Genomic DNA, 57,671 nt, shown 5'->3' with positions numbered 1-57,671 from the left:
GCGGTTAGCTGATGCGTCTGGGCGTCGTTTTGACGTGGTCGGATCCAGCCCGGAGGCCTTGGTGAAGGTTCAGGATGGGACGGTGTTGACGCATCCGATTGCGGGGTCTCGTCCCCGGGGAGCCTCACCTGAGCAGGATGAGTCGTTGGCTGCGGAGCTGGTCGTGGATCCGAAGGAACGCGCCGAGCATGTGATGCTGGTAGATCTGTCTCGTAACGACCTGCAGCGAGTCTGTCAGCCGGGAACGGTTGAGGTGGTGGACCTGATGAGTGTCCATCGATACAGCCACGTCATGCATTTGGAGTCGGCGGTCACGGGAGTGTTGCGTCCGGATCGGAGCGCTTTTGACGTGCTGGCGGCGACGTTCCCGGCGGGGACACTGTCCGGGGCGCCAAAACCGCGGGCGATGGAGTTGATCGAGGAGCTCGAACCGACCCGTCGAGGCGTGTATGGCGGTGTGGTCGGCTACCTGGACTTGCATGGTGGGTTAGACGCGGCTATCGCGATCCGTACGGCGGTGATCGTGGAGGGGATGGCTTACGTCCAGGCGGGTGCCGGGGTGGTGGCGGACTCGGTGCCGAGCAGTGAGTATGCGGAGACGATAGCTAAGGCAGGGGCGGCGGTCCGAGCAGTGCGTCGGGCAGCGACCCTGCGTCAGCCATGAGGGGCGGCCGGGGCGCTGAAGGATGGCCGGCATGGGTGACCGGGCGCGCCTTTGTCGTCTCGGTGCTCCTGGGTGGGGCGGGGCTGGGGTTGCTGGCTGGTGCTCGCCCGGTGGTCAGTGCTTCACCGGGGACCGCGGTGTTCTCCGCAGCGGCTCGGGTCTCGTTGTCTGGCTCGGCGTTGGTCCCAGTCAGTACGGCGCTGCTGCTCGCAGTGGCAGCTGGGGCGGTGGCCCTGACGGTGGCCGGTCGGCGGGTGCGGGTCGCGCTCGGAGTGGGGTGCGTGGCGGCAGGGGTGATGGCTGAGATTTACTGGCGTCTGGCGTTATCTGATCCGTCAGCAGCGTTCGGGCAGGCCATGATTCCTCGGGGCGCACCAGTGACTGGGGTTGAGGTGGATCCGGTGGCGTGGCTCATCGATGTTTCATGGGGGGTGATCATCATTGCCGGGGTGGCTGTCGTTCGGTGTGGTGGCCGGTGGGCTCCTTCGGGACGTCGTTATGAGCGGAGAGATTCCGTGCACCTGGCAGGAGCGGTCGGTCGCGCTGACACTGCTGCGATATCGGGGAGCGAGGAGTCCGATTGGGATGTGCTGACTCGGGGGGATGACCCCACGGTGAGGCCTCCGCGGAACGACCGGTAGGCGCACAGCTGCGCCGCCTGACGGCCAACCTGGGGGTGAGGTGAGGTCTCGGACGGCGTAGTTGTCATGGCCTTGGCACAATGGCGGCCACGACGGGGTGACAGTGGCCTTTGCTGTCCGCAGCGGTGCTGTGGAGAGGTGACGGGCCACGATGGCAGTCGTCGTGACCTATGTTCATGAACGGTGGAGGAAGCACAGATGTCCGGCAAGGTCTCGCACGGTAACACTCCTGCTGCCTGGACGGGCACCTTGTTGATCCTGATCGGCGCGGCCTGTATTTGTGTCGGCCTCGTCGCCGAGCTGTCCTGGTTGTGGATCGGCGGTGTGGTGATCACTGTGGCCGGGGTAGTTGCCTGGATTGGGATGAACCGTGCGGGGATGACCCACGACCTGTTCTGAGGGACCTGATCGCTGCGGCTGACAGCTGCGGCGTCTCTGTACGCGACCGGGTGTCTGGTGATCTCGGGCCCACTAGTTAGGGTGAGCGGCGTGCCTACCGTTCTGGACGATCTCCTTGCCGGTGTCCGTGAGGACCTGCAACAGCGACGCTCCCAGGTGAGCCTGGAGCAGGTGAAGGAACGCGCTGCTCGCGCTGTGTCCGCTAGGGATGGTGTGGCGGCCTTGCGAGGCGCTGGCACCGGGGTCACGGTGATCGCGGAGGTCAAACGCAGCAGCCCCAGCAAGGGGGCGTTGGCGATGATTGCCGACCCTGCGGGCTTAGCCCGCGATTACGAGGCTGGCGGGGCCAGCGTCATTAGTGTCCTCACCGAGAAGCGACGCTTCGGAGGGAGCCTGGACGATCTCGTCGAGGTGCGGTCCGCAGTCGACATCCCCGTGCTCCGCAAAGATTTTGTCGTTGACCCTTACCAGATCTGGGAAGCGCGAGCCTATGGCGCAGATCTCGTTCTGTTGATCGTCGCGGCCTTGGAGCAGGAGGTTTTGGTGGGTTTGCTGGAACGGACCCGATCGTTGGGGATGTCCGCGGTGGTGGAGGTCCATGACGACATCGAAGCGCGTCGCGCCATGGATGCCGGCGCTCGGATCATTGGCATCAACAACCGTGATTTGAAGACGTTGGACGTGGACCGGGGGACATTCGCCCGGGTAGCGCCGATGCTGCCTGCCGAGACGGTGATTGTTGCAGAGTCGGGGGTGCGCGGCCCCCATGATGTCCTGGAATTTGCCCGCCACGGTGCTGACGCCGTATTGGTGGGAGAAGCCCTGGTCACTGGGGGGCGACCACGGGAAGCAGTGCACGAGTTGGTCACGGCCGGAGCGCATCCGTGCTTGCGGCACGGGAGCGAATCGTGACTGTCCCGCCGTCAGTGGGGCGGTTTGGAGAATTCGGCGGGCGATATGTGCCAGAAGCACTGATGGCCGCTTTGGACGATCTGGACCGGGCTCGTCACCAGGCCTGGGCTGATCCGGCTTTTCGTGATGAGCTGAACCGGTTACAGCGGCTGTATACGGGGCGCCCCAGCCCGTTGACCCCGGCCCTGCGTTTTGCGGCGCATTGTGGCGGAGCGCAGGTCTTCCTCAAACGCGAAGACCTCAACCACACCGGGTCCCACAAGATCAACAATGTGCTCGGGCAGGCATTGTTGGCGGTGCGGATGGGTAAATCCCGAGTCATCGCCGAAACCGGGGCAGGACAGCATGGGGTGGCCACGGCTACTGCGGCCGCACTCATGGGGCTGGACTGCGTCGTGTATATGGGGGAGCGCGATACCGAACGGCAGGCGTTGAATGTCGCCCGGATGCGTTTGCTGGGGGCACAGGTGGTGCCGGTCAGGCAAGGGAGCCGGACGCTGAAGGACGCTGTCAACGAGGCGTTACGGGACTGGGTGGCGCACGTGGATGACACTCACTACGTCCTCGGCACGGTCACCGGGCCGCATCCTTTCCCGGAGATGGTGCGTGACTTCCACAGCGTGATCGGTCAGGAGGCTCGGGAGCAGATTCTGGAACAGGCCGGTCGGCTCCCGGACGCTGTCATCGCTTGTGTCGGCGGTGGCTCGAATGCCATCGGGATCTTCCACCGGTTCCTCGACGATCATCACGTTCGCCTCATCGGGGTAGAGGCCGGTGGCGAAGGCATCGAATCTGGGCGTCACGCTGCTCGGTTCAGTGGCGGCACTCCGGGGGTATTGCACGGTGCGGCGACGTACCTGTTGCAGGACGAGGACGGGCAGACAGTGGAATCCCACTCGATTTCAGCGGGATTGGACTATCCCAGCGTTGGCCCGGAACATGCCCACCTGTATGCCACCGGACGCGCTGAATACCGTCATGCCACTGATGACGAAGCAATGGCCGCTTTTCAGCTGTTGACTCGGACCGAGGGGATTCTCCCGGCCATTGAGTCCGCCCATGCTCTCGCCGGGGCGATGCAGGTTGGTCGCGAGCTGGGACCGGACGCGGTGCTGGTGGTGAACCTGTCTGGTCGAGGTGACAAGGACGTGGATACTGCCGCTCGCTATTTCGGATTGGTTGATGAAGACACAACACCGTCGACCCCACAGGAGCGGGGATGATGACGCAGCGCACCGGTGAAGCCCGGATCGCCGAGGTTTTTGACCAGGCACGTGCACAGGGTCGAGCGGCTTTGGTGGGATATCTCCCGGTAGGTTTTCCACAGGTCGCGGCGTCTATTGAAGCCATGCAGGTGATGGTTGAAGCAGGCTGCGACATCGTCGAAGTTGGGGTGCCGTATAGCGATCCGGTGTTAGACGGTCCGGTGATCCAGGACGCGGCAGCCCGCGCGTTGCGTGCCGGTACCCGGTTGGCGGATGTGTTGACGGCGGTGCGTGCGGTCTCTGATGCCGGAGGCACTCCGGTGGTGATGAGCTATTGGAATCCGATCCTGCGGTACGGCGTCGATGCTTTTGCTGCGGAACTTGCCGCCGCTGGAGGGGCGGGGTTGATCACTCCCGATCTGGTCCCTGACGAGGCGGGAGTGTGGCTGGAGGCGGCACAGCGCTACGGGCTGTGCCCGATCTTCCTGGTCGCTCCCAGCAGCACTGACGAGCGGTTAGCGATGACTGTGGCGCAGTGTCGCGGTTTTGTCTATGTGTCGTCAGTGATGGGTGTCACTGGGGCGCGGGCGGAGGTGGGTTTTGCTGCTCAGGGTTTGGTTGATCGGACCAGAGCAGCGACTGCTTTGCCACTGTGTGTTGGCCTTGGCGTTGGAAACCGTTACCAAGCAACAGAACTGGCACGTTACGCTGACGGCGTGATCGTCGGCTCCGCGTTGGTCAGGACGATCGGCACGGACAGGCCGTGGCTCGACCGGATTGCTGCGCTCCGAGAACTGACTCAGCAACTGGCCGAGGGAGTTCGGACAACAGGGAGAGAAGGATGACTGTGACGCAGGTGGAGACACCGACCCCCACCCCTTCCCGGATGGTGGCCTGGTACCCCTGGCTGACGATCGCGTCGCGACTCGTCCTCGCCGTGGTCTGGATCTACGCTTCCGTCACCAAGATTGATCGTCCGACGACCAGCGCCCGCGCAGTCCAGGCGTACCAACTGTTTTCCTTCGACCTCGCCGCCATGATTGGGCAGTCGCTGCCCATCGTCGAGCTGGCGCTCGGGGTGCTGCTTTTGGTGGGGTTGTTCACTCGTCCTTCCGGGTTCATCTCTGCGGTGCTGCTGGTCTTCTTCATCATTGGTATCGGCAGTGCCTGGGCCCGTGGCCTGCGAATCGACTGTGGATGTTTCGGTGGAGATGGCAGCCTGGCGCCCGGTGCTGATCCGAGTTACTGGGTGGAGATCGTGCGGGACATGGCCTTCCTGGTCTGCGCAGGGTGGCTGTGTTGGCGGCCGGAGAGCCACTGGTCAGTGGATCGTCTCATCGACAACAGGTGATCGGTGCCCTCGAGTCTCGTTCGGGGCTGACGGCGTTGCTGATTCTTACCTGAGCGTCCTGTCCAGATCGGCACCGTAGGCTGGTGGCCCCGTCCGACAGTTGGAACATCAGGTGCCCTTCGGGGTACCGCTCTGCCCCAAGGAGAGAAACGCATGCCGACTCCGACAAACGATCGTCAGGCGAAGATCGCTGCGGCCTCGAGGGCGCAGACGAGTCCCGTCAAGCTGATCCTGGCGCTCGTCGTGGTCATCGTCGTGGTCATCGGAGTCGGGGTGACTCTTTTCATGAATCGCGAAGACGACGGCATGCCGGGCTCGTTGCCTGACGGCAAGTCCTCGCCTGGAGCGACGCTGCCTGAGATGCCCTTGCCGAAGGGAGTGGCCAGCCCGACTGATGCGATCGTCGCGACGAACGACGGCAAGCTCAAGGATGGTGTGCCCACACTGACGATCTTCGAGGACTTCCAGTGCCCGTTGTGCAAGGTCAATGAGGACAAGTACGGGCAGAAGATCGCCGAGATGGCTAAAGCCGGCAAACTCAACGTCGTCTACTACGTCAAGACCTTCCTTGATGACAACCTGCGTAACGATTCGTCGGTGAAAGCCGGCAACGCCGCCATGTGCGCTGCCAATGAGGGAAAGTTTGAAGCGGTGCATGACAAGTTGTTCGCAGCTCAGCCTAAAGAAGGTGACGGGTACGCCGACAGTGCGATCGAAAAAGCCGGTCAAGATGCCGGTTTGACCGGTGCAGCATTCGATTCGTGGAAGCAGTGCGTCTCGGAGAAAAAATACTCCCGTTACTTGAAGTCAGTGGAAAAGCACACCAGTGACAAGCTGAAGATCATTGGCACGCCGGCGTTCTACCTGAACGGCCAAGTCATGAAGTTGGAAGGGGTCAACGACGGCCAGGCCTTCGAGGCGAAGATCTCCGAGATGGCAAAGTGATGTTGCCGGCGTCGATTCCCAGCCCTGATGTGGCGGTCTGGTATCTCGGGCCGTTTCCTGTCCGGGCGTATGCGCTGTGTTTGCTGACGGGAATCGTGCTGGCCACCTGGATCCTCGCGAAGCGGCTGGCGCGTCGGGGGGTGGAGCCTGAGCGGGCCTTGGATGTGGCGCTGTGGGCGGTGCCCTTCGGTATCGTCGGTGGGCGTCTTTATCATGTGATCTCCAGTCCGCAGCCGTATTTCGGTGCTGGCGGCAGCCCGATCCGGGCGTTGTACATCTGGGAAGGTGGCCTGGGCATCTGGGGTGCAGTCGCACTGGGTGCGCTGGGTGCTTGGCTGGGATGTCGTCGGTACGACGTGCCCTTCCTCACCCTCGGTGACGCATTAGCGCCAGGTTTGGCGTTGGCTCAAGCGGTCGGGAGGTGGGGTAACTGGTTCAACAACGAGTTGTACGGCGGCCCCACCGACCTTCCCTGGGGATTGGAAATCCATCAGTGGAACCACGCTTTGGGTCGAGCCATGGTGGATGGATCCGGGCAGCCGGTGGTCATCGGGACGTTTCATCCGACATTCCTGTATGAGTCGCTGTGGTGCGTGGCGTTGGCTGGAGTGTTGTGGTGGATGGGGCCTCGCCTGGATGGAGAGCGTCGCCCGGGTCGGCTATTTGCGGTCTACGTGATGGGATACACGCTCGGTAGGGCGTGGATCGAATATCTCCGTATCGACGACGCTAACCATTTCCTCGGGTGGCGATTGAATAACTGGACATCGTTGGTGGTGTTCTGTTTCGGCGCATGGTGGTTCTGGTGGTTGTCCCGGCGTACCCCGGCAGAGCCACAACTGGTGGCTGGATCAGTCGCTGAGCCTTCCCATGAGGTGGAATCCCTCCCCCCGGCGGCCACTCCTGAGCCGACATCGGTGACTGAGGTCGGAGCCGATGAGGGGGCAGAGAAGAAAGATCCGCCTGCTTCTCGCTCTTAATCCGACCTGACATCCGCAAACACGGTGGGCCCCCACATCAGATGTGGGGGCCCACCGTGCGTGCTCTAGCAGGTCACTTCTTAGGCGCGGCGGCGGTCACTCCCCGTGAGGTGCACACGTCAGCGGGTTTGTTGTCGGTGAGAGTGCACAGATGCGCGGTCAGCATGTTGGCTGAGCCGAGGATGGCGCGGGCTTCTGGTGAAGAGGTGTCTTTGAGTTTGGCGGCAATCGCGTCACCGTCGGCCCCGGGCAAGAAACTGGTGCCGTCGTATGACGTTCCGCTCGTAGCGGTGCCCCAGTACAGCCACGGAATACCTCCCCTGGGGTTGAGTTTCGCTTTGAGGGCCTTGTCCGCGGGGGTGAGTTCTGCCATCGGCTGGCCGTGCCGGTCGCTGAGTTCAACGCCGTCGAAGTGCAGGTATTCGCTGGTGTAACGGGAGCTCTTGAAGGTGACCGACGGGATATCGGACAGCGCCCCTTCCTCCGGACTGGACAGGCTCGGTTGGAGTCCGTCAAAGGTGCCGAAGCGGGAGAGCGCGATCACCAGCGGCCACCGTTGCACAGCGCAGAAGGGACAAAATTCGGCGCCGACGTACAACACGCGTGGCTTGCCGTCGACCTTTTCGACCTTGCCGTCAGTGACCGGGGTGGGGAAGTGGGCGACCGTCCCCGCTCCGACGGCATCGAGATCAGCGGCGGGGACAGACACCATCGCTTTGACGTAGGCGCCGCTGCCGGTGCCTCGAGGGGTGGGGGTCGCGCTCGCAGCAGGCGATGAGGTGCCACCCGTGCCCTGGGTGAGCGCCCACATGCCGACCACGACCAGGGCGACTGCGCAGACTGCGGCGATGGCTGTGCGCACGGCTTTGCCGCGTTGGGTGTGGGAGCGCTGTTCGGCCTGCATCGGGTGGGGTGTGCTGGGGGGAGAGGGATGGTCGCTCTGACTCACGGGTGTTCTCCTTGGCTGCGTCCTCTGCGGCGGGTGGTGCTGGGACGGATGGGGCACCTCGGCCATCCTAGGGGTGGGTCGAATGGGGCTGACGTGACATTTCGGCCGGGCCGGAGTGCCGTTCATCCACTTCCTCACCTGTTCGTCTCGGAATATGAGACTTCAGGGATCGTATGTCGGTCGGTTGAACCGGTAGAGTGCCGCCACTGGACAGCGCTGTCCGGCGCACGTCCAGGCCGTGCACCGCTGCAGCCTGGTGTGCTGTCCCTCTTCACTGACCCTCAGTCGGTCCACGCAGACAAGGACGGTGAACGACGTGTCCGCACGTGACTTCTCCGCCATCCCGTCCCGGACGGGGCTCTACGACCCTGCCCTGGAGCATGACGCCTGTGGCGTGGCCATGGTGGCCACGCTACGAGGCACGGCGGGGCATGACATCGTCGAGCAGGCGCTGACTGCACTGCGCAACCTCGACCATCGCGGCGCCACCGGAGCCGATCCGATGGTCGGTGACGGTGCAGGCATCCTGCTGCAGGTCCCGGACGCATTCCTGCGCGCCGTCGTCGACCTGGACCTTCCCGCACCAGGCAGATACGCCGTAGGCACCGCCTACCTGCCCGTCGATGACGCAGAGCGGGCCGACGCCGTCCGTCGTATCGAAAGCCTCGCCGTCGAGGAAGGACTCCAGGTCCTGGGATGGCGCGATGTGCCCGTCCGAGCTGATGTCATCGGCCAAGTCGCCCGCGATGTCATGCCCCATTTCGCTCAGCTCTTCGTCACCGGCGCCGGAGATCACAGCGACGCTGAAGGCATCGCCGTGGACCGACTCGCCTTCTGTCTGCGCAAACGAGCCGAACACGAAACGGGGGTGTACTTCCCCTCACTCTCCGCGCGAACCCTCGTCTACAAAGGGATGCTCACCACCGAACAACTCGACGAGTTCTACCCTGACCTGCACGACACCCGTCTCGTCAGCGAACTCGCCCTGGTCCACAGCCGGTTCTCCACCAACACCTTCCCCAGCTGGCCGCTGGCCCACCCCTACCGGCTCATCGCGCACAACGGCGAGATCAACACAGTCCGCGGAAACCGTAACTGGATGGCCGCCCGAGAGTCGGTCCTAGCCAGCGACCTCATTCCCGGAGATCTGAGCCGGCTGTTCCCCATCTGCGACCCGCATGGATCGGACTCCGCATCATTCGACGAGGTCCTCGAACTGCTACACCTGGGTGGACGTAGCCTGCCGCACGCGGTATTGATGATGATCCCCGAAGCGTGGGAAAACCACGCGGAGATGGACCCGGCCCGCCGCGCCTTCTACGAATTCCATGGCTGCTTCATGGAGCCATGGGACGGCCCTGCGTGCGTCACCTTCACCGACGGCTCCGTGGTGGGTGCCGTCCTGGACCGCAACGGACTTCGCCCAGGACGATATTGGATCACCGACGACGGCCTCGTCGTACTGGGCAGTGAGGCGGGAGTGCTGGACATCCCCTCCCATCGAATCGTGGAGAAGGGTCGCCTCAGTCCAGGCAAGATGTTCCTCGTCGACACCGCCGCCGGACGGATCATCTCCGACGATGAAGTCAAATCTGCGCTCGCTGAGGAGCATCCGTACGGCGAATGGCTCGCTGAGGGGATGGTCAACCTGGCTGATCTCCCCGAACGCGAACACATTCTGCACACCCCCAGTTCGGTGGCTCGTCGCCAGCAGACCTTCGGGTATACCGGCGAGGATCTGCGGATCGTCCTGGGGCCGATGGCAGCGACCGGGGTCGAAGCGTTGGGATCGATGGGCACTGACACGCCGATCGCAGTGCTCTCGGCGCGTCCACGGTTGTTGTTTGATTACTTCACTCAGCTGTTTGCGCAGGTCACTAATCCGCCATTGGATGCCATTCGGGAAGAACTGGTGACGTCGGTCGCAGCGACAGTGGGTCCGGAGTTCAACGCATTGGATGCCTCGGCTCGCCATTGTCGACAGATCGTGTTGCCGTTCCCGGTGATCGATAACGACGAGTTAGCCAAGATCGTGCACATCGATGCGGACGCGGACGCACCGAGTACCCGCACGGTGGTCATTTCCGGGTTGTACGACGTCTCTGGCGGGGCTGCCGCGATGCGCCACCGTCTGGAGATGATCTTCAAGGAAGTCTCCGGCGCGATCCGCCGTGGCGCCCGCTTCGTGGTCCTCTCCGACCGAGACTCCACCGCCGATAAGGCACCGATCCCGTCGTTGCTGCTCACCGCGGCGGTGCATCACCACTTGATTCGGGAGAAGACTCGCACCAGGGTCGGTCTGCTGGTGGAGGCGGGAGACGTCCGCGAGGTCCACCATGTGGCCTTGCTCATTGGTTTTGGCGCTGCCGCAGTCAACCCCTATCTGGCCATGGAAACGGTGGAAGACATGGTCCGCTCTCGGGCCATCACCGGGGTGACCAGCGAAAAGGCTGTAGCTAACCTCATCAAGGCCTTGGGCAAGGGCGTGTTGAAGGTCATGTCCAAGATGGGAATTTCGACCGTTGCTAGTTACCGAGGTGCGCAGGTTTTTGAGTGCATCGGATTGTCCCAAGAGGTCGTCGACGCGTACTTCACTGGGACCACCAGTCGGCTGGGCGGCATCGGTCTGGACGTGATTGCCCAGGAGGTCGCCGCCCGACATGCGGTGGCTTATCCGCGCAGTGGGGTGGGTAATGCGCACCGCACTTTGTCCATCGGAGGGGAGTATCAGTGGCGTCGAGAAGGCGAGCTGCACCTCTTTGATCCAGAGACAGTCTTCCGGTTGCAGCATGCCACTCGTAGTCGCCGGTATGACCTGTTTAAGCAGTACACCTCCCGTGTTGATGACCAGTCCAAACGCTTAATGACGTTGCGTGGCCTGTTTGAGTTCGAGCTGGCGGGGCGCACCCCGGTGCCGATTGAGGAGGTTGAACCGATCTCCCAGATCGTCAAGCGGTTTTCCACCGGGGCGATGAGCTATGGCTCGATTAGCCGGGAGGCACACGAGACGTTGGCGATCGCCATGAACCGGCTGGGCGGGAAATCCAACACCGGTGAGGGCGGCGAGGACGTGGAACGACTCCTCGACCCGACGAGGCGTAGCGCCATCAAACAGGTGGCTTCCGGCCGTTTCGGAGTCACCAGCCTCTATCTCAGTGAGGCTGATGACATCCAGATCAAGATGGCGCAGGGAGCGAAGCCTGGTGAGGGCGGCCAACTGCCAGGCCACAAGGTGTATCCGTGGGTGGCGCGGACTCGGCATAGTACGCCGGGGGTGGGGCTGATCAGCCCGCCGCCGCATCACGACATCTACTCGATTGAGGACTTGGCGCAGCTGATCCACGACCTGAAAAACGCCAATCCGGACGCGCGGATCCACGTGAAGCTAGTGTCTGAGATGGGAGTGGGCACGGTCGCTACCGGGGTCAGCAAGGCTCACGCCGATGTGGTGCTCATTTCCGGGCATGACGGGGGCACTGGAGCTTCCCCACTGACCTCGTTGAAGCACGCAGGTGGGCCTTGGGAATTGGGGTTGGCCGAGACTCAACAGACGTTGGTGCTCAACGGTCTGCGCGACCGGATTGTGGTGCAGACGGATGGGCAGCTCAAGACCGGTCGGGACGTGGTCATCGCAGCCCTGCTGGGGGCGGAGGAGTTTGGTTTTGCTACGGCGCCATTGGTGGTGTCCGGATGCATCATGATGCGGGTGTGTCATCAAGACACCTGTCCGGTGGGGGTGGCCACCCAAAACCCTGAGTTGCGCAAACGCTTCTCCGGGCGTCCGGAGTTCGTGGAGACCTTCTTCGAGTACATCGCGCAAGAAGTTCGTGAACTCTTGGCGCAGCTTGGCTTCCGTTCGATTGAGGAGGCCGTGGGGCAGAGTTCTCTGTTGGATGTGCGACATGCCGTGGATCATTGGAAAGCGGTGGGTCTGGATCTGACGCCGATCCTCACTGAAGCAGTCCCGCAGGACGGTACGGCGCGGTATTGCACTCAATCTCAGGATCACGGTCTCCACCAGGCATTGGACAACGATCTGATCGATCAGGCCCGTGCAGCGTTGGTCTCCGGTGAGCCGGTCCAGGTGCGGGCCAGCGTCCGTAACGTGAATCGCACGGTCGGGACGATGCTCGGCCACGAGGTCACCAAGGCACATCGAGACGGTCTGGCGCCCGACACGGTGCGGGTCGACTTGACGGGGCAGGCAGGACAGTCGTTGGGTGCATTCCTCCCCGTAGGTGTGACTCTCACCCTGGTCGGTGAGGCCAATGATTACGTCGGCAAAGGCTTGTCTGGTGGGCGGATCGCGGTGCTTCCGCCGACGGAGGCGCCGCTAGTGGCCGAACACAATGTCATCGCAGGCAATGTCGTCGGTTACGGCGCGACCAGCGGCGAGATTTTCCTGCGTGGCAAAGCAGGGGAACGGTTCTGTGTGCGCAACTCCGGGGCGAGCGCGGTCGTCGAAGGGGTGGGTGACCATGCCTGCGAATACATGACCGGTGGTGTCGTAGTGGTGTTGGGACCGACTGGTCGAAATGTCGCGGCCGGGATGTCCGGTGGGGTCGCGTATGTCCTGGATCTTCGTGAGCAGCGAGTCAACCGTGATCTTGTGGATGTTCTTCCGTTGCGTGAGCAGGACATCAACCCGGTGATGTCGTTGTTGCGCAGACATGTGGAGATGACGGGGTCGACAGTGGCTGCAGGCCTCTTGGCGGATTGGCCGACGGCGCGACGGCGCTTCTCGTTGATCCTGCCGCGTGATTATCAGCGTGTCCTCGACGTACGAGCTGCCTCTGAGGCGGAGGGGCTCGATCTGGATGGCTCCCAGGTGTGGGAGCGGATCATGGAGGCTTCCCGTGGCTGACCCCCAGGGCTTTTTGACCCATCGTGAGCGTCGTCTGCCGACTCGTCGTCCGGTGCCGGTGCGGTTGACCGACTGGTCCGAGGTGTATGAATCTCAACCCGTCGGGGAGTTGCAAGAGCAGGCGAGCCGTTGCATGGACTGCGGTATCCCGTTCTGTCACAGCGGTTGCCCGTTGGGCAACATCATTCCTGATTGGAACACTTTCGCCTGGCGGGGGAGGTGGGGTGATGCGATCGAGCGGCTGCATGCCACCAACAACTTCCCTGAGTTCACGGGGCGGTTGTGTCCGGCACCGTGTGAGACGGCGTGCGTGTTGGGGATTAATCAGCCCCCGGTCACGATCAAGCAGGTCGAGGTGACGGCGATTGAGCGAGCTTTCGATGACGGTCGAGTGCAGCCGATGCCGCCGGAGCGGCTGTCGGGGCATACGGTGGCGGTTGTCGGTTCTGGCCCGGCGGGTCTGGCTGTGGCTCAACAGCTGACCCGAGCTGGACACACAGTGGCGGTGTTTGAACGGGCTGATAAAGCGGGCGGGTTGCTTCGGTACGGCATTCCTGAGTTCAAGATGGAAAAGTCCGTTTTGGATCGCCGGTTGGCTCAGATGAGAGCTGAAGGTACTCGTTTCCGCACCGGTGTCGCGGTGGGGGAGGACATCACTGGTGCGCAACTGCGCCGTCGTTACGACGCAGTCGTCGTGGCTATCGGATCGACGGTGCCGCGGGGACTTGCTGTTCCTGGTCATGACTTGGATGGTGTCGTGCAGGCGATGGCCTATCTGCCGCAGGCCAACCGGGTTGCCACTGGCCAGGAGGTCACTGACCAGGTCGTGGCTACCGGCAAAGATGTCGTGGTGATTGGTGGCGGTGACACCGGAGCTGACTGCGTTGGTACGGCGCTGCGGCAGGGTGCGCGGTCGGTGACCAGCTTGGAGATCATGCCGAAGCCTCCGACCGACCGTGCGCCGGGGCAGCCGTGGCCGACGTACCCGATGTTGTATCGGGTGGCCAGCGCGCATGAGGAGGGTGGCGAGCGGGTCTACGCGGTGAACACCCTGGAGATTGTCGATGATGGCCAGGGACGTGTGGGCGGCATCAAGATCGCCGAAGTCCGCCAGGAACAGGGTCGGCTGGTGCAGGTCGAGGGCACAGAGCGGGTGCTTCCGGCTCAGCTGGTGCTCCTAGCGATGGGTTTTGTGGGTCCGGAGCAGGCAGGCCTGGTCGAGCAGTTGGGACTTGACCTAGATGAACGTGGTGCTCTGGTCCGTGATTCTTCCTACATGACTTCAGTCCCGGGTGTCTTCGTAGCTGGAGACTGTGGGCGGGGTCAGTCGCTGATCGTGTGGGCGATCGCCGAAGGGCGGGCGTGTGCGCATGGGGTCGACGAATGGTTGACTGGTTCGTCGGCTTTGCCGCGGCCGATCGACCCTACAGACAGGCCGTTGACCGTCTGAGATCTCTTTCGGGCGAGGGATTCTCACCTGGCTTTCTGCCGGTGGGACAGTCCCTCGCCCGAGAGCGCTCAGGGGGCTTTGAGGGGGACGCGCCACGCCTGGACAGTTGTCCTGGTCAACGATTCGCTGAGGCAGACGTAGAATGGAATTCATGCGTCGCGCCAAGATCGTTTGCACTATTGGTCCCGCGGTCGATTCCCCCGACAAGATCCGTGCCCTCGTCGACGCGGGTATGGATGTCGCCCGGATCAACCGCTCTCACGGTTCGTACGAGGACGCCGAGCGTCATATCGCCATGGTCCGTCAGGCAGCTGACGACGCCGGACGCAATGTGGCCATCCTCGTCGACCTCCAGGGTCCCAAGATCCGCACCGGCCGGTTCGCCACCGGCCCCGTGCTCCTCAACGACGGCGACCGCTTCACCATCACCATCGACGATGTCGAAGGTGACGCAGAGCGTGTGTCCACCACCTTCAAGGGCCTCACTGGAGACGTCCGTCCCGGTGATCTGCTGCTGGTGGACGATGGCAAGATCACCTTGCGGGCCACTGAGGTCAGCGCCACTGACGTGGTGACCGAGGTCGTCGAGGGTGGCACCATCTCCAACAACAAGGGCATCAACCTGCCCGGAGTGCCGGTGAGTGTCCCGGCCCTGTCCGACAAGGACGAGGAAGATTTGCGCTGGGCCCTGCGCAACCGCGCCGACTGGATCGCGTTGTCCTTCGTCCGTGATGCTCGTGACGTGATCCGTTGCCACGAGATCATGGAAGACGAGCAGGTCCGTCGGCCTGTGCTTGCCAAGATTGAGAAGCCTCAGGCTGTTGCCAACCTCGCGGAGATCATCCGAGCCTTCGACGGCATCATGGTGGCCCGGGGTGACCTGGGCGTCGAGATGCCCCTTGAAGAGGTCCCGCTGGTGCAGAAGCAGGCGGTCGCTCTGGCTCGTCGGGAGGCGAAGCCGGTCATCGTGGCCACTCAGGTGCTGGAGTCCATGATCGACAACAGTCGACCGACCCGCGCGGAGGCGAGTGACTGCGCTAACGCTGTCCTCGACGGTGCCGACGCGCTCATGCTCTCCGGAGAGACCAGCGTCGGGTCCTGGCCGATCAACGCCGTTCGTACGATGGCTCGAATCATCGAAAACACCGAGGATCATGGGCTGTCCCGGATTCCCCCGTTGGGGACCGAGCCGTCCACGGTCGGTGGAGCTGTGACCGCTGCTGCGGCGCGGATTGGGCACCAGTTGCAGGCGAAGTATTTGGTGTGCTTCACCTCTTCCGGTGACTCGGCTCGTCGGATGTCGCGGGTCCGGTCAGCGCTGCCGATGCTGGCGTTCACCACGGATGGTGAAACTGCGCGACGGTTGTCGTTGACCTGGGGTATTCGGGCGTTCGTCATCCCGCAGTTCAGCCACATGTCCACCATGGTGGAGGCGGTTGACCACGCACTGCTGTCCGAGGGTGTGGTGACCCAAGGTGATGTCTTGGTCGTGGTGGCCGGGCGTCCGTTCGGTGTCAGCGGCACGACAAACTCGCTGCGTGTGCACGTGGTGGGCAGCGTCGATAGCTGACCCGATGGGTCATCGTGGGCCCTCCCAGGCATCAGTCTGGGAGGGCCCACGACCACTTCAGGGGGAGGTGTGGTTCGAGCATCGACAAAAAGGTCGTATGCTAGGCGAGCACACCGCGCCCTCGCCGGGATGGTGGAATGGCAGACACGGAGCACTCAAAATGCTTTGACCGAAAGGTCGTGCGGGTTCAAGTCCCGCTCCCGGCACCAACTAGCCAAGGCCAATGACGCCCGTGACACCCAGGTGGGTTGCGTCGAGCTGCGAAGCCCGCCGTTCAGCCGATTCACTAGGATGATCGCGTGACCGAAAAGCCTGACGTTCCTGTACCCACCCCTCCGCCTGCGCGTCCGCAGTCTGCGATGACCGATCGCGCTGCTGGTGGGGCACCTCGAGTCGTGGTCGCCGAGGATGAAGCCCTCATTCGACTCGACCTGGCTGAGATGCTCGACGATTCGGGCTATGAGGTTGTCGGACAGGCCAGCGACGGAGAGCAAGCCGTGGCCATGGCCCGGGAGCAACAACCTGACATGGTGATCCTCGACGTTAAGATGCCCGTTCTGGACGGCATCTCCGCCGCCGAGATCATCGGCAAGGAGCGGATCGCCCCATGCATCATGCTCACCGCGTTCAGCGATCGTGATCTCGTTGAACGAGCCCGCGACGCCGGGGTCATGGCTTACGTCGTCAAGCCGTTTACCATCGACGACCTGCGGCCTGCCTTGGACATCGCCCGGTCCCGGTGGGCTGAACTCCACGCGCTGGAAGCCGAAATCGCCGATCTGGGCGAGCGGTTAGAAACCCGCAAAGCAGTGGACCGAGCCAAAGGCATCCTGCAGGAGCAGATGGGCCTGACTGAATCCGAATCTTTCCGGTGGATCCAAAAGACCGCAATGGACCGGCGTCTGGGCATGCGCGAGGTCGCTCAGCTTGTCATTGATGGGCTGCCCAGCGGCAGCAAGAAAAAACGCTGACATCGCGACCCACGACAGCACCAGTGATGGGGCCGGTCCGACCACCGTCGGGACCGGCCCCATCACTGTGACACGACCCTTCAGCTGGCCTCGCCATTACGGGACGCACCCGGCGCCGCGGCAACCAGCATGCACGTCAGCCGCGAGGTACACACCAAACGTTCCTGCTCGTCTCGAATTTCCACCGTGTACGTCGCGACAGTGCCTCCGCCGTGGACCATCGTCGCCGTCCCCCTGACGATGCCCTCACGGACCGCCCGATGATGCGTGCAGTTCAGCTCCACTCCCACCGCAAGCCGACCACGACTCGCTGCATAATGCGCCGCGGCGATCGACCCAAGAGTCTCAGCGAGCACGGCACTGGCACCGCCGTGCAACAAACCATACGGTTGCTGATTCCCCGCGACCGGCATGGTGCCTGTGGTGCAGTGCGCGCCCTGCTCCACCACCTCAATCCCCATCCGACCGAGCAGGGTATCCGCGAGGTCAAGGACCGTGCCGTGCAACTGTGCAGATGGTGTCACCATCACCGGTTCCCTTCGTGGTGGCCACCACGGTGACCGACGACATTCTTCGCCCTCACGGGGAGGTGCCCCTAGGCTGCCACATGTGACGAGCCGACTCTTGCTTCTCGACGGACACTCCATGGCCTACCGGGCGTTCTACGCGCTGCCCGCGGCGAATTTCTCCACCACCACTGGTCAACACACCAATGCCGTCTACGGATTCACGTCGATGCTCATCAACCTGCTGCGCGCCGAAGAACCCACCCACCTGGCCGTGGCCTTCGACCTGTCCCGCCAGACCTTCCGACTGGAGGAATACCCCGAATACAAGGCCGGACGGTCAGCCACCCCCACCGAGTTCGCTGGACAGGTCCCACTGATCCGTGAAGTCCTCGACGCACTCAACATCCCCCACCTGGACGTCGCCGGTTTTGAGGCCGACGACATCATCGCGACTCTGGCCACCCGTGGTGCCGCCGCAGATATGCAGACTCTCATCGTCAGTGGCGACCGTGACGCGCTCCAACTCGTTGACGAGCGGACCACGGTGCTCTACCCGGTCAAAGGTGTCTCCGAACTCTTGCGGATGACCCCCGACCTCGTTCTGGAACGTTACGGCGTCACCCCCCAGCACTACCGCGACCTGGCAGCTCTGGTCGGCGAGTCCGCAGACAACCTTCCTGGCGTCCCTGGAGTGGGCCCCAAGACCGCCGCAAAATGGATCGCCCAGTACGGCGGCGTCGAAGACATCCTCACCCATGCCGACACCATCAAAGGCAAAGCAGGCCAGTCGTTGCGCGAGCGGGCCGACGACGTACGACGTAATCACCGACTCAACCAGCTGGTCCGGGACGTTGAGCTTCCCGTGGACCTTGACGCTCTCCTCCGACGAGACGGGGACCGCGACAAAGTCCATCAACTCTTTGACAGCTTGGAGTTTGCGGCCCTGCGAGACCGGCTAGACAGCATTCTGGGCTCGCACGACACCCCGCCTGACGACGAGGTCAACATCGACGGCACGGTGCTGACATCGGGACAACTCACGGACTGGCTATCCCGACACGTAACTGCCGATACCCGGATCGGTCTGGATGTCACCGGTCAGTGGAGCCGCGGCACTGGTGACGCGCAGTCCCTCGCCATCGCCACGGCACAGGACGCTGCGTGGATTGACCTGACCGCACTCACCGAAAGCGATGACGCGGCGCTGGCTGCGCTCCTGGCCGATCCGCGCCGACTCAAAACCCTCCACGACGCAAAAGGCCCCGTCCACGCCCTGGCTGCCCGGGGATACGCTCTCACCGGAATCGACTGCGATACGGCGCTCGCAGCCTATCTGGTGCGACCTGATCAGCGTTCCTACGACCTGGCAGACCTGGCGTTGCGTCATCTCGGTCGGGATATCACTGGTGACCCTGCAGGCGAGGCCACGGGTCAAGGGATGCTGGATCTGGATGTTGACGGCGATGCTGGCGCCCACGCGTCAATGGCACGGGCGCGAGCTGTCCTGGATGTGGCGGCGGTGCTGGAGGAGGAGCTCACCCGGATCGGTGGGCGGTCCCTGCTGACTGACGTGGAATTGCCAGTCCAAGCGTTGTTGGCCCGGATGGAACGCACTGGTATCGCTGCGGACAGGGCAGCGTTGCAGGAATGGGAAGCCCACTTCGCTGAGAAGGTCGCCCAGGCTCAATCTGATGCCTATGCCGCCAATGATGGGGAGAAGGTCAACCTGGGCTCGCCTAAACAGCTTCAGGTGGTGCTCTTCGAGAAGTTCAAGATGCCCACCACGAAGAAAACCAAGACGGGGTATACCACTGACGCTGAAGCGCTCGCTGACCTGTATGCCAAAACTAGCCATCCATTCCTGGAGGCGCTGCTACGGCATCGGGACGCCGCGAAACTGCGAGTCACAGTCGAGGGGCTGCTGAAATCGGTTGCTGACGACGGCCGGATCCATACGACGTACATGCAGACCATCGCTGCGACCGGACGGCTGTCGTCGACTGACCCGAACCTGCAAAACATCCCGATCCGCACCGAAGAGGGCCGTCGGATCCGGTCGGCGTTTGTCGCAGGCTCGGGGGACGGGACGACGTACGAGTCCCTGATGAGCGCTGACTACAGCCAGATTGAGATGCGAATCATGGCTCATCTGTCTCAGGATGCCGGGTTGATTGAGGCATACCGTGCTGGGGAGGATCTGCATCGTTACGTCGGGGCGCGGGTTTTTGGGGTGGACCCACGAGATGTGACCAGTGCGATGCGAGCCAAGGTCAAAGCCATGAGTTATGGCCTGGCCTATGGGCTATCCGCCTTCGGACTGAGCCGTCAGCTGTCGATCAGTACCGCTGAAGCTGAGGGTCTGCGGTCGGCCTATTTTGATCGGTTCGGTGGGGTGCGCGACTATCTGCAGTCGGTCGTCGAGGTCGCCCGCAAACAGGGCTATACCGAGACCATGTTGGGTCGGCGTCGTTATCTTCCTGATCTGACCAGCAGCAACCGGCAACGTCGAGAGATGGCTGAGCGGATGGCGCTGAACGCCCCGATCCAGGGGTCGGCGGCAGACGTCATGAAAGTCGCCATGCTCGCCGTGGATCGTGGCTTGCAGGAAGCTGGAGTCGCCTCCCGGATCCTGCTGCAGGTCCACGACGAGTTGGTGGTGGAGATCGCTCCTGGCGAACGTGACCTGGTCGAGTCGGTGGTGCGGGACCGGATGGGGTCAGCGGTGCCGCTGGACGTGCCCTTGGAAGTCAGCGTCGGGGTCGGACGCAGCTGGTACGACGCAGAACACTGATCACGATGCCAGCGAGCGGAGACGCCCCTGCCTGGACAAGCCCCGGTAGCTCACCTTCCGGGGCTGTCCTCCGGCGGCACGAATGCGCCATGCCCCAGTGTGCGTAGCCGAGCCCGCAGCCGGACGGCGTCTTGATCCATCCGGACAGGGTCGGGGTCGTGGTCCGCGCGATGCAGGTCGAAGTCCGCTGGCGAGCTCGCGGCCCACACGTGCAGATGCAGGTGCGGGACCTCGAAACCCTGCGCCAGCAAACCCACCCTCGGGCTGGGCCACTCCTGCTGTTGCGCACGGCCTATGGTCTGAGCGACCTGAACCAGGTGGGAGAGCAACTCAGGGTCGGCATCGGTCCATTGAGCGACCTCATCCCGCGGCACGACCAACGTGTGCCCCGGAGTCAGCGGTGCAACCGTGAGGAAAGCGACACAGTGTTCGTCGGTCCAGACGAACCGGCCGGGGATCTCCCCGGCCATGATGCGGCTGAAGATGCTGGGCATCCCCTCACCTTAGCCGCGGCCCGCATCGCTGGCTTAGTCACTCATCCCAAACTCGAAGGTCTTAGGGACTCAGAGTATTTGCGGGCTACATCCGGCTGGAACACATCAACAGTCCCGGCGTACCGCCGTGCACACCGTCTCACCAGTGCCCACCGCAGGCCACGCGGACCTGTGCAGACAGCGTAGGCTCGGACGGTCGCCCATGAAAGGGGAAGGTCACCGCCGTGTCGTTGCTCGCCCAGATCCACGGACCCGAGGACGTACGTCGTCTCGACGCCGCGCAACTCGCCGATCTCGCCGAGGAGATCCGCGTCTTCCTGGTCCAGGCCGTCTCGGCCACCGGGGGGCACCTCGGCCCCAACCTGGGAGTCGTCGAACTCACTGTCGCTCTCCACCGGGTGTTTGACAGCCCGCAAGACACGATCGTGTTCGACACCGGACATATCTCCTACGTCCACAAACTGCTCACCGGTCGACAGGACTTCTCTGGCCTACGCACCAAAGGCGGCCTGTCCGGATATCCTTCCCGCGCCGAATCCGACCACGACGTCGTAGAAAACAGCCACGCCTCAGCCTCTCTGTCCTGGGCTGCAGGTATCGCGCACGCGCGTCGACTCCGCGGCGAGAACGACCGAGTGACCGTCGCTGTCATCGGCGACGGCGCCCTCACCGGCGGCATGGCCTGGGAAGCCTTAAACAACCTCGCCAGCGACAAAGACCTCCCCCTCGTCGTTGTCGTCAACGACAACACCCGCAGCTACGCCCCGACCATCGGCGGCCTCGCCGAACACCTGGGCTGGCTACGCACCACCCGGGAATACGAAAAACTGCTCACCTGGGGCAAAGAACGGCTCACCCGCACACCCGTCGTCGGCAAACCCGCCTTAGACACCCTGCACGGCATGAAAAAAGGCCTCAAAGACATCGTCGCACCCCAAGGCCTCTTCGAAGACCTCGGACTGAAATACGTCGGCCCCGTCGACGGCCACGACGAACAGGCCGTCGAAGTGGCGCTCCGCCAAGCCAAAGGCTTCGGCGCCCCCGTGATCGTGCACGTCATGACCAAAAAAGGCCACGGCTACCAACCAGCCCGCAACCACGTAGACGACCGATTCCACGCGGTAGGCGTCATCAACCCCGAAACAGGACTACCGCTCGAAGTCAGCGGGCACTCGTGGACCGACGAGTTCTCCGACGCGATAGAAAAACTCGGCGAACAACGCGAGGACCTCGTCGCACTCACCGCCGCGATGCTCATCCCCGTCGGACTCAAAGGCTTCGCTGAACGATTCCCCGACCGAGTCTTCGATGTTGGCATCGCCGAACAACACGCCGTCACTATGGCGGCAGGCATGGCCTACGGCGGCCTACACCCAGTGGTGTGCGTCTACTCCACCTTCCTCAACCGCGCCTTCGACCAAATGCTCATGGACTGTGCGCTGCACCACGCTGGCGTCACCTTCGTCCTCGACCGAGCCGGAGTCACCGGGAACGACGGCGCATCCCACAACGGCATGTGGGATATGACCCTCAGCAACATCGTCCCCGGGCTGCGCCTGGCCGCACCACGCGACGGCCAGCAGGTCCACCGCGCGCTCGCAGAGGCCGCTGATGTCCATGACGCGCCCACTGTGGTCCGCTTCCCCAAGGGCAACCCGCCAGCGCCGATGGAAGCGTTGCGCTCGGCTGGGGTCGTCGACGTTCTGGCGGAGCCCAGTGCCCCGTCCGATGGATCAGACCCGGCGATGGTCGACGACCTGATCGTGGGGATTGGGTCGATGGTGCCGACCGCGTTGAGCGTAGCCAAGACGGTCACAGCGACAGGTCGGCGGGTCCGGGTGGTCGATCCACGCTGGTGCCTTCCGGTGCCTGCAGAGCTGGTCGATTTGGCTCGTACGGCGAAGCGGGTCGTGGTGATTGAAGACAATCTCGTTGGCGGTGGCATCGGCGCTGCTGTCGCGTTGGCGCTCTCCCAAGCTGGGGTGACTGCAGCGGTGGTGCAATGCGGTGTGCCAAAACGTTTCTTGGATCACGCCAGCCGAGGGCAGGTGTTGGCGGAGATAGGCCTCACTGTTCCCGCCATCACGGCTCAACTCACGGAGCAGCTGTAGCGTCGATGAAACGGCGGTGCCTCCCCGACATCAATCGTCGCGGCGGTCCGGGAGCATGTCTGGCCATTGGTGGAAGCGGGCCGGGTCCGCCCGATGGTGTCGGGGAGGCACCGCCGTTTCGTGAGCCGTGTCAGGTCGGTGAAGACCCCCTAGCGATGTCAGATGTCGCGGAAGATGGTGACGCTGGCGCCGAGGGCGTTGAGGCGCTCCGCGAGGTCTTCGTAGCCGCGGTTGATGACGTAGACGTTGCGGAGCACTGACGTGCCAGGGGCAGCGAGCATCGCCAGCAGAATCACCACACCGGGGCGCAACGCGGGCGGGCAGACCACTTCGGCGGCGCGCCACCGGGTGGGGCCGTCAATGAGCACTCGGTGCGGGTCGAGTAGCTGCACCTTCACGCCCACTTTGGTGAGTTCGGTGAGGTAGATGGCGCGGTTCTCGTAGACCCAGTCGTGGATCATGGTCCGGCCTTCAGCAACTGCACCGATCAGAGCGAAGAAAGGCAAGTTGTCGATGTTGAGGCCGGGGAACGGCATCGGGTGGATCTTGTCGATGGGGGCGACAAGAGGGCCGGGGATCGTCGTGAGATCCACGAGTCGAGTCATCCCGTTGGCCGACTGGTATTCGCTACCGAGCTCGTACTTCATGCCCATCTCGGAGAGCAATGACAGTTCGATTTCGAGGAATTCGATCGGGACCCGGCGGATGGTGATGCTGGACTCCGTGACCACAGCGGCCGCCAGCAGGCTCATCGCCTCAATGGGGTCTTCGCTGGGGGAGTAGTCGACGTCGACATCGATTTCGCTGCGTCCCCGCACGTGCAGGGTCGTCGTACCGATGCCTTCGACTTCCACGCCAAGCTTCTGCAGGAAGAAGCACAGGTCCTGGACCATGTAGTTGGGGCTGGCATTGCGGATGACCGTCTCGCCCTCGTATCGGGCAGCAGCCATCAAGGCATTTTCGGTGACGGTGTCGCCACGTTCGGTGAGGACGATCGCTCGGGTCGGACGCACTGAGCTATCAACGCGAGCCTCGTAGAACCCGTTGGTGGTTTCTACGGTCAGTCCGAAGCTGCGCAGCGCCGTCATATGCGGCTCGATGGTGCGTGAGCCGAGGTCGCATCCCCCGGAGAAGGGGAGCGAGAAGCTGTCAAAGTCGTGTAAAAGCGGTGCGAAAAACATGATGATCGTGCGGGTCCGGCGAGCCGCATCAAGGTCCATCGCTGACAGGTCGACCCGCTCCGGCGGGGTGATTTCCAAGTCGGAGGTCCCCGGGAGCCAGCGGATTTTCATGCCGATGCTCTGCAGGACCTCGACGATCCTGTTGACCTCTTCAATCCGGGCTAGGTTGCGCAGCGTGGTCCGGCCACGGTTTAACAGCGACGCGCACAACAGCGCGACGGCAGCGTTCTTGCTGGTCTTCACATCAATGGAGCCGGACAGTTTTGTCCCACCCCGGATCCGCAGGTGCTGCGGACCAGCCGAGCCCAAAGAGACGAATTCGGAGTCGAGAGACTCCCCGATGCGGGCCAGCATCTCCAAGCTGAGATTCTGTTTGCCCTGCTCAATCCGGGCGACGGCGCTCTGGCTCGTTCCGAGATGTTCGGCCAGCTCCGCCTGGGTCATCCCCTGGTGGCGCCGCGCGTCGCGGATGAGACCTCCGATGCGTGCCAAGTAGTCCTCACTCATGCGCTCAATGTAACTCACATATGAGATATTCGCCGGTCAGTCCAGTGGTGACGGGAGTCGTGGCGTCTCTCGCTGCTGCCCTCCGCCAGATGCATCAGGACACCTGGCCTCATTGGACAGTCGCCCAAGTCTGTCACACCATTGTGGCAGCTTGATCCCAGCTGCCTATGGCACGACCGAGCGTGTTGACCCGCCGTACCCCCTCCGGTCCATCGGCACCGGTGATCGGTGGAGCTGCACCGACTAGGCCGCTCCCAGCCGTCAGACGGCCCGGCAGGAAGCCACCTGGACATCCCACCGGGCCGTGTCTGCCTCGAAGAACTCACTACGCCAGGCTGGCCACCCCTGCCGGTAAAAATCGGCGCCCCGTAGTCTGCTCAGCGACTCCGCTGCGATCAAGGAGCGGGGTCAGGCCACCGTTCCAGAACTGGAATCCCGCACCAGTGATCATGGCCAGATCGAGATCCATCGGTTCGGCCACCACGCCTTCATCCAGCATCAGCCTGGCTTCTTCAGCCAAACCAGCCAAGACGGTGCGACGTACCTCCTGGGCGTCCAACACCGTCGGGGTTCCGGCTGGTGCATGCATCGCAGCTACCTCCGGGTCCACGATCATTCCTTGCGGGCCGAAGGTGTAATACGACGTACGACCTGACTCCACGACTCGACGAAGATTCTCTGAAACGACGAACCGGTCAGGGAAAGCCGAAGCGAGAGTTTCGTTGTTATGCAACGCAATCGCTGGCCCCACCAAGCCCATCAGCATGAATGGGGGCATCGGTGCGATGCCAGCGAACCCTTGATCCGCGACATCGATGGGCGTTCCCGCATCGACCAAGCGGCCCATGTCTGACATAAACCGACCCAGCAATCGGTTCACGATGAACGAAGGGCTGTCTTGCACCAAGATGGTGGTCTTTCCCAGCGAGCGGCCCGTCGCAAAAGCTGTCGCTAAAGTTGACGCATCTGTCTGCTTGCCTTGCACAATCTCCAACAGCGGCATCACTGCGACCGGGTTGAAGAAGTGGAAACCCACCACGCGCTCCGGATGCGCTAGGTCCGCAGCCATCTGGGTCATCGACAATGATGAGGTATTTGACGCCAATACGCACTCTGCGGAGACGACGGCTTCGACATCCGCCCACACCTGCTTCTTGACGGTCATCTCCTCAAAGACTGCTTCGATGACAAATTCCGCATCAGCAAAATCAGTTTTTGAGGTGGATCCAGTGACCAAGCTCTTCAATCGGTTGCAGCGGTCCGGTGTCAGCCGACCCTTGGCGACGAGTTTGTCGAGCTCGGCATGCACTGAGGCGACACCTTTATCGACCCTGGCCTGATCCAGATCAGTCATCACCACTGGCACTTTCAGTCGCCGTACCAGCAACAACGCCAACTGACTGGCCATGAGACCTGCGCCGACCACGCCCACTTTGGTGACCGGACGGGCTAACGATCGGTCGGGCGCTCCGGCCGGACGCTTGGCTCGTTTCTGGACCAGGTCAAAAGCGTAGAGGCCAGCGCGCAGCTCCTCGCTCATGATGAGGTCGGCGAGCGCTTCGTTTTCCGCCTCGAAGCCCTCCGCTCGGCTTGCTGTCCGCGCAGCCTCAACGAGGTCCACTGCCCGGTACGGGGCCGGTGCGCACCCGCCGGTTTTGGTGTCCACCAACGTCCTTGCTGCGGTGACTGCCGCCGACCAGGTAGCCTCGTCGCGGTCTATCGCGCGGCGTTCGACAGTGGTGTGTCCCGTGAGGACGTGTCCGGCCCAGGTTAAGGATTGGGCGAGGAAATCTGCCGGGTCGAACATGGCGTCGGCGATTCCCAGCTGCAGGGCTTGGGGGCCTTTGAGCATCCTGTTCATTGACAGGGGATTTTCCACCAGGACTTTGAGGGCGTCTGCGGGGCCGATGAGCTGGGGGAGCAGCCACGTGCCGCCCCATCCAGGGACGAGGCCGAGGAAACATTCGGGGAAAGCCAAAGCAGCTGCGCCAGAGGAAACGGTGCGGTAGGTGCAGTGCAAGGCGATTTCTAGCCCGCCTCCCAGCGCTAATCCGTTAATGAATGCGAAAGAGGGCACGCCTAGGTCGGTGAGTCGGGTGAAAACGTCATGTCCCAGTTCGGCGATGGCTCGGGCCTGGGCCCGCTGGGTAATTTTTGCCACACCGGAAAGGTCAGCTCCGGCCGCCAAAATGAAGGGTTTGCCCGTCACCCCGACTGCGACGATCTCTCCGGCGGCGGCACGCGCAGCGATGGCGTCCAGCGTTGCTCCCAACGCGGCAAGGGTGGCTGGCCCCAAAGTATTGGGGCGCGAGTGGTCTAGTCCATTGTCGAGGGTGATGAGCGCTAAAGTGCCAGCTCCGCCGGGGAGGTCGACGTCACGCGCCAGGGAGGCGGTGACCACTTCGTCAGGGAAAACGTCAGTGAAGTCGATGCTCATCGGGCGTTCTCCTCAGCAGTGGCGGTCGACGTGGTGACTCCAGGGGCATAGTCGAGGTGGTGGGGGTTCTCCCAGATCACAGCGGCACCCATGCCCATGCCGATGCACATCGCAGTCATCCCGTATCGCACCTGTGGGGACTCCTCAAACTGGCGAGCGAGGTGGATCATCAGTCGGACCCCGGAGGAGGCGAGGGGGTGACCGCAAGCGATAGCGCCGCCGTACCGGTTGACTCGCGGATCGTCGTCGGCAATCCCGAAATGGTCCAGCATCGACAGCACTTGTACGGCGAATGCTTCATTGATTTCGAACAGTCCGATGTCGTCGATCGTCAACCCAGCCTGTGCCAGGGCTTTTTCTGCCGCTGGTACTGGTCCGAAACCCATGATCTCCGGTTCAACCCCGGCGAACGCGAAGGACACCAGCCGCATGCGCACCGGCAAGCTGAGTTCGGCGGCGGCATGCTCTGAGGCGATCAGGCAGGCGGTGGCGCCGTCGTTGAGACCGGCGGCGTTCCCTGCCGTCACTCGGCCATGCGGCCGGAACGGTGTCCGCAACTCGGCTAACGCTTCCATGGTGACGCCGGGGCGGGGCGGCTCGTCCACGGTGGCTAAGCCCCAGCCGAGTTCGGCGTTGCGGATTTCGACGGGCACCAGGTCCGGTTGGATCCGGTTCTCGGCGTACGCCGCCTGCATCTTGTGCTGACTGAGCATGGCGTAGCGGTCAGCGCGTTCCTTGGTGAGCTGGGGAAAACGATCGTGCAGGTTTTCCGCTGTGCATCCCATGTTTAAGGCTTCGGGGTCGACGATCTTTTCCGAGATGAACCGAGGATTGGGGTCCAATCCGCTGCCCATCGGATGATGACCCATGTGTTCCACTCCACCGGCCAGAGCCACGTCGTACGCGCCGAACGCGATGCTGGCGGCGGTGGTAGTCACCGCGGTGAGGGCTCCGGCGCACATGCGGTCGATGGCGTATCCGGGGACAGTGTGCGGCAGCCCAGCCAATAACGCTGCGGTCCGACCGATGGTCAGTCCTTGGTCGCCGGTCTGGTTGGTCGCAGCGATAGCGACGTCGCCGATGCGGTCGGGGGGGAGTTCAGGATGGCGACGGAGGAGTTCTCGCACGCAGGCGACGACAAGGTCATCGGCGCGAGTCTGGGCGTACAGCCCTTTTTCTCCTGCCTTTCCAAACGGGGTGCGGACACCGTCGACGAAGACGACTTCATGACGTGGTGTGGACACGGACTCTCCCTGGGGCGACACGGCGGGACGGAACCGGCTGTGGGGCCGGGTTTCCCGCCATTGTGACCGAGGGTGTGACGTCCCAGGATCTGACGTCGACGTGGCGTATCTCTCAGCAGGAGGAGCGGACCGGATCGGAAGGCAAGGTGTGCTGGGTCTCGGCTGCTGCCGGGGCTGACTCAGTGGCTGGGGGCTCCACGACGAGTTGTTCAGCGGGTGTGGTCAGAGCATGCCTCACTAATGGGGTGACGACGGCGATCTGCCAGGGGCGAGCCCCTCGCGCGCTCAACGCTTCTCGGATCTCGTCGTCGATGGCTTCGGGTGGGTTCCACAGCACCCGTCGCACGGTGTCAGGGGCGAGGATGTTTTCCACCGGGATGCGCTGCTCTGCCGCAAAAACAGCGAGTTGTGCGCGGACCCAGGCCAGTCGAGCGGCGGCTACCGGGTCACGGTCTGCCCAGGTGCGCGGCGGAGGCGGCGCTGACGAGGGCACCGTGATCGCAGGAAGGGCATCCTCAGGTAGCTCCAACGCTGATCGGACAGCTTCGGCCCACGTCAAAGCATGTCTGCGGGCAGCGCGATTGGAGGTGACCTCGGCGACGGCGGCGGAGGTGCGTGGGGCAGCTTGGGCGATCTCGAGGAGCGGCGCGTCCGGGATGACTCGGCCGGGGGAGATGTCTCGCTGGCGGGCCAGGTCGTCGCGCGCATACCACAGGGCGCGGGCGATGGCGAGGGTACGGCGGCCACGGAGTCGATGCAGGCCAGACAAGCGCCGCCACGGGTCGATGCGGGGCGGCGGCCCGGTGAAAGAGGTTAACGCAGTGAACTCTTCCTGAGCCCAGGCCAATTTGCCCTGGTCTTGCAGGTCTTGCTCGATGCGGTCCCGCAGTTCGACGAGGATTTCTACATCCAACGCGGCATACCGCAGCCACGGTTCGGGTAGCGGTCTGGTCGACCAGTCCACCGCCGAATGTTCTTTAGCTAGGGTCACGTCAAGGTAATGCTCCAGCACGGCGGCTAAGCCCACGCGTGGCAGCCCTGCTAGCCGCGCGCCTAATTCCGTGTCGAACAACCGGCTCGGTGTCAGCCCGACTTCAGCTAGACAGGGCAGATCTTGGGTGGCGGCGTGCACGACCCATTCCACGTCAGCGAGGGCGTCTTGCAGTGGGCTGAGCTGCGGGCAGGCTACCGGGTCAATCAGGAACGTTCCGGCTCCAGCACGGCGTAACTGCACCAGATAGGCTCGCTGCCCGTACCGATATCCGGAAGCCCGTTCCGCGTCCACCGCGACGGGGCCAGTGCCACCAGCCAACCGGCGTGCGGCGTCTTCCAGCTCGTCCTCCTGCGCCACGACCGGGGGGATTCCCTCCGCAGGATGGGAGATCAGCCGAGGCATCCCCAGATCCTCTGGGGTCGTTTCATCGGTGATTTCTGGACCGTGTGGGGCTTGCTCGGCGGTGCGTTCACCGCGGCGGCGCGCCAAGTCCTGCTGCAGGTCGGCCCGGGAAGCCCGGGTACGCCGACGGGTGTGACGGGCGGAACGGGTCTGACGGTCGACGCGTTCCGCCTCGGCGTGGAAAGGGACGCCGGGGCCAACGGGGGACGGTGAATCACCGGGAATGCTGCTCATGCCGTCGTCCAGGATGACATGCCCCGGTCAATGTCGGATACCCGGCAACGGGACGACCCCTTCTGGCAGCGGCGGGAGACCGGCGAACGTGGCGAGGACGTCAGCCCAGACGCGCAGGTGGCTGGGGACATCGGGACCATCGATCGTCCAGGAGGCTCGTAATTCGATCTCAACGACAGAATCTTTTTGCGCCAATGACCCGAAGCTGTCGGAGACAACGCGAGTCACCGTCCCGCCTAAGGCGCGGAAGGTCAACTCGGAGTCCACGAGCCCGTCTCGCAGCCAAGACCAACCTACTTCGCCGAGCAGCGGTTCAGAGCTCATCTCCGGTTCCAACCGAGCTGAAGCGAAAGTGACAATCCGCCATGCTCCGGACCATGCGGCCGGTTCGTCCGGGTCATGCAACACCACGAAACGTCCGGTCGCTAACGGCTCCTCCGTGTCGTCGACACTCACATCGGCGGTCACGGCGGCACTGAAGGGCGCGATCCGTTGGGGCGCGGGCATCTCCTCCAGCCGTACCTCAGGGCGGGTCTGCACCTCGACGAGACGGCCGACGCATCTGGTGAACTCCTCCGGTGCACTGTGGCAAGCCTGGCGACTGGTCACTGTCGCACCCTACGGTCCGAGGCGCTCGCAATGCGGACACCACGCCGGGGGCAGGGCGTCGAGCTGCACAGTGCGAGCATCTCGACTCTGTCCGTGGACATGGGAGGATGAGCGGCGTGACCAACGCCTCCCCCCTCGACGACGTGTCCACGACCGGCCCGCGTGAGAGCCTGCTCGTCCAGGCCGCGCGTCGTAACCCCGGCGCACGCCCCCCGGTCTGGTTTATGCGCCAGGCAGGGCGGTCGTTGCCGGAGTATCGGTCGCTCCGACAAGGCATTCCGATGTTGGAGTCGTGTCGTCGTCCTGACTTGGTCACCGAGATCACCTTGCAGCCGGTACGTCGTCATGGTGTGGATGCAGCAATCTTTTTCAGCGACATCGTGGTCCCTTTGGCGGCCGTGGGCATTGACTTAGACATCGTCCCCGGTGTGGGGCCGGTGGTGGCGCAGCCGATCCGAGAGCGGGCCGACCTGGATCGGTTAATACCACTGGACGCTGATGCGGTGCCGTATGTCACTGAGGCCGTGCAGATGCTGGTGGCTGAGCTGGGGGAGACCCCGCTGATCGGCTTCGCTGGCGCACCGTTCACCTTGGCGTCCTACCTGGTGGAGGGTGGTCCTAGCAAGAACCACGAGCGCACGAAGGCGCTGATGTATGGCGATGAGGAGTTGTGGCACGACCTGTGTCGTCGGCTGGCTCAGATCTCCGGGGCGTTCTTACGCACCCAAGCAGCGGCCGGAGCAAGCGCGGTGCAACTGTTTGACTCGTGGGTGGGGGCACTGCCTCGAGCGGACTACGAGCGGTATGTGGCACCGCATTCCCGGCAGGCGTTGGGTGCGGTAGCAGATTTGGAGGTCCCCCGGATTCATTTCGGGGTGGGGACTGGCGAGTTGCTCCCGGCGATGGCAGCGGTCGGCGCGGAGGTTGTCGGTGTCGATTTCCGGGTGAGTTTGGCCGAAGCCAGCCGCCGTATCGGCCCTGACCATGCCGTGCAGGGCAACTTGGACCCGGCAGCTCTGTTTGCTCCGTGGGAGGCGATTGAGGCGCGGGTGCGCACCATCGTCGCTGAGGGGCGTCGTACCCCTGGGCATGTTTTCAATCTGGGTCATGGAGTGCTCCCAGACACCGACCCGGGGATGCTCACTCGAGTGGTAGATCTGATCCATGAGCTGTCGCACGAACCCCAGATCGAGTTGTCCGATCAGGGAATCTGACCGCTCAGGTGGGTCAACGCGCATGAGGAGACGGCTGATGTCGGGACCTTCGGCCTTGTGGTCCACAATGACGTCATGAACAGCCGCCCCTCTCCGAGCCAGATCCGAGCCATCAACGACACCGTCCGCTACGCGATGTGGTCGGTGTTCGCCGCTAGCACTGACCTGCCCCACGACGATCGGTCTGAGATCATCCGGTCCACTGAGGAGTTCTTCGCCGGGCTGGAAGCCGACGGTGTCGTCGTACGAGGCTTGTACGACGTGTCCGGGCTGCGCGCCGACGCCGACATCATGATCTGGTGGCATGCCGCCACGGTCGAACAATTGCAGGCCGCCTACCAGGCGTTCCGGCGCACCCCCGTGGGACGTCACCTGGATCCGGTCTGGTCGTCAGTCGCCTTGCACCGGCCGGCTGAATTCAACAAGGGCCACATCCCGGCCTTCCTCGCCGGGGAAGAACCCCGCGCCTACGTGTGTGTTTACCCCTTCGTCCGCAGCTACGACTGGTATTTGCTGGACGACGCCGAACGGCGCGACCTGCTGGTCGAACACGGACAGATGGCCCGGGACTACCCAGATGTGCGGGCCAACACGGTGGCGTCATTCGCGCTGAACGACTACGAGTGGCTGTTGGCCTTCGAAGCTGATGAACTGCACCGGATCGTGGACCTGATGCGGCACCTGCGTGGCGCTAAAGCGCGCCAGCATGTGCGTGAAGAGGTCCCGTTCTTTACTGGGCCTCGTCGTGAGCCCGCCGAGATGGTGGCGTCACTGCCCTGATCTGGGCAGGTCATCGGCAGATCGGGGGGCATGACCCGGCCGGTGTCGCCGTGCTCGCGCGACACCGGCCGGGCGGTTCGTGGCGGCCAGGACCGCTGATCCGGATCAGAGTTGACGTGACATCAACCGCAGGGCGTGTGCTGCGTCGGCGCGTCCGTCATGAAAACCCATGTCCCACGGTGCGCCCGCAAAGACCTGTTGATCCTCAGCGGGGCTGATGCGTTCGGCAGCGACTTGCAGGATCTGTCGACGGATTTCGCCAGCCTCCGAGGCGAAGATCGCCAGGCAGCTGTCGGCGACACGGGACGCGACCTCAGGGTCCAGACCCGGTGTCCCGGAGTCATCGGGGTGGCTCAGCGCCTCCACCAACAAGTCGCGCGTGATCATGGTCGTTCTCCCTCGTCAACAGCAGTGCCATAGGTTCACCGTCGGTGCCGGCAGGGCTGCGGCGGCGTCTGTGTTGACTATCGGCATGGGCTCGGTGCGACTGAGTTCTGGGGGAGTCTCGGGATGAGTGACGCCGGTCGGTCATGGTGTGGATCACCACGGCCGACCGGCGTACATCGTTGTCTGCGAAGAGCTCTGGTCAGGACGCGTCGGGTCGCAGTTTCAGGCTGATGGAGTTGATGCAGTACCGCTGATCTGTCGGGGTGTCGTAACCTTCCCCCGCAAACACGTGTCCCAGGTGTGAGCCGCAGCTGGCGCACCTGACCTCGGTGCGCACCATCCCGTGCGAGCGGTCCTCGACGTACTCCACGGCAGTGGAATCTTGAGGGGTCCAGAAGGATGGCCATCCGCAGTGGCTGGCGAATTTTTCTTGGCTGCGGAAGAGCTCAGCGCCACATCCGCGGCACAGGTAGACCCCTTCAGTGGTGGTTTCCACATACTCACCGATCCCAGCTGGCTCGGTCCCAGCCCGCCGGAGCACGTGAAATTCCGCCGGAGAGAGCAGCCGCGCCCATTCGTCGTCGCTACGTCGGATCGGGTACGTCGGAGGGTTCATCGGTCGCGGCTGCCTCTCGGATGGGGGATCGATCACTTCCAGGTGGTCAGGTCAAACCGGGCCACCTGAGGGTCGTGATCGCTGTCTTGGTCGGGGAACTCGGCATTGGTGTGCACGATGTCATAAGAGAACGTTGAACCAAGGCGTGAACCTTCCCCACGCAGCGAGCGACTGACCAGAATCTGGTCCAAAACCTGACTGTTGCCCTGGTAGACGTAGGTGTATCGCTCATTCACCGGGAGAGTTTTCGGCAGACTGAAGAGGCTGCAGTCGCCTTCTAAGATGCTGGTGGTGCGGCTGTATTCGAAGTCGTTGATGTCGCCGAGGACGACGACCCTGGCCTGAGGACGCCCGGACATCAACTGATCGACGAAGGACCGCACGACCTGGGCTTGAGCGTGACGGTGTTCTTCGGACTGACGGTTCGGTTGCTGATACCGGCCAAACAACGGTTGGTCGCCGCCCTTGCTGGAGAAATGGTTCGCGATGAGGACCATGGAGCGACCCTGCACGGTGAATTCGACAGCGAGGGGTTTCCGAGAGTTGCGCCACGCCGGGTTGGTCGGTTCGATCCGTCCTGGATTGAGCGTCAGATGGGGTTGGCCGTCGTCACCGTCGGTGACACCGACCGCAGTAGTCGCGTCCCCCGCGGATCGGGACGCGGGGGAGATCTGCCGGTCAGGTCGGTACAGGAAAACTTGGCGAATGTTCCCGCCGGGTTGGCCACCATCAGTCATGTTCTGCGGGTCGATCCACATCGCCTCATAGCGGGGTCCGCCTTGAGCAGTGACAGCATCGGTGAGTTGCCGTACCGTCTGCGCGGCAGAAACTGTCCCATCCTTCGCAGGACCGGAATCGTCTTGGATTTCCTCCAGGGCCACGATGTCAGGGCTGCGCAGGTTGGTGGTGAGCTGTTGAGCGAGACGTTCAAATTTCAGCGGGGGATTCTTCGGGGAGAGGTTTTCCACATTGAATGTCGCCACGGAGAGCTGAGATGCGTTGGCAGCGGCGGTCGTCTCCCGCTGCAACCCGCCAGGTTTCACCGTCGGTGTGTTCACGAGATGCACTTTGGGGTTGGCGAAGCTGTAATCCATGATGCCGACGTTTTCACCGGTCAGGCGATCGCCGACAGTAGCTGCCGGCATGCCCTTACGGGGCAGCAGGAGCTTATCGAGTTGGACCCGCATCGCGTTGGGGTGGTCATAGCCGGACAGGACGACACCGTCACGGGCGGAGCGGACCGCGTCGACCGCCGAGCCTGGCACCACTGGAATGTCGTTATATTTCGACTTCGGACCGACGACGTGGGCGTCAGGGACTGCGACCCGCATCCCTTCGAGGGATTCATAAAAGTCCAGAGCATTGCCGGTGACATTCAGCGGGGTAGTGACTTTTTCGACGTCACCAGGAGATCCGACGTAAATGCTCTGCTGGGGTGCGACCCGATCTATCCCCAACCGCACTGGAGCGGGCAGGGCCCGATGTGAGGCCACGACGGTGGTCTTCGTGGGGAGCAACTGGGTGGTGGTGAGGTTGACCTCGCCGGACCGGGACCCGGGGCGATACTCGTTGATCTTGCCGTCAACGCGGACTTCGTCGCCGACGTTCACGGTCACTGACTTGGTGTAGACATACAGGGCTTCGCTGGTGGCCGGGTCGTCGTCCGGGTGGGTCGACTGGAACCAGAAGCCGCGTTTGCTGACCGCAGTGACGACGCCAGGCACCTGGGTGACGGTGCGTCCTTGGTACGGCGACCGATGGGTGCGGCCCTGGATCTGAGCGATCGTGACTCCCACAGCAGGGGGGTCACCGGGATCGCCAGGATCTGCTGGGTCCGCGGGCGGGTCAGCGGGATCACTGGGGTCCGCCGGGTCGCCCGGGTCCGCCGGATCACCTGGATCTGCCGGCGGGTCAGCCGGGTCACCGGGATCGCCAGGGTCAGCGGGATCGCTCGGGTCGCTGGGGGGATCGGCCGGAGGGCCAGCAGGTGGATCGCCAGGATTGACGCTGCCACAAGGGGTGGCTGGGGTGCTGCTGTTCTGTGGGGTGGGCGCTCCCACCACGAAGTCAGTGGAGTTGTCATCGGTGTCTACACACACGTCACGGCGAGCCACTGAGGTGCGCGCCGTGGTGGCCGGAGCTGGGGATTTCTCGGATGTCGCCGCTTTGGGACCCCAACCGAGCAGGTCAACGACGGTGCCCTGGGAGTCGGCCACCGCGACGCGACCACCCGTCGCGGACAGAGCGATTGAGCCGGTGCTGTCTGGAGTGGGCAGCGCGGTGCCGGTGTCATGTGTGCCGCCACCTTCTTGCACCAGGTGTCGTCCACCCGGGGCGAGAGTCCCCTTCAATGGGGTAGAGGTGGCGGAACTGCCGTTCGATGACCAGTACTGCACCGACCAGCCGGTGAGGTCGACCGGAGTGGTGCCCCGGTTGAAGAGTTCGATGAAGTCATGCCGGACTGGGGCGCCAGAGTTCCCGCCACCGCCGTACACCTCCGCGATGACCACGGAAGGGGAGGCGGCGAGCGCGGTGGGGCGCGCACTCGCGGCAGGGGGTGTGGCGAGGTCACCGACGCCGACGAGAGCGGTGACGGCAAGGGCGCCGGGGAGGGCGAAGGCCGCTAGGCGGGCGGGGCTGCGTCGTCGGGTGGTGGGCATGGTTGACCTGGGGTGCGATGACATGGGGTGGCTCTTCCGCTCAAGGGAAAGAATCGAGACGGACTGAAAATAGCTGCCCTACAACATCTTTAGGTAATTTATGGGTCAACTTTCCGGAAACGGCAAGCGATCGATCCACCATCTTCACCAACCCTTGGAACGCACCAGGACGCAGCGACCCCCGTCAGCAGCAGCTACGGCCATCCCCGAACGCCACATATGAGGACAAATGCACCGTGCGCCACTCACGCTGTCTTCAGCTCCACCTGGCAGGATAGAACCCGTGGTGACCTCCTGTTCTACGTCGTACTCTCGTCCGTCTTGGTGGACCGCAGCCGTGGCCGGTACCGCCGGTGGGATCGCCGCCGGAGGTGCGGTCACCATCGGTCTCGCGTCCTACGCCTTGCGCCGAATGCTCACCCCGGAACGAGACCGCCCCGACAACATCGACATCCTCGACATTCCCGACCCGCACCTCATCCCGACCCTCCCGGTCGCTCAGGAAAAGGTGTACGAACCCACACCCGCCAGACCGTACGCCGACATCCCCACGATCACCCTGCGCACCAGCATCGACTGCGATGTCCCCGGCAGATACGGGCTGTGGCTCGACAACGGCGCCGGACATGTCCGCATCGGGGAAATCCTCGACCGCGACGACGTCACCGGCACCGTCACTCGCGAACTGCTCGGTGTCGACTCCGGCACCTTACGGGTAGGCACGGCCCGCTGGAACGGCTACTACTACGGCGGCAACCCCATCTCATCACTGGGATTGCCGTACGACGAAATCACCGTGACCGGACCGGTCGGCGACCTCCCCACCTGGGTGATACCTGGCGCGACCACCGACGACCCCACCGACAGCGACACCTGGGCCGTCATGGTCCACGGACGCGGCGCATTACGCGCCGAATGCCTCCGCGCCGTCCCCACCGTCCACCGCCTCGGATGGACCACCCTGGTCCCGGCCTACCGCAATGACCCCGACTCACCGGAATCCGTGGACCGACGCTACGCGCTCGGCCTCGCCGAATGGGCCGACATCGACGCAGCCCTGCGTTATGCAGTGGAACAAGGTGCCCGCAAGATCGTGCTGTTCGGCTGGTCGATGGGAGGCGCCATCGTCCTGCAAACCTTGGCCCGTTCCCCCTGGGCAGCCGCCGTCGACGACGTCGTCCTCGACGGTCCAGTCGTCGACTGGTACGACGTGATGCGCCACCACATCCATATCGGACGCCTCCCCCAATCCCTCGCGGCAGTGGCCCGTCGGGTGCTGCGCTCCCGGGTGGCGACAAGCCTGGTCGGGGTGGAGTCACCCTTGGATGTCACCGAAACTGACTGGATCGGTCGCGCCTCAGAACTCGCGCACCGCATCCTGATCATCCACTCGGTGGCAGACGACTTCGTCCCCGTCGGCCCCTCCGAACAATTGGCGCTCGCCCGCCCTGACCTGGTGACGTATGTGTCGTGGACCGAAGCCCGTCACACCAAGGAATGGAACACCGACCCGGCCAGGTGGGATCAGGTCGTCACTGAGTTTTTGACGTCTCCGCGGTGACACGCCAACGGTGGGGGCGCGGCTGTGTCGTCGCGCCCCCACCGCAGTGGCTGCTTTCCTCGGGTTAGCTAGCGGGCGTTGCTCCGGTGGAGTCGCCAGCCGGTGCTGCCGCGGCAGCATCCTTGGGTGCTTCATCGCTGCCGGTGCCTTCGGCTGATCCCGGCAGAGATACGTCGTCGGTGAGCAACTCGTCTTCCTCATCACCTTGCGGGATCGACGTCCCTTGCAAGACAAGTACGGAGCGGCCTGCCACAGTGACGGAAGTGCCCGGTTCGAGGAGGGCAGCGGTGGGGTCGGGCAGCCCAGTGGGCAGCGCCGTGTTGACCGCGACCTTCCACAGCTGGTCGGCATGCTCCAACGGATCGGGGATGGTGAACTCCACCGCTTCGCTGTGCGCATTGAACATGAGGATGAAATCGTCGTCGAGCACGCGACGGCCCAATGCGTCGGGGGAGTGGATGCCATCACCGTTGAGGAACACTGCCAGCGTCCGGGCATAACCGGTCTGCCAGTCCTCCTCGCGCATTTCCTCGCCGCTGACGCTCAACCAGACGATGTCCCGCAGCTCTGACTCGCCGCCGTGGTCAGCGCTGCCTTGGAAGAACCGCCGACGCCGGAACACTGGATGGTTTTTGCGCAGCTCGATCAGGGCTTGAGTGAACTCCAACTGTTGCTGCTGCTCCCGGGACAGATCCCAGTCGATCCACGACAGCTCATTGTCTTGGCAGTAGACGTTGTTGTTGCCCTGCTGGGTGCGTCCCAGCTCGTCGCCGTGGGCGAGCATCGGGACACCTTGGCTGAGCATCAACGTGGTCAACAAGTTGCGCATCTGCTGGCGACGCAGCGCACGGATCGCAGTGTCCTCGGTGGGTCCCTCAACGCCGCAGTTCCACGACCGGTTATGGCTTTCCCCGTCGTTGTTGCCTTCCCCGTTCGCATCATTGTGTTTCTCGTCGTACGACACGAGGTCACGCAACGTGAAGCCGTCATGAGCGACGATGAAGTTGATCGACGCGATCGGACGGCGACCCGAATGGGCGTACAGGTCACTGGATCCGGTCAGGCGCGAGGCAAACTCGGAAAGCGCTGCGGCCTCGCCACGCCAGTAGTCGCGGACAGTGTCGCGGTAGCGGCCGTTCCATTCAGTCCACAGCGGCGGGAAGTTGCCGACCTGATAGCCGCCGTCACCGAGATCCCACGGCTCAGCGATCAGTTTGACCTGGCTGATGATGGGGTCCTGCTGGATGAGATCAAAGAACGCCGACAGCTTGTCGACCTCATGGAACTGACGAGCCAATGTCGCCGCGAGATCAAATCGGAAACCGTCGACGTGCATCTCGGTCACCCAATACCGCAAGCTGTCCATGATCAGCTGCAGCACGTGCGGGTGCCGCATCAGCAGGCTGTTGCCGGTGCCGGTCGTGTCGTAGTAATGATCCTTGGCGTCGTCGACCAGCCGGTAGTAGGCAGCGTTGTCGATGCCACGGAAACAGATCGTCGGACCAAACTCGTTGCCTTCAGCGGTGTGGTTATAGACCACATCCAAGATGACTTCGATGTCGGCGTCGTGGAGGGCCTTGACCATCGACTTAAACTCGGTGACCTGCTGGCCGAGGTCTCCGGTCGCGGAATACTCATTGTGCGGGGCGAGGAAACCAATGGTGTTGTAACCCCAATAGTTGCGCAGCCCCTTCTCCTGAAGGTGCGTGTCCTGCACAAACTGGTGCACCGGCAGCAGCTCCAGCGCCGTCACCCCCAGATCCTTCAGGTAGGACACCGTCGCCGGATGCGCGATCGCGGCGTACGTCCCCCGAATCTCCTCAGGGATGTCCGGATGGGTCATCGTCAGGCCCTTCACGTGGGCCTCATAGAAGACAGTCTCGTGATACTCGTGCTGCGGCGGCCGGTCATGCCCCCAGTCGAAGAACGGGTTGACCACCACCGACAGCATCGTCTCGCCCAACGAATCGTCCTCATTGAACGTCTCCGGAGAGCCAAACCGGTACGAGAACAACGCTTCGTCGCCGCTGACCTGCCCGTGGACAGCTTTGGCGTACGGGTCTAGAAGCAACTTGTTGGGGTTGCAACGGTGCCCAGCCTCCGGGTCGTATGGGCCGTGAACCCGGAACCCGTAGCGTTGACCCGGCTGGAGATGCGGCACATACCCGTGCCAGACATACCCGTCGACCTCAGTCAGTTCGAGGCGAGCTTCGTGGCCGGTCTCATCGACCAGGCACACCTCGACACGCTCGGCTACCTCGGAAAAAAGGGCAAAATTCACGCCGGACCCGTCGTAGGTGGCTCCCAGCGGATACGGCTTACCTGGCCAGATGTCCATACATCCCACTTCGTCGATGGATCCGGACGAGATCCATTCTCGTCCTATGCCACGCCCCACGCACCTCCGGTGAAGAACCTCGTCGAGTGCTTGAAGGCGAGATGGCCGCCGAAGCCTATCGTGACAGGCCAACGCACAGAGCGGGGCGGGGTAGGCAGATCTTCACTCGGCGAACCCACGGCAAGAAACTCGCCACGGCAGCGCTCTGAGCTGCAATGATAGAGAGACATGCTGGTCTGAACGCCGAGTCGAGGCAGGACACCATGCCGTCGGTTTGTACCCCGGGGCTCAGATCGGTTAATGTTCAGGGGCACCGCGGGGCCGGCAAGAAACAAAAAAGCCCCAAGGAAGCATGCGGACGTGGCTCAGTTGGTAGAGCATCACCTTGCCAAGGTGAGGGTCGCGGGTTCGAGTCCCGTCGTCCGCTCGGAGAACTCTGACTCGACAGAGTCAACGGCTCTCAAGGTGGAGTGGCCGAGAGGCGAGGCAACGGCCTGCAAAGCCGTGTACATGGGTTCAAATCCCATCTCCACCTCCACTTTTACAACATGGGCGATTGGCGCAGGTGGCTAGCGCGCTTCCTTGACACGGAAGAGGTCACAGGTTCAAGTCCTGTATCGCCCACCATAGGACAAGGTCCCCTCCGGGGCCTTGTCTACTTGGACGTATAGCTCAGTTGGTTAGAGCGTTCGCTTCACACGCGAAAGGTCAGGGGTTCGAGTCCCTTTACGTCCACCAGATTGGATGTACTAGAACATCTGACATAGGTTGATGTGGGTGCGAGGGCGGCGAACGGCTCGTTGAGCTGGATCGCCGCTTTTTCGTCTTCGGTGATGAGGATGCGCTGGTAGAAGGCTTGGTTGGCGATCCGTTTGCCCAGGTCGTCGTTTCGTTCGTACATGGTGGCGCAGTCGGCGAAGAGTCGTAGCGCGGTAGCGATGTGTTGGCGGGGGCCTTCGTGGTCGTGCCGCTCAGATTCCAGCCATTTGGTGACGTCAGCCAGGGCGATGCGGATTCGGTCTTGGTGTCGTTTCAGGGTGAGTAGGTCGATGGCGTCGGCGAAATGGGCTTCGAGGAGCTTGTCTGCTTCGGCTTCCAGCCTCTGCTTGGTGGTGGTGAGGTCGTCGATGGTCTGGGACCACTCAGCCAGACGCTCATCGAACGCCGACTCGACCCGTTCAGCAAGCTGCGCATAGGTGCTTGAGCTAATGGCGATCTGTTGGTAGCAGTCGATGACGAGTTGTTCAGCGACGCCAACGGGCACGGCCTTCCTCGTGCAGGTCGTTGTGCGGATGGCTCGGCCGGTGCAGATGTAGTAGGCGTAGCGGATGTCTTGCTTGTTGCGGGCGTAGTCGAGCTGCAACCGCGACGTGCACGTGCCGCAGTACAGGGTGCCTTTGAGGTAGTGCTTGTGTTTGCGGCGTCGTTCGCCAGCGGTGGCGCGGGTGTCTAGGAGGGCCTGGACCTGCTGCCATGTCTCGGGGACGACGATCGGTTCGTGGGCGCCGGGGTGTTGGGCGCCTTGGTAGCGGACCTGCCCGATGTAGTACGGGTTACGCAAGAGCTTGAAGAACGTGGAACGCCCCACCGGCCCGGACGGGCGCTTCGGGGTCGGGACTGTCGTCAATCCGCGGGCGGTGGCTTCGGCCAGAAGGCCGGGGACGGTGTGCTCGCCTTTGGCGTAGGTGTCGAAGACCCAGCAGATGAGGGGCGCGCGATCCGGATCGACCTCAACCGTGCGGTACTCCCGACCCTGCGCGTCGCGCTTGTGGACGTTCAGGTAGCCGATCGGCGCCCTGCTCAGGGTGCCGCCGTTAGCGACTTTCTGGGTGATGCCTTTGGTGACTTCGGGGGGGAGGTTGCGCGAGTAGAACTCCGCAACCGAGGACATGATCCCGTGCAGCAGCATCCCGGACGGGGTCTCGTCGATGTTCTCCGACGCGGACACGAGCATCACCCCGCACTGTTGGAGTGCGAGGTGGATGCTCACGTCGTCGGCACGGTTCCTGGCGAGCCGGTCGACCTTGTGAACGATGCAGTACGCGACCTTGTTGGCCTTGACGTATTGGATCATCAGCATCAGTTCGGGCCGGTCGGACGACTTGGCTGAGGCTCCCGCGTCGACGAACTTCTCGACGATGCCGGCGCCGAGCTGTTCATCCTTGTGCCTGGTCGCTTCACACTGGGCTGGGATCGAGAAGCCCTCATCCGTGCCGCCTTTCTCTGCCTGTTCGCGGGTCGAGACCCGCAGGTACGAGACGGCGCCGATGGTGATGTGCTGGCGGGTGGCGTACTGCCGCAGCTCGATACTGGCGTCCCGGGTCGGCAGGTACGCGGCCACGTCGGAGACCAGCCCGGCTTGCTCGTCCCCGCTGGGGTCACCTACACCGAGGATCGCCGAGGTGTAGTCCAGCGGCTTCAGCCCCAAAGCCGTGTCCCACGCGGACAGCGTGGACGCGACACTCTGCGCGAAAGTCGAGGGATCGGCCGAACGCGGAACTGCTGGAACCCGCGGCGGCGGGATCATGACGACCGTGGCCGCCGGAATCGGGTGGGTCATCGCACGGCGACTCACCGCGCCCGGCATCTACAACCTCTGGTTCAAGCACGGAGGCTGGGTCCAGCTCTCCACCGAGATCGTCGATCGCGGACCTACTCGCGTCGCGCGAAGGACCACCGGCACTGCGCCTGGCCTCACCCCGAAGACCGGCGACCGTGCCTCGTGGAGCGGCATCTACTATGCTGCCCCAGCCGACGCCGGACTCCACGCCCGCGACATCACCATCACGACTCCCGCAGGACCATGCCCGGCCTGGCGCATCGACGGCGACCCTTCGACCTGGGCCACCCATGTCCACGGCCTCGGCAGCACCCACGCCGGCACCCTCCGCGGCGTCCTCGCCGCAACTGATCTCGGCTACACCTCCCTGGTCGTCAGCTACCGCAACACCGCAGAAGGGCCACTTGTCGGCACCGGCCGAACAGCCCTCGGCCACACCGAGACGATCGACGTTGACGAAGCCATCGGATACGCCGTCCGACGCGGAGCCCAACGAATCGTGCTCTTCGGCTGGTCAATGGGAGCGGTCATCGCCCTCCAACTCGCCGACCACCCGCGACATCAGGGGCTGATCGCCGCACTCGTACTCGACTCACCAGTCCTCAACTGGACCGAAGTCATCAAGACCAACTGCGTTCGCAGCGGACTGCCCGCAGCAGCCGGGCACCTCGCGATCCCGTGGCTCGCCAGCGGCCCACTGGCTCGCGCAGTCGGGTTGCCGGGCCGCATCCCACTTCGCTCCTTCGACTGGACATCCCGAGCCGCAGACCTCACCACGCCGGCCCTGATCCTCCACGGCACCCGAGACGACTCCGTGCCAGTCCAGCTCTCGCAAGCACTCCGAGACGCACGGCCGGACCTCATCGAGCTGGAGACCTTCGATGCCGGCCACACCCTCTGCTGGAACACCGATCCCGACCGGTGGCGGGAGGCAGTGACCTCCTGGCTCAAGTCGCATGGCCCAGGCTGATTGGCCGAGCGGAGCGACCTCCCTCGGCACCCATCTCCTTCGGCCACGCCCGGAGAAACCCTACTCAAGCCGTACGTCCGCCGGTATCATCGTGGGTGTTGGCCTGCCTGGGCCATTGAGCGAGGGAGGACCAACGTGGCTGAGCCGTGGCTGTCCGCAGACGACATCGCCGCCCACCTCGGGGTCACCAAAGACACCGTCTACACCTGGATCGCCGAGAAGGCTATGCCCGCCCACAAGGTCGGACGCCTCTGGAAGTTCCAAGCCAGCGAGATCGACGACTGGGTGCGCGCGGGTGCTGCAGCCAGCGACCACGAGACCGCTCAGCAGCCCACACAAATGTCAGCGGTCGCTCCTACGATCGTGACGACGAGCACGGGAAGGGGCGACGATGACGCTGAGTGAAGCCCAGCGCTTGGTGAAGTCCAAGCAGCGCGTTGCCGATCACGGCGAGGTGTTCACGCCGGGGTGGATGGTCGAGGACATGCTCGATCTCGTCAAGCACGAGTCCGAGCGGATCGACTCTCGCGTGCTTGAGCCCGCTTGCGGCTCGGGCAACTTCCTCGTCCCAGTCTTGGCCCGCAAGCTCGTCACGGTCCAGCTTCGCCACGGTAGGAGCGACTTCGAGAAGCGTCACTACGCGCTGTTCGCGCTGATGTGCACGTACGGCATCGAGCTCCTCGCTGACAACGCCGAGGAGTGCCGGGACAATCTCGCAGAGGTGTTCAACACCTTCCTGGGCATCAGCAGCGATGACCCGTGGGCGCGAGCGGCACGCGCGGTCCTGTCCGTGAACATCGTGCAGGGCGATGCCTTGACCATGACTGTGCCAAGCGGCCAGCCCATCACCTTTCCTGAGTGGGGCTACCTCGGCAAAGGGAAGTTCCAGAGGCGCGACTTCCGTTACGACGACCTCACCCAGCGCGCTTCGTACGAGGGAACCCTGTTCGGCGAACTCGACGATGAAGACCTGTTCGTGCCCGCGCAGACCTATCCGACGATGACCTTCAATCAGATCGCGGAGGCCGCCGCGTGAGCCTTGCACCTTTCACTCTCCGAGGGCACAACCCGGATGTCCTGACATGCATCGCGAATCTCTCCAACGATGAGGTCTTCACCCCGCCAGAGTTCGCGAACCAGATGCTCGACACGCTTGCCGCCGCGTGGGCAGACGCAAACGACGGTGCGGACATCTGGGCCAACCCGGATGTCACGTTCCTCGACCCGTTCGCCAAGTCTGGGGTGTTCCTCCGTGAGATCGTCCGTCGGCTCACTGACGGACTGATCCTGGAGATGCCCGACCTCGCGGAGCGCGTCGATCACATCCTCACCCGTCAGGTGTTCGGCATCGGGATCACCCAGCTCACTGCACTGCTGGCGCGCCGGAGCGTCTACTGCTCGAAGTTCGCTAACGGCCCGCACTCGATCGCCAAGTCGTTCATGACCGAGGATGGCAACATCTGGTTCGAGCGCACTGAGCACACCTGGGGCGGCGGCAAGCGCGAGTTCCGCGCCGATCCCCTCACGAGTGAAGAGATCACGGTCTACACCAACCGCAAGTGCCTCTACTGCGGGGCGGGCGAGGACGACTACGCCCGTGGCGACGAGCTTGAGACTCACGCCTACGCCTTCATCCACACTGACGACATCAAAGCTCGCACCGCAGAGCTGTTCGGAGACAACATGCAGTTCGACGTCATCATCGGCAACCCGCCCTACCAGCTCAGCGATGGCGGCTACGGCACCTCTGCCGCGCCGATCTACCAGATGTTCGTAGAGAAAGCACTTGGACTCGACCCGCGCTTCGCCGTCTTTGTCACACCGTCTCGCTGGTTCGCAGGCGGCAAGGGTCTCGACGAGTACCGCAAGAAGATGCTCTCTGACCACCGCATGCACGACATCGTCGACTACCCGAAGCTGTACGAGGCTTTCCCGGGAGTCAAGATCAGAGGAGGTGTCTCGTACTTCCTCTGGGACCGCGAGCATGACGGACCTTGCACGATCCAGACGATGTGGGACGGGCAGCCGGTGGGCGAGCGGGCAACCCGGTACCTCGATGCCTACGATGTCTTGGTTCGACGCAACGAAGCTGTTCCAATCCTGGAGAAGGTCCGCGCGAAGCAAGAATCAACGCTCGACACCCGCGTGTCCACCGGCAAGCCATTTGGCCTGCGCACCTTCTTCCATGGGAAGCCAGCCGCCAGCGGTCTGAAGGACCCGGTGCAGCTGTTCGGCTCCCGCAAGATCACCTGGGTCGCCCGAAGTGAGGTTCCGCTGAGCGACGGGTGGATCGACCAGTGGAAGGTGCTCATGACTGCGGTCCAGGGAACGAGCGCTGCGGTCGAAACGAAGTTCCTCTCCAAGCCGATCATCGCTGGCCCAGGCACGGCTTGCACGGAAACGTATCTTGTCGCTGGACGGTTTGACACCGAGGAAGAAGCGACGCGGTACTCCGCGTACCTGCGCACCCGATTCGTTCGCTTCCTTGTGTCGCTCCGCAAGTCCACCCAGCACGCCACCCGGGATGTGTATGCATTTGTCCCAGATGTTCCTCTCGATCGGGACTGGACAGACGCTCTCCTCTACGAGCGTTACGGATTGACGGACGCCGAGATCGCCTTCATCGAGTCCCAAGTCGCTCCGCACGACGACACCCTCTTCGACGAGGACGGGGCCGACGATAGCGATGAGTAGGGACATCGACGAGCTGCTTCCTGAGAAGCCCGAAGCGAGGCTGCGCATCTACGCGTGGTCGCCGAACGATCCACCGGCCGGATACGCGGGACTCCTCAAGGTGGGACAGACGACGAAGGCGGACGTGAACGCGCGCATCCGCGAGTCTCAGGGGCAGATGCAGCAGGTCTACACGCTGCATGTTGATGAACTCGCCGAGCGTGACGACGGGTCGGTGTTTCGCGATTCAGATGTGCGCCAGCGACTGATTGACAAGGGCTTCGAGAACCCGATCTTCGGATCAGCGCGAGAGTGGATGCGCTGTACCCCGGACGATGTGCGCACGGCGATCACAGAGCTTCGCGCCGGCGTGAAACTCAGCGGCACCCATCACGAAACGTTCCGGATGCGCCCGGAGCAGGCCAGCGCCGTGGACAAGGCCGAGGGCTACTACGAGTCGATCTGGGCCGAGGATTCCCAGGCGGTGCCGCGGTTTCTGTGGAACGCCAAGATGCGTTTCGGAAAGACCTTCGCCTCCTACCAACTCGCCAAGCGGCTCGGCGCGAGACGCATCCTCGTGGTGACCTTCAAGCCCGCGGTGGAAGATGCCTGGCAGACCGACCTGGAGTCCCACGCCGACTTCGACGGCTGGCAGTACCTCTCCTCGGCCACCGGGGGTAGCCCAGACGACGCTGACAAGACGAGACCGCTGGTCTACTTCGGGTCGTTCCAGGACTTGCTCGGACGCGACCGGAAGACGGGGCTCATCAAGGCGAAGAACGAGTGGGTCCACACCACCAACTGGGACCTCGTCATCTTCGACGAGTACCACTTCGGTGCCTGGCGAGAGTCCGCCAAGGAACTGTTCGAGGGCGAGGACGAGAAGGTCAAGCAGAAGGAACTGGCCGCCGAGTACAACGACGGTCTCGTGGCCTTCGACGAGGAGCTTGACGAGCTCGGCAACGACGAGGACGACTTCCTGCCGATCACCACCCGCGCCTACCTGTACCTATCGGGCACGCCGTTCAAGGCGCTGGCAACCGGTGAGTTCATCGAGGAGCAAATCTTCAACTGGACCTACACCGACGAGCAGCGCGCCAAGGCCGAGTACGCCGTCGCACATCCGGACGCGTGGAACCCGTACGGGGCACTCCCGGAGATGCGCCTGTTCACCTACCAGATGCCCGACGAGTTGATCGCCGTCGCGAACCAGGGACAGTTCGACGAGTTCGACCTCAACGAGTTCTTCGAGGCAAAGGGCATCGGCAAGGACGCCGAGTTCACGCACAAGACCGACGTGCAGAAGTGGCTCGATCTCATCCGCGGAGCGCACCTGCCCACGCAGGTCGACGCCATGCGAATGGGCACCCGCCCGCCCTTCCCATACTCCGATGTTCGGCTCCTGCCGTACCTGCAGCACTCGTTCTGGTTCCTACCCAATGTGGCTGCCTGTGAGGCAATGGCGAACCTGTTCGCGGAGAAGCAGAACGTGTTCTGGCACGACTACAAGGTCCTCGTCGTCGCGGGTGCCAGCGCGGGCATCGGGCTGGATGCCCTCCCACCGGTGCGGGCGGCGATCGGCGACGGCCACGACACGAAGACGATCACCCTGTCGTGCGGCAAACTCACCACGGGTGTCACCGTCAAGCAGTGGTCCTCGATCCTGATGCTGCGCAACCTCAACTCACCCGAGACCTACTTCCAGGCAGCGTTCCGCGTGCAGTCACCGTGGTCGATCAAGAACCCCGACGGAGACAACCCAAGCGCCGAAGCCATCCTCAAGCCGGTGTGCTTCGTGTTCGACTTCGCACCGACCCGCGCACTGCGCCAGATCGCCGACTACGGGGCCGGTCTCTCGCCGGAGACGCCGAACCCCGAGCAAGCCGTCGAGGAACTCGTGAAGTTCTTGCCCGTGTTGGCCTACGACGGGTCGAACATGACCCAGGTCGATGCTGGCGGCATCCTCGACATCGCCATGTCGGGTACCTCCGCGACCCTCCTGGCCCGCAAGTGGGAGTCCGCGATCCTCGTCAACGTCGACAACGACACCCTGCGCAAGATCATGAACAACCCTGACGCCCTCAACGCCGTTATGAACATCGAAGGCTTCCGCGCGCTCGGCAACGACATCTTCGAGACCGTCGTGAACAAGAGCGACGCCGTGAAGAAGGCGAAGAAGGAGAAGGGCGAGGACATCACTCCGGCCGAGAAGAAGGAACTCACGGCGGAGGAGAAGGAGTACAAGTCCAAGCGGAAGCAGATTCAGGAGAAGCTGGTCAAGTTCGCCACCCGCATCCCGGCGTTCATGTACCTGACCGACTTCCGCGAGAACACCCTCCAGGATGTCATCACCAAACTCGAACCGGGCCTGTTCCGCGCCGTCACTGGACTGACCGTCGAGGACTTCCACCTCCTCGTGAACCTCGGCGTCTTCAACGCCACCCACATGAACCAGGCCGTCTTCGCCTTCCGGCGCTACGAGGACTCCTCCCTGTCCTACACCGGCATCGAGTCCCACAAGGGGCTGCGGCACTACGGCCTCTACGACACCGTGGTGGCCGTAGATGACGACGCCATCGCCTGACCACCTGCCAGCCCGACCGAGAGAATCCGCATGTCGTTCCAGACCCCGCGCAGCATCGAGGAGATGCTGACCGCTATCCACAAGCGTGAGTACCTGATGCCGGCGATCCAGCGCGAGTTCGTTTGGGGTGCCGATCAGATCACCAAGCTCGTCGACAGCCTCATGCGTGGGTACCCCGTCGGGTCCTTCCTGCTCTGGGACGTCAAGCCTGAAACCGCGCAGTCGTACACGTTCTACGAGTTCCTGACGAACTACCACGAGCGCGACAACCCCTACGCGGACAAGGCAACGGTTACCTCCGGGAGTGGCACGACTGCAGTTCTCGATGGACAGCAGCGGCTCACCTCGCTGAACATCGCGCTGTACGGCAGCTTCGCGGAGAAGAAGAAGTACGCCTGGTGGAACAGCGTCGACGCGTTCCCCGTCAAGCGCCTCTACCTCAACCTTTTCGACGAGCCCGACGACGAGGAGCTCGGCACCAAGTACGACCTGCGGTTCCTCACCGACCGGGAGGCGGCCCCGGCGGACGGCGAGGCCGACAAGTGGTTCCGGGTCGGAGCGGTCCTCGATCTCGCCAACGCTGGACCTGCGATCATGCGAGAGCTGGAGCAACGCGGCATCGCTGGATCGGCTGACGCGTTTCAACGGCTCTACGACCTGTACGAGGCGGTGCGGGTTCTCAAGCCGATGAACTACTTCCTGGTGACCGATCAGGACGCCGACAAGGTGCTCGAAATCTTCGTTCGCGTCAACAGCGGCGGCACCACGCTCTCGTACTCCGACCTGCTGCTGTCGATGGCGACGAACCAGTGGCAAGAGCTGGACGCGCGCGAGGAAGTCCGCTCACTGGTCTCGGAGATCAACAGCAACGCCGGGCGCCAGTTCTCCTTCTCCAAAGATGTGGTGCTGAAGACCGCGCTGACGATCGCGGACGTGGACGTGCGGTTCAAGGTCACCAACTTCACTCAGGGGAACATGGCCAAGGTGGAGGCCGCGTGGCCGCAGATCAAGGGAGCCTTGCTCCGTGCCGCGACGCTGCTCCAGCAGTTCGGATACAACGAACGCAACCTCACCGCGAACAGCGTGATCGTCCCGGTCGCGCACTACCTGCACCTCCGGGGTGCAGGCGACTCCTACCTCGACTCCACCGCGGACGCCGCCGACAGGCTCGCCCTTCAACGATGGGTGACGCGCTCGCTGGTCAAGCGTGGCATCTGGGGTTCGGGGCTCGACACGCTCCTCACCCGCATCCGCGATGTCCTTCGAAGCAACTCGACGAACGGCTTCCCGGTCGCTGCGGTCGAGGAGGCAATGGCGGCCGTCGGCAAGAGCCTCGCGTTCGACAACGCAGAGATCGACGAGCTGCTCAACCTCAAGTACGCCGGCCAGCGGACCTTCTCCGTCCTCTCGGTCCTGTACCCGGGGCTGGACCTGAGCAAGAAGTTCCACGAAGACCACATCTTCCCCAAGTCCCGCTTCACCAAGAAGAAGCTCCTCGACGCCGGTGTCCCGCTCGACAGCATCGACGACTACCTGACTACCGTGAACCTCCTGCCGAACCTCCAGCTGCTCGCAGGGACCGCCAACATTGAGAAGCAGGACGGCCTGCCTGAGGAATGGATCGACACCGCCTTCCCGAGCGAGGACAAGCGCGCCACCTACCTCACAGAGAACGACCTCGACGGTCTTCCGCTCGACCTGACCGACTTCACGTCGTTCTTCGAGCAGCGCAAGCGGCGAATCCGGACCCGCCTACTCGCCGCTCTGGGAAAAGCACCGGGCGCACCGGAGGACGCGGCTCTCTCGTAACCCACGTTCACGCGGCGAGCATCGACAGTGCGGACACCGCCTGGAGAGGCAGCACTCCGTTGCCAAGCGCGGTGATCTGCTGGTTCTACGTCAGATCGTCGGTGCCGGTGACCCAGCTTGGGAGCTATGCCATGAGCCATTCGACGAAGGCGGGTGCTGGTGGGTCGTCGGCGTCGTTCAGGAGGGCTGGCGCGGGTGCTGACCATCCGGTGATGTGTTCCCACCGGCGGTGGCGTCACCGTAACGCCTTCAACGCTGAACAGTCCGCCGATCAGGGAACACAGCGTCTCCGGCTCGGCTCTTCTGCTCGGTGAGCCAGACGGTCCGTGGAGAGCGAAGTCGATGATCTGGTGCGACAGCGCGATCGTCCCTCGTCTCGCTCGCACCTGGTCGAGGGTTTCCCCGCCTCGTGAGGAGTCCGTCGCCAGCGGGGTGCGGAACAGTGCGCCGGGCGAGGGCGAAGACGCGGAAGCGTTGGTGAGGAGCGCCGACAAGCGAAGCTGGTAGGCCGATCCACGCGCATCCAGCCGCAGGTCGGCCAGATCGCCGAGAACGGCGCCGAGAGCCCGTAGAGGTCGAGCTGCGTTGTCTCCCAGATGCCACGGGTTGCGTTCCATACCGCGAAGGGTTGCGTTGCCGGCGGTTGCATCGCCGCGGTTGCGTCGTTCATGGTCGTCTCCTTCTGCCGCTGGCCGCGCGGCTGGTGAGGACAGCAGCCCGCGGACGTTCTCGATGACGACCCACTCGGGCTGGAGCACGTCGATGGCCGCAGCCATGTGCGCCCACAAACCCGAGCGCGTGCCTGGAGCAAGGCCAGCGCGCTTGCCAACGGTGGAAACGTCCTGGCACGGGAACCCTCCGATGAGGATGTCCACGGGCTCGACCTGACTCCAGTCGATCGTCGTGATGTCGCCGAGGTTCGGTGCATCTGGCCAGTGGCGGGAGAAGACGCGGGCGACGAGCTCGTTGAGCTCGGAGATTCACACCGTCTTGGCGTTGAAGACGTGCTCCACGGCGAGGTCGAGGCCGCCGTAGCCGCTGAACACCGACCCCATCCTGAGTCGTGGTTCGCCGCTGATGTCGAGTTCGTGCATGAAGTTCGCTCCGGTAACGGTCGTCCCCGGCATCGCCTCATCATGGAGCTGGAGCTGGTGCTGAGCTGGTCACCTGTCAGGTGCACGCACTGCCGCTCACCGCGCCTCATCCGAGCGACACCGCCAGATGTCACGTCGCCGGCTTCCACCCCGACTGCCATCGGAGGCCACATGCCTCTTGCAGGTCGAGATTGGATCAGGACTACCGCTTCAGAAGTGACCGGGTGCGGGTGCTTACATGCTCACCAGGAACAGAGGTGAGCATGACGGTTTCGATGCGCGTGATGTCGGCGGGTGATGGCTAATAAGTACCTGCTGAAGACGATCGCGACTGCCGACAGGAACAGACCACTATCAGCCCCGCTCACGCGCTACGACATGGAGGAATAAACGCCGCCTGGCCGCTGGCTCGGCGCGGGAGTAGCGTCCTTCGGTAAAGGCGAGATTCAGGTTGGTGATTGGGTCTCTGAAGACCAAGTTCAGCTCCTGATGAGCACGGGCTGTGGTCCGATCACTGGCGACAAGCTCGGCCTGAGCTTCCCGGCGTACAAGAGCCAGGATGAGCAGATCAAAACACAGATCGCCGGTCTTGACCAGACGCTCACACCTGGGGCCAAGGGTGAGACGGTCGCGCAGATCGTGGCCGAAGAAATTGCCCAGGGCACACGGCGGGCGGCCACGGGCTTCGACTTCACTTTCTTGATCCTAAAGTCCGCGAGCGTGTTATAGGCGGTCGCCGATGCCGGAGTCCAGGCACTCATCGCAGTAGCGCATCATCGCGCGGTCGCGGAGGTGGTTGCGTTTATGGAACGCGAAGTTGCAGCCACGCGCACGGACGCAACCGCCAGGGATGGCGCAGTTGCCCAGGCAGATGTCATCGGAATCATCGCGACCGTGTTCGATCACTTCGACTCCCGCGCCGGAGACCCCCCTCCACACGCACGGCATCATCAACAACAGGGCAAAGCTTGTCCTCGACGGGAAATGGCGCTCGCTCGACGGCAGGCCGATGCACGCCGTCGTCGTAGCCCTGTCCGAACTACACGAATCCGTGTTTGCCGACCACATGACGGGCACCTTCGGTCTCCTGAGAGGCCCAAGAGATGCGCCGCTCGACATGATCGGCGGGCTTGGGCGTCCAGTCGTCGAGGTGGTCGGTGAGAAGCGCTCGACCTTGCGGCGATAGAACCGCATGGCCGAGGCATCCCGGCGGACGATGGGCTGGCAGTTCGCCACCATGCAGGAGAGGAAAAGCCATAGTCATGATGGTCGCCGACGCCGCCGAACTCATCTCGCTCCGCCTGACCCTACCTGAACTCGTTGCCTCGCCCGTCGTGTTCCGTCAGCCCGACGGCACCTCGGTGTTTCGACCGAAGAGCTCGACCGTGTTCACCTCCGAGTCCCAGCTCGCTGCCGAGGACAGACTCCTCGAACGAGCCGCAAACCTCGGCGGGCCAACGGTGCTGCTTGCCACGGTCGAGAAGATCATGCGCAGTCCCGACGCGGACGGTCGGATGCTCGGTGACGATCAGGTCGATGCCTTGGCCCGTATCGCGGTGTCGGGACGGATGCTCGACGTGTTGGTCGGTCCTGCCGGGGCGGGCAAGACCACCGCCATGAACGCACTCCGCCGCGCGTGGGAAGCCGAGCGCGGCACCGGTTCTGTAGTCGGGCTCGCGCCTGCCCAGATCCTCGCCGATGATCTCGGATCGCGACTGAGAAGACGGCGAAGTGGTGGCAGAACCACCTCCTCCACGGCGCCACGTTCGAGGCGGGCCAGCTCGTCATCATCGACGAAGCCTCCCTCGCGGGCACCTTGTCACTAGACCGCATCACCCATCTCGCCCACGATGCAGGCGCGAAGATATGTTGGTTGGCGACTACGCGCAACTGCAATCCGTGGATGCCTGCGGTGCGTTCACAATGATTGCCAGAGGCAGGTCGGGCCTGACTCGTGTTATCGGGGCGTGTCATTTCGGGTCGGGTGTGAATGCTTGCAGGATCTCGGCTGCGGCGGGGGATGGGGTCGGTGCCGAGATAGTCGTGACTGGCGATCCGGACGGTGATTTCTTATGGGGTTGTACGGCCTGGACGATCTACTTGATGCTCATACCGGTGCGTTGTTTCAGTTCACGAGCGTTGCCTAGGATGGTCATCACCATCGTGAGGCGGACCTCGATCACGTCGCGGTCGTGGTGGAACATCAGGCGGGTGTGTAGGCGCTCTTGGACATGCGGAAGGACTGCTCGACGTGCCACAGTGGTCCGACCCCCTGAGGTAAGTCCAGGGTGAGTGAGCGTCTTGACACCCACGCTGGTGGGCAGGATGGCTTCTCGTCATGGCTGGACGGAAACGGCACACCCAGAGCAAGTGGTCCGCAAACTCACCGAGGCCGACCGGCTGCTGGCCGGCGGCGACGCTGTCGCCAGCGTCCGCCGGGCGTTGAGCATCAGCGAGCAGGCGTATTACCGCTGGCGCAACCAGTTCGGAGGACTGAAAGCTCCGGACGCCAAACGCCTGCGGTAGCTGGCGGCCGAGAACACGCGGCTCAAACGGCTGCTGGGGCGCGCGGGCGGCAGGCTGGACCGTCAACCACAAGAAGGTGCAACGGCTCTGGCGCGAAGAAGGACCACGCGTCCAAGTGCGGCGGCGCCTGACTCGTGCCACCGGGGTGTGTCATTTCGTGGTCGGCGGGTTGAGCGCGTCGAGGATGGCTTGAGCTTGCGGGGTGAGGGGGTCGGCGGCGGTGTGTTCGTGGCCGGCGATGTGCACGGTGATCTGTTGCAGTGGGCGTAGGGTCCGGACGATCTTCTTGATGCTCAACCCGGTCGCGGCCTGAAGGTGACGGGCTACGGCCAGGGCAGCCATGACGACCGTGAGGTGGGCTTCGATCGCGTCACGTTTGTGGTGGAAGATCGGGCGGGCGCGTAGATCGCTCTTGGACATCCGGAACGATGCTTCGACCTGCCACAAGTCGTGATAGGACCCGAGCACCTCGCTTGCGGGCATCACGGCCGCGGGGATGTTCGTCACGTACCCCTTCAACCCGGCCAGCCGTCGCGCCCGTGTCAGCGCGGTCTCGTCCAGCACGGCTGTTCCGGCCTTGGTCTTGACGAATCGCGGCACCCTCGTGGCTTTCTCGCCGGCGACGACGGCCTTCGCGCGGTTCTCCTGCGCTGTCAACGTCCGTCCATCACGAGCAGCTCGTTTCGCGCTGTACGCCCAGACCGCCCGCCAGGACTTCGGATGCTGCTGCGGGTCCCATACCGGCTCGCTCTTATGCGTCGGGTCGTTCTCGCCAGTGGCGTTGGCGTGGCGTGGGGTGAGGGTGTCGATGACCTGCCCGTCGGTGAACGCGTCCCCGTGCCAACGGAAGTGGGACTCCAAATCGGCCGGGGCCTTCGTCTGCCGCGATCCCACGATGAACCGCATCCCCGCCTTATCCAGGGCCTTCAAGTTCGACGCCGACAACATCCCGGCGTCGGCCACGACGACCAGGTCCGCGACGCCGTGACGCTCCTGGAAGGCCTTGACCGTCGGCAAGATCGTGGCCGTTTCGGCCTTGTTCCCCTGCCAGCAGGTGATCTCCAGCGGAAAGCCTGCACGGTCGACGAGGAAGCCGACGACGATCTGCGGGTCGACCCGACGCTCTTTGGAAAAGCCGACCTTGCGCAGGTCGTCCTCGTACTCGGCCTCGAAGTACAGGGTCGTCACGTCATAGAGCACCAAGGTCAAGTCGCCGTGTGCGGTGGCATGAGCCAGACACGCCGTGGCGATCTGGCCGCGGTAGTCCCGCTCCTGCGCCCGCCCCAGCGCCCGGAACATCGTCCGCAACGAGGCGTGCGGCACACCGATCTCATCCAGAACCCGCAGACTGTCGGCCTTACTCGTCGGCTCCACCAGACGCGCCAGGACGAGTTGAGCAAACGCCTCATCACCCAACACGTCGAAGCCCAAACGCGTATATCCGCTGGTCAACACGTTCCACAGCACCGCGCAGGACTTGCTCGTGATGACCCCGGCCCCACCGCCGTGCTCTGGCGAAGCCACGGTCAGATCGAGGGCCTCCTGCCCCAGATGCAGACGCTCACGGGCCGTGACCATCAACAGCGCCAACTCTGCTGGCGTACGGGCCGTACCGACATGCTCAAGCACCACATCACGACCACCACGACGCTGCGCGATCTACACTTTCGTGCTCCCCGAACGCCCCGGGACCTTGCGAACGAACACCACGCAACGGACCCTACCGCCAGGCGGGGTGTGTCAATCCGCCAACCCGCACCCTCCTGACCAGCACACTTCCCGATCCGAATCCAAAAATCACGTCAAGTGGCACGAGTCAGGCCAAACGCCTGCGGTAGCTGGCGGCCGAGAACACGCGGCTCAAACGGCTGCTGGCCGAAGCGGACGGGGAGATCGCCGCGCCTGCTGGGGCGCGCGGGCGGCAGGCTGGACCGTCAACCACAAGAAGGTGCAACGGCTCTGGCGCGAAGAAGGACCACGCGTCCAAGTGCGGCGGCGCCGCAAACGGGCTGCCACCTGCACGACCAATCCGGCGAAGTTGCCGGCGGCGGATGCCCCGAACGTGGTCTGGGCCGTCGACTTCCAGGACGACGCGACCACCGACGGCCCGCAGATCACGCTCTTGAACATCGTCGATGAATACACCCGGGAAGCTCTGGCGAGGATGATCGGGCGGAACATCACCTCCGGACACCTCGTCGCCGTCCTCGTCCAACTCGTCGGCTCCCGCGGGGTCGCGCACCTGGTGCTGCGACTGGACAACAGGCCAGAGCTGATCGCCACCACCTTGTCCGACTGGTGCACCGGGCGCTCCGGTATGGTCTTCATCCCACCCGGATAGCCATGGAAGAACCCCTACGTCGAGTCGTTCAACGCCAGGCGCCGCGACGAATGCCTCAACCTGCACGAGTTCTGGTCACTGACCCACGCCAGGGTCGTCATCGGCGACTGGCTCGCCGAGTACAACCACGACCGTCCGCACTCTGTCCTGGGCTACCTGGCCCCAGCGGCATACTTTGCCGGTATCACCACAACCCGATGACTCTCACCCGGCCTGGACCCATTCACGGGGTCCTTCCCCAAGCACCATGCGCAGGTGTGCCCGCAAGGCAGCTCGCACACGTTCGACGCTGAGGCTGCCGTGTGGTGTCACCGCGCTCAGAGTCAGTCCACTGATGACGGCGGCGAGTTGTGTCGCTGCGAGATCAGCGTCTGGGATGTTTAGGGCGTCGAGCGCTTCCTGTAAGACGCTGGTGAGGTCGGCTGCCATGCGTTCGGACGTGGCATGGAACACTGGCATCGTCCGGGAGGCCGTGATGAGCTCGATCACCACAATCGCTTCGTCACGACGTGGCTCATCCACCGGCATCACGGTCTCGACGAGGTTTTGCAAGGCGTCGAGTGCAGCTTCGCCGGTGAGTCCACGTAGCTTCTCAGCGGGGTGTTCGCTGAGTCGACGTCTCAGCTGTGCACTAGCTTCTGCTGCTGCGGCGGTGAGGAGATCGTGTTGCCCGTCGAAGTAGTGCCGTACGGAGCCGATGTTGAGACCTGATTCGACGGCAACTTTCCGCAGGGACACGCCAGTCATTCCTTCGGCGACCAGGAGGCGGAAAGCAGCCGCAATCACTTGTTGCCGTCGTTGCTCAGGGGGGATCCAGGCAGACATGTCTTCCTCATTCCTCTCAGGTGACGCGACATCAAGATGGACCACGAACCCTAAAATATCACAGGTGTGATAAATAGCCACGCTGGGTGATCTCCAAGGGCCTGTCGACAGCCGCCCCTGAAATCAGCAGCGGTGAATGGGGTTGTCCGTGGCGCTGAGGGGAAGCCCGCTACCACCGCCGGTGCAGGCGATGATTTCAGCAGCGATGGAAATCGCGGTTTCTTCGGGGGTGCGCCCGCCCAGATCTAAGCCGATGGGGGAGCGGAGTCGGGCGAGTTCGTTGTCGGTGAGTCCTTCACGACGCAGTGCGGCTAGCCGG

At 63.6% G+C, this 57,671-nt stretch carries 42 protein-coding genes, 5 tRNA genes and 5 pseudogenes (2 of these 52 running past the window's edge); 33 read left to right on the top strand and 19 right to left on the bottom strand.

Annotated features, from left to right (window positions below; genetic code table 11):
• The 9 genes from KEM60_RS12625 to lgt form a co-directional block, all read left to right on the top strand.
• On the top strand, window positions 1-664 hold the 3' portion of the coding sequence (locus tag KEM60_RS12625; RefSeq protein WP_219107940.1) for an anthranilate synthase component I. The gene continues 893 nt to the left of window position 1, outside the view; 664 of the gene's 1,557 nt are visible here — the last part of the coding sequence; its start codon lies off the left edge, out of view; it ends in the stop codon at window positions 662-664.
• Between the two features lie 35 nt (window positions 665-699).
• The gene (locus KEM60_RS12620; protein ID WP_219107939.1) at window positions 700-1,305 is read left to right on the top strand and encodes a Trp biosynthesis-associated membrane protein; all 606 of its coding nucleotides are present in this window, start codon (window positions 700-702) and stop codon (window positions 1,303-1,305) included.
• A gap of 198 nt (window positions 1,306-1,503) precedes the next feature.
• Entirely contained in the window at window positions 1,504-1,704 is a 201-nt protein-coding gene (locus KEM60_RS12615) for an HGxxPAAW family protein (protein WP_219107938.1), read from the top strand.
• A 90-nt stretch (window positions 1,705-1,794) separates the two neighbouring features.
• Window positions 1,795-2,616 (top strand): indole-3-glycerol phosphate synthase TrpC, encoded by an 822-nt coding sequence (gene trpC, locus KEM60_RS12610; RefSeq protein ID WP_219107937.1) that lies wholly within the window; start codon window positions 1,795-1,797, stop codon window positions 2,614-2,616.
• A 62-nt stretch (window positions 2,617-2,678) separates the two neighbouring features.
• The gene (gene trpB / locus KEM60_RS12605) at window positions 2,679-3,839 is read left to right on the top strand and encodes a tryptophan synthase subunit beta (RefSeq protein ID WP_255574664.1); all 1,161 of its coding nucleotides are present in this window, start codon (window positions 2,679-2,681) and stop codon (window positions 3,837-3,839) included.
• A complete protein-coding gene (trpA, locus tag KEM60_RS12600; RefSeq protein WP_255574599.1) occupies window positions 3,836-4,666 on the top strand; it encodes a tryptophan synthase subunit alpha in 831 nt (276 codons plus the stop codon). The genes trpB and trpA overlap by 4 nt, the downstream gene beginning before the upstream one ends.
• Window positions 4,663-5,172, top strand: a complete 510-nt coding sequence (locus tag KEM60_RS12595; RefSeq protein WP_255574597.1) for a MauE/DoxX family redox-associated membrane protein — start codon at window positions 4,663-4,665, stop codon at window positions 5,170-5,172. The genes trpA and KEM60_RS12595 overlap by 4 nt, the downstream gene beginning before the upstream one ends.
• Before the next feature lie 153 nt (window positions 5,173-5,325).
• Window positions 5,326-6,117 (top strand): thioredoxin domain-containing protein, encoded by a 792-nt coding sequence (locus KEM60_RS12590; protein WP_219107935.1) that lies wholly within the window; start codon window positions 5,326-5,328, stop codon window positions 6,115-6,117.
• Window positions 6,117-7,097 carry a prolipoprotein diacylglyceryl transferase gene (gene lgt, locus KEM60_RS12585; protein ID WP_219107934.1) on the top strand — a complete coding sequence of 327 codons (981 nt, stop codon included), beginning with the start codon at window positions 6,117-6,119 and terminating at the stop codon, window positions 7,095-7,097. Before KEM60_RS12590 ends, lgt begins: the two co-directional genes overlap by 1 nt.
• 73 nt (window positions 7,098-7,170) lie before the next feature.
• Here the strand turns inward: lgt and KEM60_RS12580 are convergent, their stop codons facing one another.
• A complete protein-coding gene (locus KEM60_RS12580) occupies window positions 7,171-8,046 on the bottom strand; it encodes a DUF929 family protein (protein WP_219107933.1) in 876 nt (291 codons plus the stop codon).
• 316 nt (window positions 8,047-8,362) lie between these two features.
• On the opposite strand from KEM60_RS12580, the gene gltB reads away from it, so the two are divergent.
• The 5 genes from gltB (at window position 8,363) to KEM60_RS12555 (ending at window position 16,901) form a co-directional block, all read left to right on the top strand.
• The gene (gene gltB, locus KEM60_RS12575; RefSeq protein ID WP_219107932.1) at window positions 8,363-12,910 is read left to right on the top strand and encodes a glutamate synthase large subunit; all 4,548 of its coding nucleotides are present in this window, start codon (window positions 8,363-8,365) and stop codon (window positions 12,908-12,910) included.
• The gene (locus KEM60_RS12570) at window positions 12,903-14,360 is read left to right on the top strand and encodes a glutamate synthase subunit beta (protein WP_219107931.1); all 1,458 of its coding nucleotides are present in this window, start codon (window positions 12,903-12,905) and stop codon (window positions 14,358-14,360) included. The genes gltB and KEM60_RS12570 overlap by 8 nt, the downstream gene beginning before the upstream one ends.
• A 151-nt stretch (window positions 14,361-14,511) precedes the next feature.
• Window positions 14,512-15,930 (top strand): pyruvate kinase, encoded by a 1,419-nt coding sequence (pyk, locus tag KEM60_RS12565; protein ID WP_219107930.1) that lies wholly within the window; start codon window positions 14,512-14,514, stop codon window positions 15,928-15,930.
• Window positions 15,931-16,053: 123 nt separating this feature from the next.
• A tRNA-Leu gene (locus KEM60_RS12560) sits at window positions 16,054-16,139 on the top strand.
• A 150-nt stretch (window positions 16,140-16,289) separates the two neighbouring features.
• Complete coding sequence (locus tag KEM60_RS12555; protein ID WP_219107929.1) at window positions 16,290-16,901, top strand: ANTAR domain-containing response regulator; 612 nt, start codon at window positions 16,290-16,292, stop codon at window positions 16,899-16,901.
• Window positions 16,902-16,981: 80 nt separating this feature from the next.
• Here the strand turns inward: KEM60_RS12555 and KEM60_RS12550 are convergent, their stop codons facing one another.
• Window positions 16,982-17,428, bottom strand: coding sequence for a PaaI family thioesterase (locus tag KEM60_RS12550; RefSeq protein WP_219107928.1), 447 nt, complete (start codon window positions 17,426-17,428; stop codon window positions 16,982-16,984).
• Between the two features lie 82 nt (window positions 17,429-17,510).
• Between KEM60_RS12550 and polA the strand changes: the two genes are divergently transcribed.
• Window positions 17,511-20,201, top strand: a complete 2,691-nt coding sequence (gene polA, locus KEM60_RS12545; protein ID WP_255574593.1) for a DNA polymerase I — start codon at window positions 17,511-17,513, stop codon at window positions 20,199-20,201.
• 50 nt (window positions 20,202-20,251) lie between these two features.
• On the opposite strand, the gene KEM60_RS12540 is transcribed toward polA, so the two are convergent.
• Window positions 20,252-20,695, bottom strand: a complete 444-nt coding sequence (locus KEM60_RS12540) for an HIT family protein (RefSeq protein ID WP_219107926.1) — start codon at window positions 20,693-20,695, stop codon at window positions 20,252-20,254.
• Window positions 20,696-20,919: 224 nt separating this feature from the next.
• On the opposite strand from KEM60_RS12540, the gene dxs reads away from it, so the two are divergent.
• A complete protein-coding gene (gene dxs / locus KEM60_RS12535; protein ID WP_219107925.1) occupies window positions 20,920-22,806 on the top strand; it encodes a 1-deoxy-D-xylulose-5-phosphate synthase in 1,887 nt (628 codons plus the stop codon).
• A 158-nt stretch (window positions 22,807-22,964) separates the two neighbouring features.
• On the opposite strand, the gene KEM60_RS12530 is transcribed toward dxs, so the two are convergent.
• From KEM60_RS12530 to KEM60_RS12510, 5 genes are all read right to left on the bottom strand, one after another.
• Window positions 22,965-24,494 (bottom strand): UDP-N-acetylglucosamine 1-carboxyvinyltransferase, encoded by a 1,530-nt coding sequence (locus KEM60_RS12530; protein ID WP_219107924.1) that lies wholly within the window; start codon window positions 24,492-24,494, stop codon window positions 22,965-22,967.
• Between the two features lie 325 nt (window positions 24,495-24,819).
• Window positions 24,820-26,931, bottom strand: a complete 2,112-nt coding sequence (locus KEM60_RS12525) for a 3-hydroxyacyl-CoA dehydrogenase NAD-binding domain-containing protein (protein WP_219107923.1) — start codon at window positions 26,929-26,931, stop codon at window positions 24,820-24,822.
• Complete coding sequence (locus KEM60_RS12520) at window positions 26,928-28,175, bottom strand: thiolase family protein (protein WP_219107922.1); 1,248 nt, start codon at window positions 28,173-28,175, stop codon at window positions 26,928-26,930. Before KEM60_RS12520 ends, KEM60_RS12525 begins: the two co-directional genes overlap by 4 nt.
• Before the next feature lie 112 nt (window positions 28,176-28,287).
• Entirely contained in the window at window positions 28,288-29,805 is a 1,518-nt protein-coding gene (locus KEM60_RS12515; RefSeq protein WP_219107921.1) for an HRDC domain-containing protein, read from the bottom strand.
• A gap of 27 nt (window positions 29,806-29,832) precedes the next feature.
• Complete coding sequence (locus KEM60_RS12510) at window positions 29,833-30,414, bottom strand: DUF3000 domain-containing protein (RefSeq protein ID WP_219107920.1); 582 nt, start codon at window positions 30,412-30,414, stop codon at window positions 29,833-29,835.
• Between the two features lie 107 nt (window positions 30,415-30,521).
• Here KEM60_RS12510 and hemE point away from each other — a divergent pair, with 107 nt between their 5' ends.
• Both hemE and hemQ read left to right on the top strand, forming a co-directional pair.
• Entirely contained in the window at window positions 30,522-31,628 is a 1,107-nt protein-coding gene (gene hemE, locus KEM60_RS12505) for a uroporphyrinogen decarboxylase (RefSeq protein ID WP_219107919.1), read from the top strand.
• A gap of 75 nt (window positions 31,629-31,703) precedes the next feature.
• Window positions 31,704-32,408, top strand: coding sequence for a hydrogen peroxide-dependent heme synthase (gene hemQ, locus KEM60_RS12500; RefSeq protein ID WP_219107918.1), 705 nt, complete (start codon window positions 31,704-31,706; stop codon window positions 32,406-32,408).
• A 105-nt stretch (window positions 32,409-32,513) separates the two neighbouring features.
• Here hemQ and KEM60_RS12495 read toward each other — a convergent pair whose 3' ends face one another.
• The 3 genes from KEM60_RS12495 to KEM60_RS12485 form a co-directional block, all read right to left on the bottom strand.
• Window positions 32,514-32,795 carry a hypothetical protein gene (locus KEM60_RS12495; protein ID WP_219107917.1) on the bottom strand — a complete coding sequence of 94 codons (282 nt, stop codon included), beginning with the start codon at window positions 32,793-32,795 and terminating at the stop codon, window positions 32,514-32,516.
• A 199-nt stretch (window positions 32,796-32,994) separates the two neighbouring features.
• Entirely contained in the window at window positions 32,995-33,411 is a 417-nt protein-coding gene (msrB, locus tag KEM60_RS12490) for a peptide-methionine (R)-S-oxide reductase MsrB (protein WP_219107916.1), read from the bottom strand.
• A gap of 32 nt (window positions 33,412-33,443) precedes the next feature.
• Window positions 33,444-36,071, bottom strand: coding sequence for a lamin tail domain-containing protein (locus tag KEM60_RS12485; RefSeq protein WP_255574585.1), 2,628 nt, complete (start codon window positions 36,069-36,071; stop codon window positions 33,444-33,446).
• Between the two features lie 337 nt (window positions 36,072-36,408).
• Between KEM60_RS12485 and KEM60_RS12480 the strand changes: the two genes are divergently transcribed.
• A complete protein-coding gene (locus KEM60_RS12480; RefSeq protein ID WP_219107915.1) occupies window positions 36,409-37,632 on the top strand; it encodes a S9 family peptidase in 1,224 nt (407 codons plus the stop codon).
• 64 nt (window positions 37,633-37,696) lie between these two features.
• Here the strand turns inward: KEM60_RS12480 and glgX are convergent, their stop codons facing one another.
• The gene (gene glgX / locus KEM60_RS12475) at window positions 37,697-39,970 is read right to left on the bottom strand and encodes a glycogen debranching protein GlgX (protein ID WP_219108203.1); all 2,274 of its coding nucleotides are present in this window, start codon (window positions 39,968-39,970) and stop codon (window positions 37,697-37,699) included.
• 354 nt (window positions 39,971-40,324) lie between these two features.
• On the opposite strand from glgX, the gene KEM60_RS12470 reads away from it, so the two are divergent.
• From KEM60_RS12470 to KEM60_RS12455, 4 genes are all read left to right on the top strand, one after another.
• Window positions 40,325-40,397: transfer RNA gene (locus KEM60_RS12470), tRNA-Gly, on the top strand.
• A 37-nt stretch (window positions 40,398-40,434) separates the two neighbouring features.
• A tRNA-Cys gene (locus tag KEM60_RS12465) sits at window positions 40,435-40,508 on the top strand.
• Window positions 40,509-40,520: 12 nt separating this feature from the next.
• Window positions 40,521-40,597 (top strand) — tRNA-Val (locus KEM60_RS12460).
• A 34-nt stretch (window positions 40,598-40,631) separates the two neighbouring features.
• Window positions 40,632-40,708, top strand: a tRNA-Val gene (locus tag KEM60_RS12455).
• Here the strand turns inward: KEM60_RS12455 and KEM60_RS17015 are convergent.
• A complete protein-coding gene (locus KEM60_RS17015; RefSeq protein ID WP_370626373.1) occupies window positions 40,665-42,497 on the bottom strand; it encodes a recombinase family protein in 1,833 nt (610 codons plus the stop codon). The two genes, KEM60_RS12455 and KEM60_RS17015, sit on opposite strands and share 44 nt — an antisense overlap.
• On the opposite strand from KEM60_RS17015, the gene KEM60_RS12440 reads away from it, so the two are divergent.
• From KEM60_RS12440 to KEM60_RS12415, 6 genes and pseudogenes are all read left to right on the top strand, one after another.
• Window positions 42,496-43,500: an alpha/beta hydrolase gene (locus tag KEM60_RS12440; RefSeq protein WP_219107914.1), complete on the top strand. Its 1,005-nt coding sequence runs from the start codon at window positions 42,496-42,498 to the stop codon at window positions 43,498-43,500. The two genes, KEM60_RS17015 and KEM60_RS12440, sit on opposite strands and share 2 nt — an antisense overlap.
• Before the next feature lie 135 nt (window positions 43,501-43,635).
• Window positions 43,636-43,812, top strand: a pseudogene (locus KEM60_RS12435) (helix-turn-helix domain-containing protein); the annotation flags it as partial.
• Between the two features lie 79 nt (window positions 43,813-43,891).
• Window positions 43,892-44,536 (top strand): N-6 DNA methylase, encoded by a 645-nt coding sequence (locus KEM60_RS12430; RefSeq protein WP_219107912.1) that lies wholly within the window; start codon window positions 43,892-43,894, stop codon window positions 44,534-44,536.
• Window positions 44,533-46,194, top strand: a complete 1,662-nt coding sequence (locus tag KEM60_RS12425) for an Eco57I restriction-modification methylase domain-containing protein (protein WP_219107911.1) — start codon at window positions 44,533-44,535, stop codon at window positions 46,192-46,194. Before KEM60_RS12430 ends, KEM60_RS12425 begins: the two co-directional genes overlap by 4 nt.
• Window positions 46,187-48,757, top strand: coding sequence for a GIY-YIG nuclease family protein (locus KEM60_RS12420; RefSeq protein WP_219107910.1), 2,571 nt, complete (start codon window positions 46,187-46,189; stop codon window positions 48,755-48,757). Before KEM60_RS12425 ends, KEM60_RS12420 begins: the two co-directional genes overlap by 8 nt.
• A 30-nt stretch (window positions 48,758-48,787) precedes the next feature.
• Window positions 48,788-50,566, top strand: coding sequence for a DUF262 domain-containing protein (locus tag KEM60_RS12415; protein WP_219107909.1), 1,779 nt, complete (start codon window positions 48,788-48,790; stop codon window positions 50,564-50,566).
• Between the two features lie 764 nt (window positions 50,567-51,330).
• Here the strand turns inward: KEM60_RS12415 and KEM60_RS16640 are convergent.
• Window positions 51,331-51,546, bottom strand: a pseudogene (locus KEM60_RS16640) (DNA cytosine methyltransferase); the annotation flags it as partial.
• On the bottom strand, window positions 51,547-51,693 hold the full coding sequence (locus KEM60_RS16635; RefSeq protein WP_255574577.1) for a hypothetical protein: 147 nt from the start codon (window positions 51,691-51,693) through the stop codon (window positions 51,547-51,549).
• Window positions 51,694-51,923: 230 nt separating this feature from the next.
• Between KEM60_RS16635 and mobF the strand changes: the two are divergent.
• Window positions 51,924-53,637: pseudogene (gene mobF / locus KEM60_RS12405) on the top strand (MobF family relaxase); the annotation flags it as partial.
• A 119-nt stretch (window positions 53,638-53,756) separates the two neighbouring features.
• Here the strand turns inward: mobF and KEM60_RS12400 are convergent.
• Window positions 53,757-53,972, bottom strand: a complete 216-nt coding sequence (locus KEM60_RS12400) for a hypothetical protein (protein ID WP_219108315.1) — start codon at window positions 53,970-53,972, stop codon at window positions 53,757-53,759.
• Between the two features lie 26 nt (window positions 53,973-53,998).
• On the opposite strand from KEM60_RS12400, the pseudogene KEM60_RS12395 reads away from it, so the two are divergent.
• Window positions 53,999-54,183: pseudogene (locus tag KEM60_RS12395) on the top strand (transposase); the annotation flags it as partial.
• A 153-nt stretch (window positions 54,184-54,336) separates the two neighbouring features.
• On the opposite strand, the gene KEM60_RS12390 reads toward KEM60_RS12395, so the two are convergent.
• On the bottom strand, window positions 54,337-55,845 hold the full coding sequence (locus KEM60_RS12390; RefSeq protein ID WP_370626372.1) for an IS1634 family transposase: 1,509 nt from the start codon (window positions 55,843-55,845) through the stop codon (window positions 54,337-54,339).
• A 289-nt stretch (window positions 55,846-56,134) separates the two neighbouring features.
• Between KEM60_RS12390 and KEM60_RS17010 the strand changes: the two genes are divergently transcribed.
• Window positions 56,135-56,527, top strand: coding sequence for a DDE-type integrase/transposase/recombinase (locus KEM60_RS17010; protein WP_219107908.1), 393 nt, complete (start codon window positions 56,135-56,137; stop codon window positions 56,525-56,527).
• A gap of 12 nt (window positions 56,528-56,539) precedes the next feature.
• Window positions 56,540-56,728 (top strand): annotated as a pseudogene (locus KEM60_RS17005) (transposase); the annotation flags it as partial.
• 3 nt (window positions 56,729-56,731) lie between these two features.
• On the opposite strand, the gene KEM60_RS12375 reads toward KEM60_RS17005, so the two are convergent.
• Both KEM60_RS12375 and KEM60_RS12370 read right to left on the bottom strand, forming a co-directional pair.
• Window positions 56,732-57,352 (bottom strand): TetR/AcrR family transcriptional regulator, encoded by a 621-nt coding sequence (locus KEM60_RS12375; protein WP_219107907.1) that lies wholly within the window; start codon window positions 57,350-57,352, stop codon window positions 56,732-56,734.
• 123 nt (window positions 57,353-57,475) lie between these two features.
• A protein-coding gene (locus KEM60_RS12370; protein ID WP_255574573.1) for an XdhC family protein crosses the window boundary here: on the bottom strand, window positions 57,476-57,671 show its end. Its footprint extends 971 nt past the window's final position; 196 of the gene's 1,167 nt are visible here — the last part of the coding sequence; its start codon lies beyond the right edge, outside the window — the gene reads right to left on this strand; its stop codon occupies window positions 57,476-57,478.

This window comes from Austwickia sp. TVS 96-490-7B (assembly GCF_019331795.1).
GTDB lineage: Bacteria > Actinomycetota > Actinomycetes > Actinomycetales > Dermatophilaceae > Austwickia.
Note: the sequence above shows the minus strand (reverse complement) of the source record. Positions and strands in the feature narration are given on the sequence as shown.

Coding starts and splice junctions, on each gene's coding strand:
- KEM60_RS12615 (WP_219107938.1), top strand. CDS start 1,504: ATGTCCGGCAAGGTCTCGCACGGTAACACTCCTGCTGCCTGGACGGGC.
- trpB (WP_255574664.1), top strand. CDS start 2,679: ATGGCCGCTTTGGACGATCTGGACCGGGCTCGTCACCAGGCCTGGGCT.
- trpA (WP_255574599.1), top strand. CDS start 3,836: ATGATGACGCAGCGCACCGGTGAAGCCCGGATCGCCGAGGTTTTTGAC.
- KEM60_RS12595 (WP_255574597.1), top strand. CDS start 4,663: ATGACTGTGACGCAGGTGGAGACACCGACCCCCACCCCTTCCCGGATG.
- KEM60_RS12590 (WP_219107935.1), top strand. CDS start 5,326: ATGCCGACTCCGACAAACGATCGTCAGGCGAAGATCGCTGCGGCCTCG.
- lgt (WP_219107934.1), top strand. CDS start 6,117: ATGTTGCCGGCGTCGATTCCCAGCCCTGATGTGGCGGTCTGGTATCTC.
- pyk (WP_219107930.1), top strand. CDS start 14,512: ATGCGTCGCGCCAAGATCGTTTGCACTATTGGTCCCGCGGTCGATTCC.
- KEM60_RS12555 (WP_219107929.1), top strand. CDS start 16,290: ATGACCGATCGCGCTGCTGGTGGGGCACCTCGAGTCGTGGTCGCCGAG.
- KEM60_RS12550 (WP_219107928.1), bottom strand. CDS start 17,428: ATGGTGACACCATCTGCACAGTTGCACGGCACGGTCCTTGACCTCGCG.
- KEM60_RS12540 (WP_219107926.1), bottom strand. CDS start 20,695: ATGCCCAGCATCTTCAGCCGCATCATGGCCGGGGAGATCCCCGGCCGG.
- KEM60_RS12530 (WP_219107924.1), bottom strand. CDS start 24,494: ATGAGTGAGGACTACTTGGCACGCATCGGAGGTCTCATCCGCGACGCG.
- KEM60_RS12525 (WP_219107923.1), bottom strand. CDS start 26,931: ATGAGCATCGACTTCACTGACGTTTTCCCTGACGAAGTGGTCACCGCC.
- KEM60_RS12515 (WP_219107921.1), bottom strand. CDS start 29,805: ATGAGCAGCATTCCCGGTGATTCACCGTCCCCCGTTGGCCCCGGCGTC.
- hemE (WP_219107919.1), top strand. CDS start 30,522: ATGAGCGGCGTGACCAACGCCTCCCCCCTCGACGACGTGTCCACGACC.
- hemQ (WP_219107918.1), top strand. CDS start 31,704: ATGAACAGCCGCCCCTCTCCGAGCCAGATCCGAGCCATCAACGACACC.
- KEM60_RS12495 (WP_219107917.1), bottom strand. CDS start 32,795: ATGATCACGCGCGACTTGTTGGTGGAGGCGCTGAGCCACCCCGATGAC.
- msrB (WP_219107916.1), bottom strand. CDS start 33,411: ATGAACCCTCCGACGTACCCGATCCGACGTAGCGACGACGAATGGGCG.
- KEM60_RS12485 (WP_255574585.1), bottom strand. CDS start 36,071: ATGCCCACCACCCGACGACGCAGCCCCGCCCGCCTAGCGGCCTTCGCC.
- glgX (WP_219108203.1), bottom strand. CDS start 39,970: ATGGACATCTGGCCAGGTAAGCCGTATCCGCTGGGAGCCACCTACGAC.
- KEM60_RS12440 (WP_219107914.1), top strand. CDS start 42,496: ATGACGACCGTGGCCGCCGGAATCGGGTGGGTCATCGCACGGCGACTC.
- KEM60_RS17015 (WP_370626373.1), bottom strand. CDS start 42,497: ATGATCCCGCCGCCGCGGGTTCCAGCAGTTCCGCGTTCGGCCGATCCC.
- KEM60_RS12430 (WP_219107912.1), top strand. CDS start 43,892: ATGACGCTGAGTGAAGCCCAGCGCTTGGTGAAGTCCAAGCAGCGCGTT.
- KEM60_RS12420 (WP_219107910.1), top strand. CDS start 46,187: ATGAGTAGGGACATCGACGAGCTGCTTCCTGAGAAGCCCGAAGCGAGG.
- KEM60_RS12415 (WP_219107909.1), top strand. CDS start 48,788: ATGTCGTTCCAGACCCCGCGCAGCATCGAGGAGATGCTGACCGCTATC.
- KEM60_RS16635 (WP_255574577.1), bottom strand. CDS start 51,693: ATGCCGGGGACGACCGTTACCGGAGCGAACTTCATGCACGAACTCGAC.
- KEM60_RS12375 (WP_219107907.1), bottom strand. CDS start 57,352: ATGTCTGCCTGGATCCCCCCTGAGCAACGACGGCAACAAGTGATTGCG.